The sequence below is a fragment of the Nocardia donostiensis genome (assembly GCF_002081715.1).
GTDB lineage: Bacteria > Actinomycetota > Actinomycetes > Mycobacteriales > Mycobacteriaceae > Nocardia > Nocardia donostiensis.
Map to the genome: position 1 here is coordinate 57672 of NZ_MUKP01000020.1, position 42390 is coordinate 100061.

The 42390-nt window shown below is 65.9% G+C and carries 37 protein-coding genes and 2 pseudogenes (1 of these 39 cut by a window edge); 22 read left to right on the forward strand and 17 right to left on the reverse strand.

The genetic code is table 11. The features are described 5' to 3' along the window. The 3 genes in view from B0T44_RS15005 to B0T44_RS15015 are tightly spaced (each overlapping or abutting the next) and all read left to right on the forward strand, a layout consistent with a single transcriptional unit that may run on beyond the window. A protein-coding gene (locus B0T44_RS15005; protein WP_077120365.1) for an acetyl-CoA carboxylase biotin carboxylase subunit crosses the window boundary here: on the forward strand, window positions 1-441 show its final stretch. The gene continues 918 nt to the left of window position 1, outside the view; 441 of the gene's 1359 nt are visible here — the last part of the coding sequence; the start codon falls outside the window, past its left edge; the stop codon is at window positions 439-441. Further along, entirely contained in the window at window positions 434-1324 is an 891-nt protein-coding gene (locus B0T44_RS15010; protein ID WP_077120367.1) for a 5-oxoprolinase subunit B family protein, read from the forward strand. The genes B0T44_RS15005 and B0T44_RS15010 overlap by 8 nt, the downstream gene beginning before the upstream one ends. Next, a complete protein-coding gene (locus tag B0T44_RS15015) occupies window positions 1314-2282 on the forward strand; it encodes a 5-oxoprolinase subunit C family protein (RefSeq protein WP_077120369.1) in 969 nt (322 codons plus the stop codon). The genes B0T44_RS15010 and B0T44_RS15015 overlap by 11 nt, the downstream gene beginning before the upstream one ends. Window positions 2283-2329: 47 nt before the next feature. On the opposite strand, the gene B0T44_RS15020 is transcribed toward B0T44_RS15015, so the two are convergent. Together B0T44_RS15020 and B0T44_RS15025 are read right to left on the reverse strand one after the other, a co-directional pair. After that, window positions 2330-3322 carry an acetyl-CoA carboxylase biotin carboxylase subunit family protein gene (locus tag B0T44_RS15020; RefSeq protein ID WP_081512169.1) on the reverse strand — a complete coding sequence of 331 codons (993 nt, stop codon included), beginning with the start codon at window positions 3320-3322 and terminating at the stop codon, window positions 2330-2332. Continuing rightward, a complete protein-coding gene (locus B0T44_RS15025; protein ID WP_077120372.1) occupies window positions 3319-4335 on the reverse strand; it encodes a 5-oxoprolinase subunit B family protein in 1017 nt (338 codons plus the stop codon). The genes B0T44_RS15020 and B0T44_RS15025 overlap by 4 nt, the downstream gene beginning before the upstream one ends. Before the next feature lie 191 nt (window positions 4336-4526). Between B0T44_RS15025 and B0T44_RS15030 the strand changes: the two genes are divergently transcribed. Continuing rightward, a complete protein-coding gene (locus B0T44_RS15030) occupies window positions 4527-5663 on the forward strand; it encodes a PucR family transcriptional regulator (RefSeq protein ID WP_077120374.1) in 1137 nt (378 codons plus the stop codon). Window positions 5664-5678: 15 nt separating this feature from the next. Here B0T44_RS15030 and B0T44_RS15035 read toward each other — a convergent pair whose 3' ends face one another. Continuing rightward, entirely contained in the window at window positions 5679-6068 is a 390-nt protein-coding gene (locus B0T44_RS15035; RefSeq protein ID WP_077120376.1) for an SRPBCC family protein, read from the reverse strand. 251 nt (window positions 6069-6319) lie between these two features. On the opposite strand from B0T44_RS15035, the gene B0T44_RS15040 reads away from it, so the two are divergent. Both B0T44_RS15040 and B0T44_RS15045 read left to right on the forward strand, forming a co-directional pair. Further along, entirely contained in the window at window positions 6320-7762 is a 1443-nt protein-coding gene (locus B0T44_RS15040) for an NAD-dependent succinate-semialdehyde dehydrogenase (protein WP_077120378.1), read from the forward strand. Between the two features lie 45 nt (window positions 7763-7807). Continuing rightward, entirely contained in the window at window positions 7808-8647 is an 840-nt protein-coding gene (locus B0T44_RS15045; RefSeq protein WP_077120381.1) for an HpcH/HpaI aldolase/citrate lyase family protein, read from the forward strand. A 14-nt stretch (window positions 8648-8661) separates the two neighbouring features. Here the strand turns inward: B0T44_RS15045 and B0T44_RS15050 are convergent, their stop codons facing one another. After that, window positions 8662-9912, reverse strand: coding sequence for an NAD(P)/FAD-dependent oxidoreductase (locus B0T44_RS15050; protein ID WP_077120383.1), 1251 nt, complete (start codon window positions 9910-9912; stop codon window positions 8662-8664). A gap of 152 nt (window positions 9913-10064) precedes the next feature. On the opposite strand from B0T44_RS15050, the gene B0T44_RS15055 reads away from it, so the two are divergent. Together B0T44_RS15055 and B0T44_RS15060 are read left to right on the forward strand one after the other, a co-directional pair. Next, window positions 10065-11627, forward strand: coding sequence for a PucR family transcriptional regulator (locus B0T44_RS15055; RefSeq protein ID WP_077120421.1), 1563 nt, complete (start codon window positions 10065-10067; stop codon window positions 11625-11627). 194 nt (window positions 11628-11821) lie between these two features. After that, on the forward strand, window positions 11822-12784 hold the full coding sequence (locus B0T44_RS15060) for a DUF8129 domain-containing protein (RefSeq protein WP_077120385.1): 963 nt from the start codon (window positions 11822-11824) through the stop codon (window positions 12782-12784). A 238-nt stretch (window positions 12785-13022) separates the two neighbouring features. Here the strand turns inward: B0T44_RS15060 and B0T44_RS15065 are convergent, their stop codons facing one another. Further along, window positions 13023-13823: an aminoglycoside adenylyltransferase domain-containing protein gene (locus B0T44_RS15065; protein ID WP_077120387.1), complete on the reverse strand. Its 801-nt coding sequence runs from the start codon at window positions 13821-13823 to the stop codon at window positions 13023-13025. 39 nt (window positions 13824-13862) lie between these two features. Between B0T44_RS15065 and B0T44_RS15070 the strand changes: the two genes are divergently transcribed. Together B0T44_RS15070 and B0T44_RS15075 are read left to right on the forward strand one after the other, a co-directional pair. Further along, window positions 13863-14813 (forward strand): phosphotransferase, encoded by a 951-nt coding sequence (locus tag B0T44_RS15070; RefSeq protein ID WP_077120390.1) that lies wholly within the window; start codon window positions 13863-13865, stop codon window positions 14811-14813. A 145-nt stretch (window positions 14814-14958) separates the two neighbouring features. Then, the gene (locus B0T44_RS15075) at window positions 14959-15888 is read left to right on the forward strand and encodes a class I SAM-dependent methyltransferase (RefSeq protein ID WP_425436884.1); all 930 of its coding nucleotides are present in this window, start codon (window positions 14959-14961) and stop codon (window positions 15886-15888) included. Window positions 15889-15938: 50 nt separating this feature from the next. Here B0T44_RS15075 and B0T44_RS15080 read toward each other — a convergent pair whose 3' ends face one another. From B0T44_RS15080 to B0T44_RS15095, 4 genes and pseudogenes are all read right to left on the reverse strand, one after another. After that, window positions 15939-17204, reverse strand: a complete 1266-nt coding sequence (locus B0T44_RS15080; RefSeq protein WP_077120392.1) for an amidohydrolase — start codon at window positions 17202-17204, stop codon at window positions 15939-15941. 253 nt (window positions 17205-17457) lie between these two features. Continuing rightward, window positions 17458-17859: pseudogene (locus tag B0T44_RS15085) on the reverse strand (trimeric intracellular cation channel family protein); the annotation flags it as partial. A 148-nt stretch (window positions 17860-18007) separates the two neighbouring features. Continuing rightward, window positions 18008-19849: a Na+/H+ antiporter NhaA gene (nhaA, locus tag B0T44_RS15090; RefSeq protein WP_077120424.1), complete on the reverse strand. Its 1842-nt coding sequence runs from the start codon at window positions 19847-19849 to the stop codon at window positions 18008-18010. A gap of 130 nt (window positions 19850-19979) precedes the next feature. Next, window positions 19980-21020 carry an NAD(P)-dependent alcohol dehydrogenase gene (locus B0T44_RS15095; RefSeq protein ID WP_077120396.1) on the reverse strand — a complete coding sequence of 347 codons (1041 nt, stop codon included), beginning with the start codon at window positions 21018-21020 and terminating at the stop codon, window positions 19980-19982. Window positions 21021-21313: 293 nt separating this feature from the next. On the opposite strand from B0T44_RS15095, the gene bla reads away from it, so the two are divergent. Together bla and ubiG are read left to right on the forward strand one after the other, a co-directional pair. Further along, window positions 21314-22237, forward strand: a complete 924-nt coding sequence (gene bla, locus B0T44_RS15100; protein WP_077120398.1) for a class A beta-lactamase — start codon at window positions 21314-21316, stop codon at window positions 22235-22237. A gap of 87 nt (window positions 22238-22324) precedes the next feature. After that, a complete protein-coding gene (gene ubiG, locus B0T44_RS15105; protein WP_077120426.1) occupies window positions 22325-23119 on the forward strand; it encodes a bifunctional 2-polyprenyl-6-hydroxyphenol methylase/3-demethylubiquinol 3-O-methyltransferase UbiG in 795 nt (264 codons plus the stop codon). A gap of 35 nt (window positions 23120-23154) precedes the next feature. Here ubiG and B0T44_RS15110 read toward each other — a convergent pair whose 3' ends face one another. Next, on the reverse strand, window positions 23155-24690 hold the full coding sequence (locus B0T44_RS15110) for an FAD-binding protein (protein ID WP_077120400.1): 1536 nt from the start codon (window positions 24688-24690) through the stop codon (window positions 23155-23157). 312 nt (window positions 24691-25002) lie between these two features. Between B0T44_RS15110 and B0T44_RS15115 the strand changes: the two genes are divergently transcribed. Next, on the forward strand, window positions 25003-25197 hold the full coding sequence (locus B0T44_RS15115; RefSeq protein WP_175648112.1) for a response regulator transcription factor: 195 nt from the start codon (window positions 25003-25005) through the stop codon (window positions 25195-25197). Between the two features lie 28 nt (window positions 25198-25225). Here B0T44_RS15115 and B0T44_RS15120 read toward each other — a convergent pair whose 3' ends face one another. Continuing rightward, window positions 25226-26389, reverse strand: coding sequence for an FAD-dependent monooxygenase (locus tag B0T44_RS15120; protein WP_077120403.1), 1164 nt, complete (start codon window positions 26387-26389; stop codon window positions 25226-25228). Further along, the gene (locus B0T44_RS15125; protein ID WP_077120405.1) at window positions 26386-27810 is read right to left on the reverse strand and encodes an FAD-binding oxidoreductase; all 1425 of its coding nucleotides are present in this window, start codon (window positions 27808-27810) and stop codon (window positions 26386-26388) included. Before B0T44_RS15125 ends, B0T44_RS15120 begins: the two co-directional genes overlap by 4 nt. 1314 nt (window positions 27811-29124) lie before the next feature. On the opposite strand from B0T44_RS15125, the gene B0T44_RS15130 reads away from it, so the two are divergent. Then, the gene (locus B0T44_RS15130; RefSeq protein WP_368026089.1) at window positions 29125-29649 is read left to right on the forward strand and encodes a DUF488 domain-containing protein; all 525 of its coding nucleotides are present in this window, start codon (window positions 29125-29127) and stop codon (window positions 29647-29649) included. A 273-nt stretch (window positions 29650-29922) separates the two neighbouring features. On the opposite strand, the pseudogene B0T44_RS28055 reads toward B0T44_RS15130, so the two are convergent. Then, window positions 29923-30249 (reverse strand): annotated as a pseudogene (locus B0T44_RS28055) (sigma factor-like helix-turn-helix DNA-binding protein); the annotation flags it as partial. A gap of 382 nt (window positions 30250-30631) precedes the next feature. Here B0T44_RS28055 and B0T44_RS15140 point away from each other — a divergent pair. From B0T44_RS15140 to B0T44_RS15150, 3 genes are all read left to right on the forward strand, one after another. Then, a complete protein-coding gene (locus B0T44_RS15140) occupies window positions 30632-31726 on the forward strand; it encodes a cytochrome P450 family protein (protein ID WP_342749246.1) in 1095 nt (364 codons plus the stop codon). A gap of 392 nt (window positions 31727-32118) precedes the next feature. Further along, window positions 32119-33246: a radical SAM family protein gene (locus B0T44_RS15145; protein ID WP_077121953.1), complete on the forward strand. Its 1128-nt coding sequence runs from the start codon at window positions 32119-32121 to the stop codon at window positions 33244-33246. A gap of 28 nt (window positions 33247-33274) precedes the next feature. Further along, window positions 33275-34492 (forward strand): cytochrome P450, encoded by a 1218-nt coding sequence (locus tag B0T44_RS15150; protein ID WP_077121951.1) that lies wholly within the window; start codon window positions 33275-33277, stop codon window positions 34490-34492. Window positions 34493-34557: 65 nt separating this feature from the next. On the opposite strand, the gene B0T44_RS15155 is transcribed toward B0T44_RS15150, so the two are convergent. After that, the gene (locus tag B0T44_RS15155; protein ID WP_245839723.1) at window positions 34558-35244 is read right to left on the reverse strand and encodes a GNAT family N-acetyltransferase; all 687 of its coding nucleotides are present in this window, start codon (window positions 35242-35244) and stop codon (window positions 34558-34560) included. Window positions 35245-35313: 69 nt separating this feature from the next. Here B0T44_RS15155 and B0T44_RS15160 point away from each other — a divergent pair, with 69 nt between their 5' ends. Beyond that, the gene (locus B0T44_RS15160) at window positions 35314-35940 is read left to right on the forward strand and encodes a LysE family translocator (RefSeq protein ID WP_077121947.1); all 627 of its coding nucleotides are present in this window, start codon (window positions 35314-35316) and stop codon (window positions 35938-35940) included. Window positions 35941-35992: 52 nt separating this feature from the next. Here the strand turns inward: B0T44_RS15160 and B0T44_RS15165 are convergent, their stop codons facing one another. Genes B0T44_RS15165 through B0T44_RS15175 form a run of 3 tightly spaced genes read right to left on the reverse strand, consistent with a single transcriptional unit; the run spans window position 35993 to window position 38593 of the window. Next, complete coding sequence (locus tag B0T44_RS15165; protein ID WP_077121945.1) at window positions 35993-36409, reverse strand: hypothetical protein; 417 nt, start codon at window positions 36407-36409, stop codon at window positions 35993-35995. A 48-nt stretch (window positions 36410-36457) separates the two neighbouring features. After that, window positions 36458-37393 (reverse strand): RNA polymerase sigma factor SigJ, encoded by a 936-nt coding sequence (gene sigJ, locus B0T44_RS15170; protein WP_081512179.1) that lies wholly within the window; start codon window positions 37391-37393, stop codon window positions 36458-36460. Between the two features lie 9 nt (window positions 37394-37402). Continuing rightward, window positions 37403-38593: an NAD(P)/FAD-dependent oxidoreductase gene (locus tag B0T44_RS15175; protein ID WP_077116782.1), complete on the reverse strand. Its 1191-nt coding sequence runs from the start codon at window positions 38591-38593 to the stop codon at window positions 37403-37405. A 460-nt stretch (window positions 38594-39053) separates the two neighbouring features. On the opposite strand from B0T44_RS15175, the gene B0T44_RS26620 reads away from it, so the two are divergent. From B0T44_RS26620 to B0T44_RS15195, 4 genes are all read left to right on the forward strand, one after another. Further along, entirely contained in the window at window positions 39054-39377 is a 324-nt protein-coding gene (locus tag B0T44_RS26620) for a hypothetical protein (protein ID WP_077116805.1), read from the forward strand. Continuing rightward, window positions 39374-40573, forward strand: a complete 1200-nt coding sequence (locus B0T44_RS15185; RefSeq protein WP_077116781.1) for a hypothetical protein — start codon at window positions 39374-39376, stop codon at window positions 40571-40573. The genes B0T44_RS26620 and B0T44_RS15185 overlap by 4 nt, the downstream gene beginning before the upstream one ends. Next, window positions 40570-41571, forward strand: a complete 1002-nt coding sequence (locus B0T44_RS15190) for a DUF8176 domain-containing protein (RefSeq protein ID WP_077116780.1) — start codon at window positions 40570-40572, stop codon at window positions 41569-41571. Before B0T44_RS15185 ends, B0T44_RS15190 begins: the two co-directional genes overlap by 4 nt. Window positions 41572-41691: 120 nt before the next feature. Beyond that, a partial coding sequence (locus B0T44_RS15195; RefSeq protein ID WP_077116779.1) for a class I SAM-dependent methyltransferase occupies window positions 41692-42390 on the forward strand: 699 nt, incomplete at its 3' end.

The window sequence follows — 42390 nt, forward strand, 5'->3', positions numbered from 1 at the left end:
CTGGTGGGTGAGCAGCTCCGGGTTGCTGCGGGCAACCCGCTGTCGTTCACCCAGGCCGACCTGGTCCCGTATGGCCATGCGATCGAGGTCCGGATCAACGCGGAGAACCCGCAGCTGAACTTCCTGCCCAGCCCGGGGACCATCGAGCGGTTCGATCTGCCTGCGGGCCCGTTCGTTCGCGTGGACAGCGGTTTCAAGGCGGGTTCGGTGGTCGCACCGTTCTATGACTCGATGCTTGCGAAGGTCATCGTCTGGGGCAACGACCGCCCCACCGCGCTGGCTCGTATGCAGCGTGCCCTGCAGGAGCTCGCGATAGAGGGCGTCACCACCACGGCTTCTTTCGTGAGTGCCGTGCTCGCGGCCGAGGACTTCCAGACCGGCCGCTACCACACGACATGGCTCGAGCAGTGGATGACCGACCTGGAGGCGGCCGATGCCTGACCAGCCGACAACTCGCTACTCCTGGGGCGCCGATGAGCACCTCGTCGTCCAGCTCGCCGAGGAGATGACGCTGGCGGCGAACTTCACCGCGATGGCGATCAGCACCCGGCTGAGCGAACGGAGCCTCGACGGAGTCCTCGACATCTGCCCCGCGAACGCCTCGCTGCTCATCCGATTCGATCCCGACCGGCTGGAGCCGGCGACGTTGGAAGGCGTCGTGCGGGATATCGAGGCCGAAGTCGCGCAGCAGACACAGCCCGCGATCCGCACCCGCCTGCTGGAGATCCCGGTCTGGTACGACGACCCCGTCACCCGTGAGGTCGGGGCGAAATTCCGCGACCGGCATCAGCGGCCCGAAGGCAGTGACATCGAGTACGCGATGGCCGAGCTCGGTCTCGGTTCGGTCGAGGAGTTCATCGATCGGCACTCGTCCGCCCCGTGGCTGGTGTCGATGGTCGGCTTCGTCGCAGGCCTGCCGTTCATGTTTCAGATGGTCGAGCGTCAGTGGCAGATCGAGTTGCCGAAGTACCTGCGCCCCCGGACCGAGACACCGAAACTCACCGTCGGTCACGGTGGCTGTTTCGCCTGTATCTACTCGGTGAAAGGCGCCGGCGGCTACCAGATGTTCGGGCTGACCCCGCTGCCGATCTTCGACCCGGAACGGAAGCACTCGGTCTTCGCTGAGTCCATGGTGCTCTTCCGGCCCGGAGACATCGTCAAATTCCGCCCGATCGATGTGGCCGAGTACGCACAGCTGGAGGCTGCGGCGGAGCGCGGCGAAAACGTCTACAAGTCGGTCCGAGTCGATTTCGAGCTCAATGAATTCCTGGCCGCCCCCGACGCATACAACAAACACCTGTTGGGAGCTCTCGATGCACGTTGAGGTCATGGAGGCGGGCCTGGCGACGACCGTGCAAGATCTCGGTCGAAGCGGCGCGTACAACGTCGGCATCCCGCCCTCCGGGGCACTCGATCAGGAATCGGCCAAGCTCGCCAACCTGCTGGTGGGAAACGAGGTCGACGCCGCCGTGCTGGAAGCTCCTTATCTGGGCCCACGGCTGGCCTTCACCGGACCCTCGGTGGTCGCGGTCACCGGCGCACAGGCGCAGGTGATGCTCAACGGCACCGAAGTACCGGCGTGGGAAGCGTTCCAGGTCGACGACGGCGATGTGCTCTCTTTCGGCTACATCCAGAGTGGGGCCCGCCTCTATATCGCGATCGCAGGCGGTTTCGACGTCCCGCTCGTGCTCGGGTCCAGGTCCACCTACGGGTTGGGCGCCCTCGGTGGGTTCCAGGGACGTTTGCTGCGAGCAGGGGACAAGCTGCCCGTAGGCGCCGCGGTCACCGGCTTCGTGCCCCGATCGATCCCCGCCTCCGCACGTCCTGGCTGGTCACGCGAGGTGGAGTTGCGCGTGGTGCTCGGGCTGTACGACTACCGTCTGACCGGCGAAGCGACCGAGGCCCTGCTCGAAACGGTATGGACGCTCACCCCGGTGGCCGACCGGACCGGATTCCGGTACGCGGGGGCGAAGCTGGCGTTCAAGGAACGTGAACAGCCGTTCGGTGCAGGATCCGACCCGTCGAATATCGTCGATGCGGGCTACCCCATCGGATCCATCCAGGTCCCGAGTGGATCCGAACCGATCATCCTGCACCGTGATGCCGTTTCCGGCGGCGGGTATGCCATGGTGGGCACCGTCATCAGCGTCGATATGGATTCGGTAGCGCAGTCGGCGCCGGGCACGAACACCCGCCTGCGCGCGGTGTCGCTCGACGAGGCGCTGCAAGCCCGACGCCACGCGAAGACCCGTTTCGCGAATCTGGCAGACAAGCTCACCTGAGTCGTGGCCCGCGCCGCTGCCGGCGGCGCGGGCCACGACCTCGCCTGTTACGGAACCCGGACCGTCCGACGCGGATCCACCGTGAAATCGACGCGCTTGTTCAAGGCCAGAGCCTCTTCGTAGTCGACTTCCCGGAAACGGATGGTGTCGCGTCCCGGACGCATCTGCCCGACCTTCCACAGTGCGCAGTAAGGGACGGTGGCTACCACCGCGAAGCCGCCTGAGGTGTTGCCGTCCATACCCAGGATCGTCAGCACATCACCGTTCGCCAGCACACCGCCCGCGGGATATGCGGCGTCGAGAACATTGGACGGGTGGCCGCCCGCGGTACCTCCGTCGGGTCGCGCCCAGGTGAACCGGTGCGGATTCAGGCGGGTGCTGATGCGGTCGGAGTTCAGGTCGACCCGCCATTGCCTGCGCAGCAGTTCCGCCCAGTCGTCGTCGGTCAGGTAGTCGGGGCTGGCGTGCGGCCCCTGGATGATCTCGACTTCCCAATCGGTCACGAATCGCGGGCGCATCGACTCGGGAAGGCGTCGGCGGGGGAGCCGGGCCCTGCTGCGGGTCGAGAGCAGATCGCCGCGGACCAGCGCCCGGCCCTCCACGCCACCGATGCCTGCGACGAGCGAGGTCGCCGCCGACCCGTAAACCTCGGGCACCGCGATGCCGCCGCGGACCGCGAGATAGAGCCGGAACCCTGGGCCGCCTGCCCCCACTGTCCGCAGTATGTCGCCGGACCGCACGTCGAGCGTCTCCCAGGCCGGGAACGGTATGTCGTTCAGCAGGACCGCGGTACCGTCCGGTGCGGCGATCGCTATCTGGGTATCGATCAGGAACGCGACCGACAGCCCGATCTTGGGAACTTCGAGGGCCGGGGCCCCGACGGGGTTGCCGACGAGAATGTTCGCGGCACGCATCGACACATGGTCCATGGGACCGGCCGCAAAGTAGCCCAGCGACGTCAGTCCCAGGCGTCCGGGCCAGGCCTGGACGGTGGTCTGCAGGCCAGGATCGATGATCTCGATCGATGTCCGGATGCTCACGGGACCTCCACTCTGCTGGCGGCCAGCTGACGTTCGGCTACGATGGCGGCCGCCTTGGGAGCGAGACGGGCGATTTCGTCGAGATACTCCGCGACGACGAAGTCGTCGTCGGCGATCTGGTACTCGTAGCTGCCTTCGAACACGCGCAGCCGCAGGGTGAGCAATTCTTTTTCGGTAACCCGGGTGAATGTCACCCGGTCACCGACCTGGAACAGATTCGACCGCGCGGCGACGGCCGCCGGGGCGGTTTCTCCCGTCCCGCTGTCCGAATTACCCGCGGAATTACCCGCGAAATTGCGGTTCCACAGCGGCAGGGTACGGCCGAACAGTTGATAACTGCCGGGCGCTTCGACCGGGTACAGCACGACGCAGGGTCCGCCGATGCCGACGGCGCCCTCCGCGGTCCACATTCGCGCAGGGTTGTATTTCGGCGCCGAGATCTGGGTCAGCGGGTCCATCGAGAACAGCGAAGGAAGCCCGGGAAAGTAGCCGATGAAGGCATTCCACCAGGTCGTTGCGAGGAAACGAGCGAAGAACTCCTCCCGGCTGGGGAAACCGTTGTAGCGCACGATGTAGTCGATGTTGTCCCCGTCCCTGACATTGGGCGCGTCGTTGCGGGTGGTGATCCGGTAGTACTTGACGGCTTCGCGGGTCATTTCGTCGTCGAACGCGATCGGGAGCGTCACTGTGCGGCTCGGCAGGACCAGTGACTCCAGATCGGGTGCGGATCGCTCGCGCGCGATCACTTCCTGCAACAGCCGGGTGCGTGAGATGCGATCCGGATCGAACGTCACCATCATCGAACGGAAGCCGGGCGCGGTATCTATCACGCCGTCGACCGGGTCGGTGACAAGAGCCTGGCGCAGTGCGTGGACACGGAAGTTCAACCGCAGGTCGACCTCCATATCGCCGTATTCGACCAGGATCTGGTGGTTACCTGCCTGTCGCACCTGCACGGCCGGCCGTGAGAGGCCGCCCGGCAGCGCGTGCAGAACCGTGCGAGAGGAGGGCATTGCTGTCCGATCTTGTCGGGGAGGTCAGGGCGATATCCGATACTGCTTCGAATGATGGCCGGTGTCGACTGTGGTGCAATGCTCCGCTGTGTACAACAGCGGGGCCACGTCGCTCCACGTCGGCCAGGCCTTGCCGGTATGCCCATATCGCATGCTGGGAGGCCACGAATCGGAAGGGGGTCGCAGCCACGATGACCGACTCCGCTGATGCGGTTGCCCGCGCGCACCGCGAGTTGGTTCGCGCATCGGTTGCTGCCCAGGGCACCAGAGGTATCGCCGAGCGTATCGCTGCCATGGTCGGCGGCTGGATGCTGCTGCTGGACGGAACCGGTGCTCCGCTCGCTTCGATCCCGGAGGGCGCCCGCGCTCACTTGGCGCTGGTGCAGACCGAGCTGACCCGGTTCGCTACCCGTGCGCGCCCCACCGCGATGTCGCTCACCATCCCAGGGGAGACCGTATCGATCCGGTCGGTCGGAGTGGCCGGACGTATTCGTGGTTTCATCGCCATCGGGCGGGCGAATCCGCTCAACGCCGTCGAGCGCTCGCTCGTCGACACGGCGACCTATCTGCTCGCCGAGGACCTGCACCGCAGCGACGAGCTGCGGCAAGCTGCGCGAAACAATCGCCTGGCTGTACTGCAGCTGCTGCTGGGCGGCCACGCCGAGGTCGCCCGCACCACGAGTGAGACCCTGCGTGTTCCCATCCCCGACGGGCAGGTCAGGGCCGCCCTGCTCGGTGTGCCGCGCCGCCACGCGCTCGATCTCCTCGAGGCAGCCGAGAACGACCATGCGCTGCGCCGGATCGAGACGGTGATCGCGGAGCTACGGCCGGGCCGAGTCGGGATCGTGCTGCCGACAGCCGAGGGTGACGTACGGACGCTAGAGGCGATCCTGCGCCGGGTGCCGCACGGCCGTGGCGCCGTGACCGATACGGTCGAGGTGGCCGAACTGCCGGAGGCATGGCGGCGAGTGCGCGGTGTCTTCGAAGCAGCACCGGACAAGCCGGGAAAGTTGTATATGGCCAGGGATGTTTCCGAGGCGGGCCTGCTCAGGCATCTGAGCGGGCCCGATACCCGGGCATGGGCGCAGGCGGCGCTGGCACCGGTCACCGAACTCGATCAGGGATCCAAGGTCGATTTCTCGCAGACGTTACGCGCCTTCCTCGCCCACAACGGTCAGGCAGACGCTTCCGCAGGTGCCCTCGGCATCCACCGCCATACGCTGCGCTATCGAATGACCCGCATCGCCGATACGCTCGGTCGCGATCTCGACGACCCTACTGTTCGGGCCGAATTGTGGTTCGCGCTGCAGCTGTATCCCGGCGACTGACCGCAGCGATACGGCTCACACCAAAGCGTTCCGCAACCCTTCCAGACCTTCGGCGCACGCCGGTCCGAACGCGTCCGCGAGGTCGGCGGGCTCGATCTCGGTGCTGTACACCACCAGCGCGCGGTCTTCGCCGACGTCGAGAACGTCGACTGTGCCCAGATGGTCGGTGATCGGGAGGTCTCCGTCGACCACCCGGTACTGCAGTCGGCGCAGCTGGTCGTCCAATGTCACAACGATTTCTTCCAGCCGGCTGCCGTCCTGCAGCGTGACCGTACGGCGTTGCTGATCACCGGTGGAAGCGATGATTGCCGGAAACCAGCGGCTGATGCCGGGGACGTCCCGGACCAGCTGCCACACCGCGTCGGGGCTTTGGTCGATCAGTACATGGGAGCGAAGTGTTGCCATAGGGTTCCTCTGCTGTCGGCGTGACTACTGTCGATCGGCTACCAGCCTGCCCGACTCCGGGTGTGCGGCGAGTGCGCAATCTGGACAGGTCCGCACGAGCTGTTGTGACAGACGGCGCATTTCAGCCGACCCTCGGAGTTGACACCCTTCTCCGGGCCGGTGGTGGTCCGCTGCTGAGCACGGTGCTGCGGCGTCGAGCCACCACCAGCGCACGAATCCCGGATCGGAAAGCGAGAGCGGAGTTGCGCGATATGAATTTCTTGGAGACGGTGCCCACCGGCCTGCTCATCGGCGGCGAGTGGCGCGAAGCCGACGACGCGAGCCGCTTCGTGGTGGAAGATCCAGCGACGGGTGACCCGCTGGCCTATGTTGCCGACGCAGGCGCTGCGGAGATGGCGGCCGCGTTGGACGAGGCGGCGAAGGCTCAGGAAGCCTGGGCCGCCACCGCACCCCGGTGGCGCTCGGAATTGCTGCGAGCGGCCTACGAGGAGGTCGTTCGGCGGGCCGAGGACTTCGCTCTGCTGATCACACTCGAGATGGGGAAACCTCTGGCCGAATCGCGCGGCGAGGTCCGCTACGGCGCCGAGTTCTTGCGCTGGTTCGCCGAGGAAGCGGTGCGCATCGGGGGCCGCTGGTCGCAGTCTCCGGAGGGCACGACCCGTCTGCTCACGATGAAGGAGCCGGTCGGGCCGACGTTGATGATCACGCCGTGGAATTTCCCGCTCGCCATGGCGACCCGCAAGATCGCGCCGGCGATCGCCGCCGGGTGCACCATGGTGCTCAAACCCGCCGAACAGACACCGCTCACCTCGTTGGCGTTCGCCGAGCTACTCCGGTCGGTGGGGCTGCCCGCCGGTGTTCTCAACGTCGTCACCACCACCCGTGCCGCCGAGGCCATTACACCGCTACTACAGGACTCCCGGCTGCGAAAGCTCACCTTCACCGGGTCGACAGCGGTCGGCAAACGGCTGATGGCGCAAGCAAGTGACCAACTTCTGCGGGTGTCGATGGAACTCGGCGGCAACGCGCCGCTACTGGTCTTCGCCGATGCGAACATCGACCGCGCGGTCGAGGGCGCGATGATAGCGAAGATGCGCAACGTGGGGCAGGCGTGCACCGCCGCCAATCGCCTGCTGGTGCACGAGTCGGTCGCCGCGGAGTTCGGTGCCCGGTTCGCGGCCGCGATGGCTGCGCAACGGATGGGCCGGGGCACCGACCCCGACGTACAGGTCGGGCCGCTGATCGACGAACGGGCGCGGGAGAAGGTGGCCCGGCTGGTGTCGGACGCCGCCGCACACGGTGCGCAAGTGCTCACCGGCGGTTCCGTACGCACAGGAGCGGGCTACTTCTTCGAGCCCACCGTCCTGACCGAGGTCGGCGATCACGCCATCACCCGGGAGGAACTGTTCGGTCCGGTGGCGCCGATCTCGACGTTCGTCTCCGATGACGAGGCCGTCGCGATGGCCAATGCCACCGAGTATGGGCTGGCCTCGTATGTCTTCTCCGAGAACATGTCCCGCATCCTGAACGTCGTCGAGGGATTGCAGTTCGGCATGGTCGGCGTCAACCAGGGCGTGGTGTCGAACGCCGCCGCGCCGTTCGGCGGTATCAAACATTCCGGCTTCGGCAGGGAAGGCGGAGCCGAGGGCATCGAGGAGTACCTCGCGACGAAGTACGTGGGTATCGCGCCCTGACCTCACCAGTGATCGACCGCCCGTTCCGACCCGGAAGTTGCTGTGATGAACGACCACGCCACACCGATTCCCACACCCAAGGTGACCTTCGAATACGCGCGCTCTTGGCTGCTGATCGCCGCGAATGATCTCGATCTGTACGAACCGGGCTTCGCCTCCCGAGCAGACGTCGTCATTCTGGACTTGGAGGACGGCGTTGCCGCACCGGACAAGCCGAATTCCCGCTCGCATGTGGCCGAACGGCTACGGACCGGACACCGTGCCTGGGTTCGAATCAACGACGCCGAATCCACGTTCTGGTCCGATGATCTCGCCGAACTCGGCGATATGCCCGGATTGGCGGGAGTGGTTCTTGCCAAGACCGAACACGGCGATCAGGTCGACGCGACCGCAGCCCGGCTACCCCGCGCTCTGCCGATTGTCGCGCTGATCGAATCAGCCGCCGGGCTCGAAGCGGCGGCGGATATCGCGGCTCGTACCGCCACCTCGCGGCTGGCTTTCGGCAGCGGCGACTTCCGGCGCGATACCGGAATATCCGACGATCCGCTGACCATGCTGTATCCACGGTGCCGGTTGACCGTAGCGAGCCGCGCAGCCGGCCTCCCCGGACCCATCGACGGCCCAACGGTATCTCGGGATCTCGAGGCACTCGAAACCGAAACCGGTCATGCTGCGGCAGCAGGAATGACGGGCAGGCTCTGCTTGCGGCCCGAGCAGACCGGTGTAGTCGATCGCCTGCTGTCACCGTCGAGAGCCGAGGTCGACTGGGCGAGAGAATTTCTCGACCAGCACACCCAAGACCCGACACCTGTTCGGGACGGGTCTCACCTTCCCCGGTTGGCGCGTGCCACGAAGCTGGTGGAGCTGGCTCGGATCTACACATAGCAGGTGTCTCGAGGTCAGCGCAGCGGGTTGAAAGGAGCCAGCTCGGCCGGGACACGGCCGGTGGCGATGGTGTCGGCGAGCAATCGTCCGGTGGCTGGTCCGAGGGTGATGCCCCACATGCCGTGACCACCGGCAACGAGCACCCGGCGAGAACGGGTCCGGCCGATCAGGGGCAGCCCGTCCGGGGTGCATGGGCGTGAGCCCACCCATTCGTCCTGGCGGGAATCGAGGTCCGCACCGCGCAGCAGCGGGCGTGCGGTGTCGGCGATTGCTTCGATCCGCCGCCGGTCCAGCGCTGCCTCCGGGCTGCGGAACTCCATCATCCCTGCCACGCGAAGCCGGTCGCCCAACGGCGTGCACGCCACCCGCTGCGCCGGGAAGTACACCGGCCCGGCCGGTACATGATCCACGGCGACCGAGAAGCTGTAGCCTCGGCCGGCTTGCACGATGGTCCGCACCCCGAACCGGCGCGCGAGCCCACCCAGCCACGCACCAGATGCCAGCACCACCGAGCCGCAGCTGAGGGTTTGCGCCCCGACGGTGACCCGCACCTGCGGCCCGTCGTCGGAGATCGCAGTGACCTCGCCGTCGCGAATCTCCCCACCGCGCTCGCGCACCGCGTCGGCCAGTTGCCCGACATAGCTGCCCGGATTGATGAACCGCTGATCGTGCAGCAGGACGGCCGCGCCGATCTCGTCCGAAAGCGATGGCTCGATCTCCTGCGCATCCTTGCCGGTGAGGACATCGAATCCGATCTCCTGCCCGGCGGCACGGATGTGTTCGAGCTCTTCGAGCATCACGCGCCGTTCGGCCTCGGTGCGATAGGCCATGAGAAAGGTTTTGGCTTCCTCGGTGCGCCCGCGCACCCCACCGTCGGCGAGGATATCGAAGCTCTCCAGGGCGAGCCGGTTGATCGGCACCAGGGAGCCCATCGCGGAACGCCATCGTGACTGAGTGCTGTTGCGCGCGAACCCGGCGAGGAACCGCATCAGCCGAATATCGGCGCTGGGCGGGATATAGACCGGTGACGACGGGCTCAGCATGGTGCGTAGGCCGTACCGCAGGACCGCCGGTTCGGGCAGCGGGATACTGATCCCCGGCGTCAGCCACCCGGCATTGCCCCACGATGCGCCGCCGGCCACCCCGACCCGATCCACCACGGTGACCTCGATGTCGTGCTCCTGCAGGAACCACGCCGTGCACAAGCCGACCATGCCAGCGCCGACGACCACGACGTGTTCGCGGGGCTTGTTGTCTCCGGCCATGTCCGCCTCCTGATGCGCGATATTGCGATGTCGACTGCCTCGATCGTCGGGCTGGCGCGGTGGCCTGTCATCGTCGAGTCGCTCCAATGAACACGCGTCTGATTGTGGTCTCAGTACGAGTGCCAACTAAAGCAATGTGCGAGGGTGGCGCCATGATTCGGATCGCAGAGCTGGTGGAGGCGCTGGGCGGGGCACTGCTGCACCGACTGGTCGAAGGGGCCGAGGATCGGGTCGGCGATGTGGTGATGGGAGAGCGCGACGAGATCGTCGCAAACCGTCCCGGCGCCCTCATCCTCGGTGCCGGGGTGCACGCTCCCGACGACGCGGCGGCCCTGCTGTCCCGCGCGGCCGATGTCGGAGCCGCGGCCGTGGTGCTGCGCGCCCCGATCGACGCGCGGCTCGCCGAGCATGCGGCCGAACTCGGTGTCGGCTTGCTCGAGTTGCCACGGCAGGCATCGTGGACCCACCTCGTGTGGCTGACGCGCAGCGTCCTCGACCGCTCGCTCGGGGTGATGGCAGCACGGGACATCAACGTCTACAGCGAGCTCGTCGTCTTCGCCGATGCCGCGGCGGGAATCGTCGGCGCGCCGGTAACGATCGAGGACGCGCAATCGCGGGTGCTGGCGTACTCGGCGGTCCAGGACAGCGCCGACCCCGCCCGGATCTCCACGATCGTCGGTCGCCGGGTACCCGACGAGGTGACCTCGTATTTCCGTTCCCGCGGCGTCTTCCGCAAGCTTCATCGCTCCAGCGAACCGATCTGGGTCGAGGCAGGCCCCGATGGTGTCCTGCCGCGACTGATCATCCCGGTGCGCGCAGGTGGTGAACTGCTGGGGTCGATCTGGGCGGTGGCGACCGAGCCGGTACCGCAGGAGAAGGTTCGGGAGCTGACACAGGCGTCCGCGACGCTTGCTCTGCACCTGCTGCGGCTGCAGGCGCAGACCGGCGCCGCCGGGTGGATGGTCGCCGAACGGTTGCGGTCCGTGCTGCTCGCCCCGGCATCCGATGCGCAGGCAGCGCGGACATGGCTGCCGACGGGCCCCTTACGGGTGGTCGCGCTCGGCGCATCCGAAACCGGCGACGATCCGCACCATCGCCTCGGCCTGTGGGAGTCGATTGTGCGGCGCTACGGGTGGGGGCAGCCGCTGATCACCGACGTCGACGGGGTGCCGGTGACGGTCGTCCGCGCGGCGGGTACACCTCGTACGGTGGGGAGCTGGTCATGGTTGCGGGCTATCGCCGCCGAGGTGTACGCCCATGACAAGTCGATGTTCGTTGCGGCTGGTGGCGAGGCCGACCGGGTGGAAGCGTTGCCCCGGTCCCGTGCGGAGGCGGTTGAGGTGAGCCGGCTGATCGTGGACGGCCGGGCAGGCGGTCCGGCGCTCGGGCTGGAGGAGGTGTGGCATGAGGTGACCCTCGAGCGGGCCGGTGCCGCGATGCGGACCGAATCCGGGTTGCTCGGCGGGCCGGTGCCGCTGCTGCTCGAACAGGATCGATTGCGTGGCACCGATTTCGCCGCAACTTTGCTGGCCTATCTCGAACATTTCCGCAGGCCGGCTGAGGCGGCGCGCGCCCTGCACATTCATCCGAATACCCTGCGCTACCGGATGGGGCAGATAGGGCAGCTCGTCGATATGGAGCTCGACGATCCGCGGGTTCGTTTGGCGCTGCAGTTGCAGCTCGTCGCGACCGCGCGGACTTTGGACGCCGAGTGAGCTGCGACAAGTGAGACAGCTGCGCCGGCCTCGGTCGGATCCCGTGACAGCCCTCTCATGCCCGGTTGGAGTGGTGTATTCCGGTCGGGCTGGGACGTAGGGGAGCGGGTTAGCGGATGGTAGTGCGGGTAGTCGCGGTAACGGTGCACCTGGCACCGACCGGATGCTGTTGACGCCGAAAGGACGAGATCCGTATGAGCACCCGTGACACCACTACCTTATTGGCGCAGCTGCGCGCCGTCCTCGAATTGACCAACACCGAAATCCAGATCGCCGAAACCCGGATCGCGCAGGCCAGGACCGAGGCGGTGCGCCGCGAGTTGTCCGCGAACGCCGATAACGCCCGCGTCCGTGCCGCGGCCATCGAGGCCGCTCTCCGCGAACTCGGCGGCGTCCCGGAGCTGATCGGCCCCTTCCTCGGGCGGGTCGCCGCCGCGGTCAAGGCGATGGTCGAACAAGCCCAGCCGTTCGACGAAACCCTGCTCGGGGACCTCACCCTCGAACACCAGCTCCTCGACCGTGCCCGCTACATCAAGGTCCTCGCGACCACCACCCAGCAGCCCGCCGTCGTGGCATTGGCGGAGCGGTTGATCACCGCGCACTCGGCGACCGTGGACTGGCTGACCACCGTCCTGGCCGAAGACGCACTCGGCGGGCCTGCCGCATTGCGCCGTTCCCCACTCCAGGCGGCCGCAGGCACCGCAGTGAAGCTGGTCAACACCCCGGTCACCTGGTCTGCCCGTGGCCTCGACCGGGTGCTGGACACCGTCCGTGCTACCCCGCCCGCGCTCGGTGAGCTGCTCGCCCAAGGCGCGCAGGCAGGCGATGTCGCCGTCAAAACTCTCACCGCTTCCCGCGACGCCGCTCTCGTGACCGCCGAGCAGGTCACCCGCCGCGAAGGCGCCGATGCCGCCGCCGACGCACTACATTCGATCCGCACCGCCACCGGCGTCCTCGAACCCGGCGAGCTGCCCATCAGCGACTACCCCGATCGGAACGTCAGCCAAGCTGTCGCCGCCATCAAGGAACTGACCGAGCCCGCCGACGTACGAGCGATCGTCGCCTACGAGGAAGCGAACAAGAACCGGCAGGGCGTCGTCTCTGCCGCTCAGGCCCGGCTCGCGGCGATCGCCCACGAAGTCGCCGGCCTCAGCTGATGCCCCTGCTATACATCCGCTCGCGCCCTTCCGTGACCCTGCACGGATCACAGCGCCGCATGCGAAGCCCTTGGGTTTGTTTCTCTTGCGACAGCAGGGAAGCCGCTCCAAGGGCTTCGATGACTAGTGTGTACGGCACCGGTTGCGTTGGCGCTGGACGCCAGCGGGCAGAATGCTCGCTGGGCTGTCACCTCCGGGCAGGTGACTACACCTCCGCGAGCCAGTACTGGGACCGCGCTCAGATGCCGATCGCTTCAGCGGTTTCTTCGACGCGTTCGCGTACCCAGGTCAGGAATGCGCGCACATCGGCCGCGGGCAGTGTCAGCGGCGACGAGCGAGGGCGCTGAAAACTGCGCAGCGCAGTCATGACGAGGGGCCGGAAATCGCTTTCGGTCAGGGCGATCGACCGCGCAGCGCTTCGTTTGGCCGACCATCGGCCGGTGCGGCAGAACACCACGGATCGACATCCGTTGAGTACCTGGTTGTCCGGCAGGTGACCGCCACCGTCGGTATGTTCGCGAACCGAGGCGAGAATCGCCGCGAACAGGTCGCGTCGGGAGGAGGTCGCCACGATCTGCCCGATCGGCCTCCCATGGAGGAGAAGCCCGCTCTGGCGCGCAATGGAGCGATCGATGACGAACCAGAAAGCCGGGGAATGCTTCGCGTCGAAGTCGGCGCGGTCCGGTAACAGCGGGCCGGTGTTGAGGTTGAGGAGATAGCCGGCCTCGGCGGAGGGATGCACGGTGAAATCCGAGCCGTAAACCACCAGCTCCAGCCCGGCCGCAGGACAGGGGAGGGCGGGGTGGGCGAGTGATACCGCGAGTTCGCGCAGCGTGTGGCCGGGCAGCGACGGATCGACGACGACCATGATATCCACGTCGCTGCGTCCGTGCCGGTAGTCCTGGAGCGCGATGGAGCCCACCGCGCAGACCGTGATGAGGTGAGGCCCGCACACGGTGCGGGTGCGCTGAACGAGCTCTCGCAGGTATGGGCGCAGCTCGACAGGCAACGATCGAGCGTCCACGAGAGAACGTGGCATGCAGCCAGTATCCACACTGCGCCGTGAAACGATGGGGCCATGTCCGGTTTCATGGGTCCGCAACATCTCGCCCGCCGCACCGCCGCTGCAGTCGACGCGGCTGTCGGAGCAGGGCGTGATCTCGGGCTCACCGTGACCGATGTCGCGGTGCTGCACGACCTGTTCTCCGTGGTTGTCCGCCTCGCGCCCGCACCGGTCGTGGCCCGGATTCCCACCGTCTTGCCGCACTACGCAGGCCTCGATTCCCTGGCGCGCCGACAGCAGGCGGAGCTGGACGTGACATGGTGGCTCACCGACCAGGGGACCCCCGTGATCCCTCCCAGTCCCCTCGTGCCGCGAGAACCCGTGCAGCGCGACGGGTTTTCGATGACGTTCTGGCAGTTCGTCGAGGAAGACCGAGACAAAGAGCCCGACTACGTGGCGAACTCCGAAAGCGTCGCCGACCTGCACGCTGCGCTGCGCGCATACCCGGGACGCCTGTCGTTTCTGTCCGCGGCCGAACCGCGGTTCGTCACAGAAAGTCTTGCTCTGCTCGACAAACGCCCCGACCTCATCGGTCGCTCCGAGCTGGACCGCGCCCGTCGCGAGTGGCAGGTCCTGGAACCTCTGGTGCGCTCGCGTACGGCGTTCGGCGAAGCGTTCCCGGGGGTCGACATCCAGCCGATCCACGGCGACTCCCCACCCGCGAACATCTTCCCCGGAGTGGACGGGGATCTCTACTCCGACTTCGAGCTGGTCACGTTGGGTCCCGTCGAATGGGACCTGGCTGCCCTCGGCCCCGTCCACGAATCCGCCTACAACCGCGGCGCCCAACGCAACGGCTCGAGGCCGTTGCGCCGGGATGTCCTGGGCTTCGTGAACGCCGTGGGGATGCTGCGGGCCATCGCCTCCCTCGCACTCGCGCCGCAACTGCCCCCGCTGGTGGAGTACCTGAAACCGGCCGTCGACCAATGGCAGACGATGCCTTTCGCCGGCGGCCTGGCCGTCTGACATCAACGAGTACACTGCGGCCCCCTGACTGTGCCGGCCGGTCATAGAATTGTCTGCGGTTGTTGCTTCCGGCTTGCCATGGGCAAGCGAGTTCGGCCGCAGAGGCATCGGACATGATCTTGCCGACCGAACAATTGTCACGTCCATATCTGGCGACGATCGGGGAGGAGTTTCAGCTATTCGTACCGACGGAGACGTATGGGACATCGTCACCAGCGTGGGACTCACCGCGCTGGGGGTCGCGACGTTCCGGGCACTGGAATCGGCCCATCCCGATCCATTGATCCGCGACGACTACGCGGCGCTGTTCGTCCATGCTGCGGGCGAACAACATTTCCTGGACCTATTGGACGACCCGCCGAAGATCGGCGATACGCCGCTGATTCCCGGATTCATGGGATTCCGGACCAAATTCTTCGACGACTTCTTCCTGTCGGCCGCCGCGGACGGGGGCCGGCAGGCGGTGATACTGGCCGCAGGGCTGGATGCGAGAGCCTACCGGCTGGACTGGCCCACCGGCACCACCGTCTTCGAGATCGACCAACCCAAGGTGCTCGAGTTCAAAGAACGGGTCCTCACCGAACATGCGGCAACACCGAAGGCCGATCGTCGGCCCGTGGCTGTCGACCTGCGTGAGGACTGGCCTGCGGCGCTTGTGTCGGCGGGACTGAACCCCGAGGAACCCACAGCGTGGTCGGCCGAGGGCCTGCTACCGTATCTGCCCGGCACGGCACAGGACGCACTGTTCGAACATATCGACGAACTTTCCGTCCCCGGCAGCCACCTCGGCGTGGAAAGTGCCCCGACGGGCGCCGAGACGAAAAATTTCGCGGCCCTCGAATCCAAGTACTTCGACAAGAACCCGTTCGGTGATATCGACCCGACCGAACTGTTCTACCGCGACGAACGAACCGACCCGGAGCAGTGGCTGCTGGGAAACGGGTGGTCGGTGCGCGCCGCCAGCTCGGCCGAGCTGGCGGCCGCATACGACCGGGCGGTTCCTGAACTACCCGACGAGATCGAACAGGAGTGGCAACGGCCGCGGTATCTGTCCGCGGTCCGCGGGCCGCGCTGAGGGCGGACACCAGCGGCCGTCTGTTCTCGTGCCATCGGATGAAGACGCTGTCATGTCCGCGCCCCCTGCAGCCAGGCCAGCGATGCCACGACCAATGCCTTGACACCCGTATCCAGGGTCGGCTGAACGACCGGGGCGAAGCTGGGGTTGTGGTTGACCGGGATGTCCTGTTCGATGGTGCCTTTCTTCTCGGCTGCGGCGTACGTTGCCGGGTCGGTGCCGCCGAAACCCCAGTAGGTGAACGGGACGCCCAAGGCCCGGGGGATCATACTGAAATCCTCACTACCCATCATGAGATCCATATCATGTGCGGCATCGCCGAAGTACGTCTTGAACGCGTCGGCGACCCGTGCGGTGGTCTCGGGGTCGTTGACGGTCGGAGGGAACGCGTTGACCTGCGTGAATTCCGGTTCCTTCGGTGAAAGGGAAGCCGTGCACTCGGCCCGCACGATGCGCTGGATCGCCTCCAGCACCTGCTTTCGAACCTTGTCGTCGTAGGTGCGCACATTGATCTGGAAGGTGGCGGAGTCGGGGATGACATTGGGGCTCACACCGCTCGTGATGCTACCCACGGTGAGTACGGCAGGGGCAGTGGGTGCCACTTCCCGGGAGACCACTGTTTGCAGCCGCACCACGATCATCGCGGCCAATACCACCGGGTCGACCCCGTTCTGCGGCTCGGAGCCGTGCGTGCCGTGCCCGTACACCGTGATCCGCAGGCTGTCTTCTGCAGCCAAGGCCGAGCCGGCGCGGGTGCCGAGATAACCGGACGGATACGGGAACACATGCTGGGCCAGTGCCACATCCGGTTTCGTGATCTTCGAGGCGAGACCGTCGTCGACCATGGCGCTCGCGCCGTCCCCGTTCTCCTCCGAGGGCTGGAAGAGCACGAGCAGTGTGCCGTGCCAAGCGTGCTTCGCGTGCGCCATCAGGTACGCGAAGGTCAGCATGCACGTGACGTGCATATCGTGCCCACACGCGTGCATGACCGGCCGCTCGTCGCCGTTCTGGTCGGTGGTGGTGACGCTCGAAGCGTACGGCAGGCCGGTGGCCTCCTCGACCGGCAGCGCATCCATATCGGCGCGGAGCAGGACGCTCGGCCCCTCGCCATTCGCCAATGTGGCAACCACACCCGTCCCACCCAGACCAGCGGTGTCGTCGTAGCCCCACCGGCGCAGCCGCTCGGCGACCCGCCGCGAGGTGCGGTATTCCTGTAGGCCCAGTTCGGGGTGGGCGTGCAAGTCCTTGTAGAAGTCTTCGGCAGGGCCGCGGACGGCGGAGAGACCGTCGAGGACGGTCGTTACGGAATCGGACATGATGGACCTCCGGATAGTCGGAAGAAACCTGGTGATGGGAGAGACGGCGACGCTGAGGGGGGGCGAACGCGGTCTGCGGCCGCCAGTCCCGGCCCTGCGGCAGGCCCCAACCACGCCGGACCGCGGTGATCCGCAGGACCAAGGCGAGCAGGATGCCGAGGACGATGCCGAGAGCCGGTAGGTGCAGGTAGGAACAGAGCACCATGACGGCGGCCACCACGGCGGCGACAGACGCGTACAGCCCACTGTCGGCGAAGACGGAGGGAACCCGGAGCAGCACAAGGTCCCGGCAGGCACCGCCTCCGACAGCCGTGGTGATGCCAAGGAGGATCGCCGGCAGCCAGCCGAGTCCGACCGCCAGGGTCTTCTGTGCACCGGTCACCGCCCAGAAACCGATCACGGCAGCGTCGAGCACCAAGAACAGCCGCTTCCACCCCTCTTCGCCGATGCTGACTGTGAAGGCGACCAAGGCGCCGACCACGGCCGTGGGCAGATAGGCGGTGTCGGTGAGCGCGACGGGCGTGCCGTGCTGGAGCAGGGTATCGCGGATCACACCGCCGCCGAGCCCGGAAACGATGCCGACAGCCAGGAAGCCGAAGAGGTCCAGCTTCCCGGCGCGTGCGACAACACCACCCAGCAGCGCGCACGCGAACACCCGGCGAGGTCGAGGTAGCGGGTGATGGTGTCCAGAACGTGCGGAAAGTTCCCCGGCATTCCTCGCCTCCTTTTCCTTGCCCGACCTGCACCCGTGGCTGTCCTGGTAGAAGCGGCGAGCCGAATGCGGCCGAAGCCGAAAGGCCCATCTACCAGTGTGGGCCGTCGCCTTCCCGCTGCAGACTTTTGCGTAGGAGCTCGGTCAAGTACCAGGAGTTGGCGGGCCCCCGCACACGGACTCCCTGCGCATACAGGACCGGTGTGGCGGGCAGCCCGGCAGCGCTGGCATCGAGGTTGTCGTCCTCCACCCGGGTCCGGCCCTCACCCCTGGTCAGGGTGCGCTCGAACCGGTTGCGGTCGAGCCCGATCTCGCCTGCGATATCGGTGAGGGTGTCCACGTCGGTGTCGCAGGTCCGCTGGACCAGCGCATCGTGCATATCCCAGAACCGTCCCTGCTCGGCGGCGGCCTCGAGTGCGAGCGCGCGGGTCATGGCCTCGTCGACGGTGGTGTGGTGCCGGAACACGATCCGCAGCTCGTCGCCGAGCTGTTCGCGCACCTCCGTCAATGCTTCCGCGGTTCGGGTCCGATAGTCGACGTCGATGGCCGCATACACCACCACGGTGGATGGCGCGTCCACGGGACCACGCACGTGGTCGCGGCTCAGGTCCACGTCGCGCTGCAATGCCGTCCCGGCCGGAGTCGGCAGCGGTTTCGCATGGTCACCGATCCGGAAAATGGTCCACGCGAGCCCGAGCGCCAGCGTAGAGGCGAGCAGCACACCCACCCGTGCTTCGTCCTGCGCGAGGCTGTCGTCCAGCGCGAGTTCGACGACGAGCAGCGAGATGGTGAAGCCCATCCCGGACAGCGCCCCGACCCCCGCGATGCGCGGCAGGTCCAGACCGGGGACCCGCGACGACGGCAGGTACCGTTGAACGAGAACCGCGGCGCCGGTGACGCCGAGAAGCTTTCCGAGCACGAGACCGGCGACGATACCCCATGTCAGGTTCGAGCCGAGGGCCCCGGCGAGCACGTCACCGGACAGTGCGACGCCCGCGTTGGCCACCGCGAAGACCGGAACCACCAGGTAATTCACGTACGGCGGAAGTAGTTCGGCCAGGCGCTGGTTCATCGGCACCGCGTAGTCGATGCTGCGGCGCACCACCCGTGCCGCGCGGGGCACCGGCGCCTGGCGGAACAGGTGGACGAGCTGCGACGCATGCTCGGCGTCTTGGGCGCGCTGCGGATAGACCGGCATGAGCAGCGCGAGTAGCACCCCCGTCAGCGTGGCGTGCACCCCGGACGCCTGCATCGCGCACCAGGTCGCGACACCGAGGACGAGGAACGGCGTCACTCGCCACACGCCGCGACGTTGCAGCCGCCACACCATGAACATGCCGAGCCCCGCACCTGCAAGGGCAACAAGGTCGAGATGCTCGGTGTAGAACATCGCGATCACGCTCAGCGCCCCGATATCGTCTACCACGGCGAAAGTGAGCAGAAAGACCTTCAGCCGGGGAGCATTGCGTGGACCGACCAGAGCCAGCATGCCCAGCGCGAACGCCGTGTCGGTCGAGATGACCGTTCCCCACGCCGATGCCGTCGGCTGCCCGTGGGTGAAAAGCAGGAAAACGACGGAGGGCGCGACCAGGCCACCGAGTGCGGCGTAGGCCGGTAGCGCCGCCCGCCCCCGATCACGCAATTCGCCGATCGTCACCTCGCGTCGGACGTCGAGACCCACCGAAAAGAAGAAGACGGTCATCAGGCCCTCGTTGACCCATTCCGCCAGCGACATCGAGATACCGAAGTGCCCCACGGTGATCGCCGCTTCGGTCGACCACAGCGTCGAGTAGCTCGAACCGAGGTTTGCCCAGGCGAGCGCTATCAGGGTCGCTGTGGCCAGCGCGAAGGCCGCATAGGTGTCGTTGTCCAGGCGCCGGTGCACTGCCACCCATCGACGCAACGCGGCCGAGGCCGGGGGGCCAACAGACATCGACCGCATCCTCCTCCGGGTCGCCGGACACAGCGAGCGCCACCCTCGGACACCAGGTGCACCCGGCCATCAGGTCACCGTCGAGAGCCGGATCGGCAGGCCTGCACCGAGGACGCTTCGGCGTCGAGGCTCACGGCACGATCACAGCCCTGCCCTTCAGGTTGCCTGCAGCGAGCCGACGGTAGGCCTCCACCCCATTGTCGAGATCGAACGTCTCCACCGCGACATCGAGAACTCCCCGGTGCGCGAGATCGACCAGCTCGATGAGCTCGTTGCGCGTCCCCCAGTACGGCGATCTGACCGCCACCTCGTACGGCTGCGCCCAGAAACCGACCTTCGCCGCCGCCTTACCGTCGCCCAAACCGACGATCGTCACGTCACCGGCAGTACCGACAACACCCATCGCGGTGTCGATGGTGGGTTGGTACCCGACGAAGTCGAACACCGCCTGCGCACCTGCGCTGCCGGTGATCTTCCGAACGTTGGCGACGGCATTCTCATCGGACAAGACGACTTCGTGCGCACCGACCGACTCGGCGAACTCGAGCTTGTCCTCGGTGACATCGAGCGCGATCACCCGCGCGGGCGTCAGGTGCCGGAGTAACTGGATCCCCACATGACCGAGCCCACCCGCTCCGATGACTACGGCATTGGCGCCGGGGACCAATTTCGGTAGCGAGAGTTTGATTGCGTGATACGGCGTCAAGCCCGCGTCGGTCAGCGGCACCGTCTTGATCGGGTCGAGCTCACCGATGGGAACGAGGTGGCGCGGCGAATCCACGACCATGTACTCGGCGATCGCGCCGGGAGCGCCCAACCCGGGCGGAAATATTCCCAGCTGCTCCGCCCGCGAGCAATAGTTCTCCACGCCTTGGGAACAAAACCAGCACACCCCGCATCCCCACGGCCCGTAGACCAGCACATTCATTCCTACCTCGACGGTATCTACCCCCGGGCCCAGTTCGGCTATGCGACCCGCGCCTTCGTGCCCCAATGTCAACGGCAGCGGAAAACCGAGCTGGTCGGCCGGCGCGTTCATGACGAAATCATCCGAATGGCACACGCCCGCTGCGGTGATCTCGAGCAGAACCTGCCCCGGCCCCGGCGCAGGCTTCTCGATCTCGTTCAGTTCCGGCGCCTCGCCGACCCGGACATACTGGATAGCTTTCATCGCTGCACTCCTCGGGTGGCTACGAGAGTGACGTACCGGCGATGCTTACCCGAACGGGCCTGCCTTACACCCGCCGATCGTCGGCCAGTGCACGACGTGCAAAGACCTGCCTGTCGGGCAGGCGGGCACAGTGGGGTTGCTTCGACCCGAACTGGTCCGGCGCCGGGTGGGTCATGGCCGGCCGCAGTACGGAAACGGCCACGGTAGACATGAGCACGTGGCATAGCCTGGTCGAGTGGCTCACCCGGGCCTGGCTCTCTGTACCACCAGTTCGACGGACAGGACAACGATCGATGGCTCTCAGACGACCGGTTCTCACCCGCCGCACGCTATTGGCGATGGCGGCGCTCGTATCGGTGGCCGGTTGCACGAAGGATGAAACAACTGTTCCCGCTTCGACCGCCGCATCTGGCGCACCCGAGGGGCAGGTTCGCCATGCGCGCCTGGCCGAGCTGGAACGCGATTACGGCGCCCGCCTCGGCGTGTACGCCCTCGCTACCGGTACCGGCGACATCATCGACTACCGTGCGGACGAGCGATTCGCATTCTGCTCGACGTTCAAAGGGCTCGCTGCTGCGGCAGTGCTGCACCGAAACCCGCTATCGCACTTGGACACCGTCGTCCACTACACCGAAGCCGATCTGTTGAAAAATGCCACCATTACACCGGGGCATGTCGCCGAGGGAATGACTATCCGCGCGCTGTGCGACGCAGCCATCCGCTACAGCGATGGGACCGCCGGTAACCTGCTGCTGCGTGACCTCGGGGGGCCGTCCGAGCTGACGGCGTACGCGCGAAGCCTCGGCGATACCGTCACCCGGATGGATCGCGTCGAGCCGGATATCACCGAAGCCACTCCCGGCGACCCGCGAGACACCACCTCGCCGCGGGCATTCGGCACCGACTACCAGCACATCGTGCTGGGCGAGGCCCTGGCGCCTGAGAAACGGGCATTCCTGCGGGATCTGCTGGAGCGCAATGCCACCAAGGCGGGTGCGCGGCGGATCCGGGCCGGCCTACCGCGTGGATGGGTGGTGGCCGACAAGACCGGGACCGGTGACTACGGCACGCTCAACGATATCGCGATCGTTCGGCCCCCGGACTCCGCGCCGCTCGTCATCGCAATCATGTCGAGTAAGGCGACTGTGGACGCCGCGTATGAACCGGCACTCCTGGCCGAGGCTGCCGAGTATGTAGCAGCCACTCTCAGAAGGTAGGCGAGCTGTCCCGGCCTGGTGTCCACTTCCTGTGCTGGACTCAGCAGAACCCTCAGGCGCACACTTTCATGTACGGAGGTGGTGGCGATGCCCATCGACAATGATATATACAACCGCATCGGTGAAACCTGGTGGGACGAGACCAATCCACTGAACACGCTGCACGGCAGTATGACTCCCGGCCGGTTCGGGTATTTCCAGGAAGTACTCACCGAGAAGCTCGGCACCGATTATTCGGGCTTGCAGGCGCTCGATATCGGATCCGGCGGTGGCTTTCTTGCCGAGGAATTCGCGAAGAAAGGATTCGACGTCGTCGGCGTCGATCCGTCGGAGGTATCGGTCGAAACCGCCCGTGCTCACGCCGGAGAGGGTGGCCTCGATATCGACTACCGTGTCGGTGTAGGTGAGCACTTGCCGGTCGAAGACGCCACGTTCGACGTCGTCTATTGCTGTGACGTACTCGAGTATGTTGCCGACCTCGGCAAGACGATCGGCGAGACAGCGCGCGTGTTGAAGCCAGGCGGACTGTATCTGTTCGACACGGTCAACCGCACTATGATGAGCAAGCTCGTGATGATCAAGATGTTCCAAGAATGGCGCCTGACGCGACTGGTGAACGTTGATCTGCACATCTTCTCGATGTTCATCAAGCCGGACGAGCTCAATGCCATTCTCCGACAGCGCGGTATGAGCCCCGGCGAGATTGTCGGTCTCGGACCGAAGAGGCCAGGCCCGCAGTTCGTCATGAATCTCATGCGAGCGCGACGAGGAAAGATAACCTACGGTGAACTCAGTCGAAGACTCGATTTCGGTAGGATAAAGAGCACCGTTATTTCTTTCATGGGTTATGCGACCAAGCCGATAACGACCACGGCGATGTGATCGTTATCGGCCGGAAGCGCCATGGGTGCAGGTGGTCAACGGCCGAGAATGTCCCGCACGGCGAGGTGGCTGAACAGCATCGATGCGCCGATCGGATTGCCGCCGCCGGGGTAGACGGTGCCGCTGACCGCCGCCATGGTGTTGCCGGCCGCATACAGCCCCGCGATGGGTTCGCCGTCGTGCCCGAGGACCCGCGCCGCGGTGTCGGTGCGCAGTCCGCCCTTGGTGCCGAGATCGGAGATGCCGAACGCCGCCGCGTGGAACGGGCCCTGGTCGATCGACACCAGCGGCGGTTCACCGTTGGAGAACGCACGATCGTAGGCCTCGTCACCGCGCCCGAAATCCGTATCGACACCGGCCTCGACCATGGTGTTGAACCGCTCCACGGTGGCGACCAGCTGCTCGGCGGGCACGCCGATCTTCTCGGCGAGCTCGGGAAGGGTGTCGGCCGTATGCCACAGTCCGGCCGCGACGTACTTCTCGGGTTCGACCATGGAGACGTTGGTGGCCTCGACCGGTGGCACCTCGCCCTCTTTGTCGTCGTAGATCATCCAATAGGGGAGGGTGAGCGCACCATCGTTCAACCGGTCGATGACCTCGCGGCCTAGCCGGTCATACGGCGCCGACTCGTTGACGAAGCGTTTCCCGTCCTGGTCGACGAAGATACCGCCGGTGAACCACAACGCGAACGCCGAGCGTCCGTCCGGATGCGTCAGCCCCGGCGACCACCACGCCTGATCCATCAGATCTGTGTCCGCACCCGCGGCGATACCGGCCTGATGGGCCTTGCCCTGGTTACCCCACGGGCCCATCGTGTCGCGGGCCTGCCCCGGTACGCCGTAGTGCGCCCGCAGTTCGTCGTTCTGCTCGAAACCGCCCGCCGCCAGCACCACGCCCTTGCGGGCCCGGATCGCGAACGGCGCACCGTCGCGTTCGGTGATCGCACCTACCACCACGCCGTCCTCGACCACCAGCTCCACCAGCGGCGTGTTCAGATACAGCCGCACGTCGGGGTAGGACGACAACGCCAGCAGGAACCGCCCGATCAGTGCCTGACCGCCGATCAGCGTGTCTGGCAGCGGTGCGCCGAGCCGGTCGGTGTCCAGCGGACCGCGCAACTGCTCGCGCAGCTCACCCAGCGCGGCGGCGGGCAGCGGGGTGGGCATGATGTGGCGCTGCCCGTCCAGTCGCGCTTTGGGCGCCTTACCGAAATAGTCCGGCCAGGGCAGCATCTCGAAGGCGAAGTGGTCGTCGGTTTCGAGATATTCGATGAGGTCGCTGCCGCGGCGCACGTAGGTGTCCTGCAGGTCGCGCGGGGTGCGATCACCGACCACGGCATGGTAGTAGGTGAGTGCGTCGTCGATGGTGTCGTCGGTGCCTGCCCGGCGCAGCACCGGATTGCACGGGTACCACATACCGCCGCCACCGGAATAGGCGGTTGTGCCGCCGAATTTGTCGGTCGCCTCGACGACCGCGACGCTCAGCCCCTCACGGGCCGCGGTGTAGGCGCCGGCCAGGCCGCCGCCCGAACCCGCGACCAGCACGTCCACCTCGTCGTTCCAGTCCACCACGGTCGTGTCCTCCTGTGCGTTTGCTCGGCCTCGACGCTGAGCCGAGTGGTTCACGCTAAGCCGAGTGGTTCACCGGGCCCACAGGTGTTCCCGGTCACCGGGAACACGGCCGGCTTCGTGCAGGGCCCACACGACACACCTACATTTCGGATGAAATCGAAGCTCCCCAGCTCCGGCGGTACAGCGATACGCGAGCTGGTTACGATGCGGCAACTGACGTGAAATCCACGAAATTCGCCGTCAATACCGGGAGAGCGGCAGATGCCGGGTCGGTGCAGCCGGACACAGGCGACCACTGCCGGGTTGCATGGCTTGACCGAACGGCAGACCGAGATCATCAATCGTGTCGTGCTCGGTAGGACCAAACGCCGGATCTCCGCGGAGCTCTACCTCAGCGAGAAGACGATAGAGACGCACCTGAGCCGGTTGTTCACCAAGTTGAGGGTTTCGTCCCGAGCCGAACTGGCCGCCCTCGCCACGGTCGACCAGGCTCAACGCCGAACGTGACGGTACGGCCGCTCTACCACCGGCGGTGTCAGCGGTCCCCGCCGTGAAACTGGGCTCGGTGCGCGTTCAGGTAGGCGGTGCGATCGCTGTAGGAGTTGGCTAGGGCATCGCCGTAGGCAATCAATTCGGCGTGCATCGACTGCCGTGGCTGGTACCGCTGCTGGACCAACTGCTCCAAGTCGCAGTCGCGCGCCTCGGTCAGGATCTCCGCCAGCACTGTCGCGTCTTCCATGGTGTAACTCATCCCCTGGCCGGTCATCGGGTGCGGCGAAAACACGGCACTGCCGAGGCGAATCACGTTGCCGCGGTGATAGGGCGTGCGGTGATAGACGGACACGGGTGCAGGGGCGAACCGACCCGGGTCCAGCAGTGCGAGCGCGTCGTCGCTGTACGTCACGAAGGTGGCCAGCTGCGCGGTCAGGTCGATACTGCGTTCGCGGAACACTGGTACGTCCAGACCCTGCGGGATGCCGACGAATATCCTGGCCAGTTCGGTGGTGACTGGATAGAAGTAGGCGAGCCAGCCGCTCGAATCGAAATAGAGTCGGTTTCGCGCGATAACGCTGGGCGTGGCCGGCACCGTGGCCATCCACAGGACATGACCGTGACGGCTGACAACCCGGGTCGCTGCTGGGAAATCGCTCAGCGGCGAGGAAGAACCGCTGGAATCGACGAACGCGCGCGCTCGCACCACGGTACCGTCGTCCAACACCGCCTCGACGACCCGAGAACCCGCGACGCGCATATCGACCATTCGCCTACCGAAGCGGATACCGACATTCGACAGCTCGGAGCATGCCGCGAGGATGGTTCCCACCGTCTCGGCGTAAGGGGCGATCAGGAAGTAGCCGAACTCGGTGTGTTCGGCGAAATCATACGAGAACAGTAGGGACCCGTCATGGTGGAAGTCGATGACCTGGCGCTGCAACACTTGCCGTAGCATCAGTTCATCGAGCAAACCGTGTTCGGCGAGAACGCGGATGCCGCGCGGCTTGAGAATGTCGGCGCCGCGCGGGGACACACCAGGCTTGGATTCGACCACCAACACACGCTGACCCTTGCGGCCCAGTAACAACGCTAGCAGCGCACCGCCCACTCCGGCACCGAGGATGACGCAGTCCAGCTCCAGCGCGGCTGTTTCCGCGGCCCGTGCGGCGGTCGTCCGTCCTCCTGTGGTATGAGCGGCGGTCATCGGTCCGCCTCCAAGAAGCGGCCCGGTGCGATGATCGCGGCCGGGTCATAGAACCGTTTGAGCACACGTAGTGGCTCGTCCTGGTAGTCGGCCGATCGATCCGCCAATTCCGATGGCTCATGGTCGATATTGGAGCGGTACGGCGGAAATCCCGCGCGGAGGAACGACTTACGCGCCGCGTGGCGAAGCGCGTGCGCCCGCTCGATACCGTCGGAGTTCCGCACGAACGGGATCTGAGTGACCATATTGGTGGAGTGCTGCGAGATCACGTTGAACTCGAGCATTCCCGCGGTGCCGTACCGCTCGGCTTCGGCCTCGAAGAGTTCGACCGCCTTGACCAGACAGGACTGCTCTAACGGCACCACCGGCAGGAACATCAGCCAGCCGACCGGCGACTGGTCGACTTGCGAGCAGGAGCTGACGCCAATTCCGCGCTGAATGTTCGCGCAGGACGGTATCCCGCGAGCGAACAGCGTGCGGGGGTACAGCGGATCATCGGCGGGCGTGTCCGAGGTGTCCAGTGATCGGTAGGAAAGGAGCCCCCGGACGCGGGAGAACGTCTCACGGATATTGCTCTCGGAGAGCTCGACGGCCGCATGCGAGCCGAGCAGAGGCACCTGGACCGTGACGGCGTCGACGTCGGCGGTTTCGGGGACTGCGGCGCGACCGGCCTCGGGAACCACGAAAAGGTCTTTCAGCCGCAGCATCCCGTCGGTGGCGATCCGTGTTCGGCTCACCTGGATCATCGCCTCGATCGCCTCGGGGAGGGCGGTCTTGGCGAAGGTGGCATGCACCAGGGTGATCGCCTCGGGGCGCGGAACAAGGCTTATCGCCATCGCGGTGACCACACCGAGGTTGCTCTGCACGAAGGCACGGGTCAGATCCGGCCCGGCCACCGCGCCCGGCCGCCGGCCGTTACGGTCCAGGCCACCGGTGGTCATGACCTCACCGGATCCGAGCACAACCTCCAGCCCGAGGAGGTCCTCTAGCCGCGGGCGGATCGTACCGTCGCCGCGCTCGAGCGTATTGCCGATGAGGCCGGCGTCCGCGCAGCCCGCAGTCACGTTCAGCATCCACGGCGTGCCCTCGAGCAATTCAGCGAGTTGTCGCTGCGTCGCTCCTGGTTCGACCACGGCGTAGCCGAGATCCAGATCCAGGGTCCGGACGGCGGTCATCCGGCTCAAGTCGAGAACCGCGCAACCGTCGACCACCGGGGAGCGTGAACCCATCCCCCAGTTCCGGCCGGTGCTCAGTGGAAACAACGGTATCCCCGCACGCACCGCCGATATCACACTCTGCCGCACCTCCTCGGTGCTGACCGGGAAGTACGTCCCACAGATCTCCCGTGTCCGATGACCACCCAGGTCCGATGCTCGGCCTTCCCACGTGAGCTGGCTTCGGGGCAGATGCTCGGCGGTCATCGTTTCCCCACCCGGGATAATTCCGGTTTTCCGTTCCGCGTGCGATGGTGTCGTATCCACCGATGTTCCATGGCGGCGCCGACGGCGCCGAGATAGTGCTGGGGCACTTTTCTGCCTGCGTTCTGATATCGATTTCGGTACTCGCTGAATCGAGTCGGGAGAACAATTATGTCGACTGCGTATGCAGAGCAGTAGTCGGGAAACCCCTACAAATGCCGGATTGCCACCCGATGCACTGATAACCGATATAGGGTTTTCCCTACTTGTCCGCATGAGAGGCAGCGCTATCGGTATGTTTCGATCGCCCAGGCGATCATCAGCCCGCGGCATCGAAGCCGAGCGCGAGGCGTGAACCCGGAAACTATTGCCCGCAGGCGAACTTCTGGGCCGCGGCTCTCGGCTGGACGGTGACCACCGTCGTTCCCGAAGGGGAAACCATGAAAGATCGGTGGCATCTCGATGTGCAGGCCACCTCGAGCATGGAGGCGGAAGTCGCCCGGCTCGCCGGAATGGGCGTCACGGTGCTGCGGCGGTGTTCCGGTCTCACGGCGCAGGTCTGGACAAAACGCGGCGTCCGTGGGCATCTTCAGACGACAACCGCGCCTCCACCGGACAAGTGGGAACGCCGCCGCGCAGCCCGCCGCGTTCGCACCGTTCCTCCGATCCCGGAACCCGCCCGCCCTGAGACCATCCAGTCGCCGGGGTGTTTGCACCGGGCATTCACACTAGGGATGATCGTCGGTATCGGGTTGCTACCGGCGGGAATCGGCATCCTCTTCGTGACGGCGGCGTTCAGTATCCGGGCCGGTTACCGAATGGGGCGCGTCTGGTTGACCGCTCGCGCGCTCTATGACTTGTGGATCGCCAGTGGATTGGCCTCCAGTGTATTCCGGTGGCCGGCTGGGTCATGCTACTGTGCGGTGTGCTGGCCATACCGGCGATCGCCGCGATCGTTCTGATGTGGCAGCCGGAGGCCAACCAGTTCTACCAAACCCTTGCCTAGCCCAGCCCAATCTGATGGGGAGTGTTTCGGGTGGAAGAGCTGACAGCTGAGAAAGTGGCCGAGGTACTGTGGGCACTCTACGCGCCGAGGCGGCCGGTGGGCGGGGAGAGGGCTACTGTATTGCGGATCGTAAGACACCCTTTCAGCACAATCACTCTGTGCTCAGTCCAAACACGAAAATGCTTCTCTACCAACAAACTTACTGATCTACGGTCGATGCTGAGACGCCCCCGGGTAGTCAGCCAGCTACAGTCGGAGGTTGTATGAACGACCATCCGCCGCCCCCCGCTGCGCAGTGGCCGGACGGTGCGGTGTTCACCCTCGGGCATTCGACGATGCCGATCGAACGATTTATCGACCTGTTGCGCAGTTACGGTATCGAGCGACTGGCCGACATTCGCACGATGCCGCGCTCGCGTCATAATCCGCAATTCAACAGCACCGATTTGGCCCGCAGTTCGGCCGCCGCCGATATCGAGTACGTCCATATGCCGGCGCTGGGCGGTTTGCGACATGCACACGCCGATTCTCCGAATACCGGCTGGCGAAACAAAAGTTTTCGCGGCTACGCCGACTACATGCAGACCGCCGCTTTTCAGGACGCGCTCGCCGAATTGACCCGGTTGAGCCGCGACAAGCGGACCGCGATCATGTGCGCCGAAGCAGTGCCGTGGCGCTGTCACCGCTCGCTGGTAGCCGATGCGCTCGCGGTGCGAGATATTCCGGTGGTGGAAATAATCTCCGAGACCGGTTATCGGATGCATGAGCTGACATCTTTTGCCCGAGTCGAGGGAACTCTGCTCACCTATCCACCCGAATGCACGGCCACGGACTGAGGTCGGCGGATCATCGCCGGTGCGGATCCGGTCACCACGATTCGATGAGGAGTTCCTCGTGCTCGCTTCGCCGCCATTCCTCGGTGAGGCGACCGAGCCTGGCCGGGGCGGCCATACCGAATATGGCCGCAACCTTGAGGAGGCAGCGTCGACGAATGCTTCGACAATGCGGCGTGCGGTGGCGTGGTCGATGTCACCGGCATGGCGTTCGGCGGCAATACGGCGGCGGGCTCGGTGGGCGTGCTGCTGGCTCGCGGACTCGGTGATATCGAGAATCTCGGCGATCTCGGCGTGGCTGTAGGAGAAGGCCTGGCGCAGAACATATACGGCCCGCTCGATCGGGGGAAGGCGTTCCATGAGCCGCAGCACCGCCAGGGTCACCGATTCGCGCTGCTCGACAGTCTCGGCTGGGCCCAGCATCGGGTCGCTGTCGAAAAGTGGTTCGGGCAGCCAGGCGCCGACCGTGCGTTCGCGCCGCATCTGCGCCGAACGGAGCCGGTCGAGCGAGAGGTTGGTGACCACCTTGGTCAGCCACGCCTCTGGCACCTCGATATGGTCCCGGTCGGCGGCCTGCCAGCGCAGGAACGCGTCTTGCACCACATCCTACGAGCGATCGGGGCCGTCACCGACCCGGTCTGCCTTCTGACAACCCTGTGCGGCTCTCCGACCCCACCAGGACACGGACGCTGATCGATCGCGCTCCCCTTCTCTTGCGGTCGATCCGCCACGGCAATACTGTTCCGACGCAGGAGATGTCGTAACTGAGACAACTTCTTGGATCTGACGCTGACGCTGTTCATTGGAGTTCCTGGCATTGACCAAGCCCTTACCGACGCCCGAAACCCGCACCGCAGGCTGTCCGTACTCCGCGCCTGGTCGGACTGGTGCCCCGCCTCGCGTTGCTCTGTACTCCGAGGAGTATGCCGCGGATCCGCATCGTGTCTTCGCCCAGATGCGTCGTCAGTATGGAACTCTCGTACCGGTGGAGCTGGCCCCTGGCATTCCAGCCACCTTGGTGATCGGATACCACACTGCCATCAGGGTTTTCAATGACCCCGACCACTTTCCGGCCGACGCGCGCTCGTGGGAGAAAACCGTTCCTGCCGACCACCCGCTCATGCCGATGATGGCATGGCGGCCCAATGTGATGCGCAGCACCGGAGCGGAACATGCCCGGTACCGGCAGGCAATCACGGCCGCCCTCGATGGGGTCGATCTGTTCTCCATGCATCAGAATGTCGAAGCGGTTGCCGCCCCTTTGATCAACAACTTCTGCATGGACGGCAAAGCCGAACTCATCGGCCAGTACGCCTTCCCGCTGACCTTCCACGTGCTCAATGCCATGCTGGGGTGCCCACCGGTTCTCGGGCAGCACATCGCTGCCGGTATGGCTGCCATGTTCGAAGGCGGTGGCGCCGCCACCGAAGCGGACGCCATGATCAACGAAGCACTCTTGGAACTGGTCATACTCAAGCGCGCCGAACCCGGCCGCGACATCACCTCTCGTCTACTGGCCCACCCGGCGCGGCTCCAGGACTCGGAGATGGTGCACCAGTTGGCCGTGCTCTACGGTGCGGGGATAGAACCGCTGACCAACCTGACAGTCAACACCCTGCTACTCATGATCACCGACCCGCGGTTCACCGGCACATCGTCACCCGGCGCGGCTCCTACGACCCGGGACGCGCTCAACGAACTGCTGTACACCGACCCGCCGATGGCGAATTACTGTCTCAGCTACCCGAGGCAGCCGGTTATGATCGACGGAGTGTGGTTACCCGCCGATCAGCCGGTCATCATCGGCATGTCGGCCTGCAACAACGATCCAGCGATTCACTCGGGCGAGTACACCGACAACAACGCGCATCTGGCCTGGGGCTCTGGTCCGCATGCCTGCCCCGCCAGGTCGATTGCCTATATGGTTGCCCAGAACGCGATCGATCAGTTGCTCGATGCGCTACCCGAAATGCAGCTTGCCTGCCCGGTCGACCAACTGCATTGGCGGCCAGGGCCTTTCCATCGCGCACTCTCGGCGATGCCGGTGATGTTTCCCCCCTCTCCACCGCTCGGCCTGTGACATCGCTGCGATGTGACCACATGCGGCTGCACCGGGGGTGCTTCGCCGTGTCGCGAGCACACTGTGTTGCGTCCGCACCGCGTGCTCGTGCAGCATTTACGTACCGATTGGTGTTGCGCCGGAACAAATTTGGGGAAGCATCGTAAATAGCGTAAGAAGCACCAGGAATGACGCAAACGAGCCGCGTCGCAACCCGGCGTATCCTACAATTCTTTGTGGCGCTAACGAGTTCAGTACCGTAAGACCGCTCCGTATCCCACAATCCCACTGACCGCCTGCCGAATCCACTGATTCGGCAGCGTATCGGCAGCACTGTCGGTTGATGACATGTTCGACTCGCCGGTGACACCTGGCAGCGAGCAAACTTGCTGCATCGCACTGAGGAGGATGCTGTGGCTCAGCCCGTTTTCCTGGACGTCAGGCCGAGTAAGGAACGCATTTTAACCCGAGCATTCGAACTCGCGCAAGAGGATCCGGCGTTGGCCGAACGTTTGATGCGCGTGAACGAAGTAGCCCGAGGTATTCGAACGGTGGAGGTCTGGGTTACCGATGCGTGTAACCTGCGGTGCAAGGGGTGCTGGTTCTTCGAACACGATATGGACAAGCAGAGCACCGAGATTCGTGATCTGGACTCGATCCGCGCATTCGCCGAAAACCTGCGCGATGCCAAGAAAATCACCAGCACACTGCTGATCGGCGGTGAACCAGCCCTGGTCCTGGATCGAGTTCGCGTGTTCGCGGAGACGATTCGCCATGTCACCGTGGTGACGAACGGGACGCGGCCGATACCCTACGACGGTCTGGAAGATCTCGCCATCGCGGTGTCTTTGTGGGGCGGTGGACCGGTCGACGACGAGTTGCGTGGTCATCGGCCCAATGGCCGGCGGATCAGCGGGTTGTTCGACACAGCGCTGCGCACCTATGCCAACGACCCGCGGGCCACCTGGGTCTACACGCTCAGCGAGGCCGGGATGCCATACCTCGAACGAACCGTCGAGGCCATCGCCAACAATGGCAACCAGATCAACTTCGGTTACTACAGCGACTACGGCACCGATCCCACTGCGCGACTACGCAATGAAGAACGGGTGCTCGAGGAAATGAACCGTATGCGCGAGACCTATCCCGATACCGTCGTCGGGCACCCCTATTACTTCCGCACGCTGGTCACCGGCCGCACGCATTGGGGTACCTTCGGCGCCGAGACCTGTCCCAGCATCAGCAACGATCACCCGGCGCATGCCCAGCGCCTGACCGAGGGCCACCCGATCGTCGGCCGCTTCAACGCCTACCGGACCGATCACAGTGTTCAATACTGCGCCACCACCGGAGACTGCGACAACTGCCGGGACAGCCAGGCCGTATGGAGCTGGTTGCTGGTCAATATGCATCGCTTCCTCGGCGATCGCGACCAGCTGGACACCTGGGTGACATTGGCCGAGAACTTCTACCGCCAGTACTACTGGTCCAGCTACCATCCTGCCCGACAGGCACCCGCCGAACCGGCGGTCGGAGCATAGCGTCAGGCGACACGCAACCATGGCAACAATGTCTCTGGAGAAGGCGCGGCTCTTCTCGGATGTCCTTCGTGGTGACCCGGGCGCCCGGATCCTCTGGGCGCGTCCCGGCACCGACCGGCATCGACAATACGAGAAGGTCCGCGCCGCAGGCGCCCTGGCCACCAGCCGCCGCGGCCTGCTGTTCACCGCCTCGCACGCCCTGAGCCACCAGGTGCTCACCAGCAGCGACTTCGGCCCGGCGCCCATCGGTGCGTCGGCCCGCCGCCGCAAGGAAACCGGCGACACCACGCTCGTACATCCGGTCGACGACTCCTTTCTGAAGCTGGAACCACCCCGGCACACGGAGCTGCGGTCCCTCGTCGCTCCCACATTCCACCGGCGCGAACTTGCCGACCTCGGACCCCGGATCGAAAAGGTGGTCGGGCACTGCCTGAACGAGCTTCCGCGCGGCCGGGTCACCGATCTGGTCACAGCCTATGCCGAAGCCGTTCCCACGGCGATGATCTCCCACATTCTGGGCCTACCGCATACGGACGCCCCGCGTTTCGCCGCGTGGGGAAACGTACTCGCCTCATTGCTGGACGGCGCCCGGACAGCGCAGGAACGGCAGCGATCCCATGCTCTCGTCACCGAGATGACAGCGTATTTCAAGGATCGTCTGAACCACGTCGACCAGCAGAGCGCCGGGCTCATCGCCGGTTTGGCGCAGCAATGCCCGGCACGGCTGACCCTGCGCGAAGCCATCGCCACATGTAGCATGCTGCTGGTCGGCGGTTTCGGCACCACCACACACCTCATCGGAAACGCACTGCACACGCTGCTGCGGCAGCCTCACCTCCGGCCGGCCGACGGCGATTACACGCCGGTGATCGAAGAATCCCTGCGTTACGACGCCCCCGTCCAGTACGTCGTCCGGGTCGCCAAAACCGATACTCGGCTCGCCGGTCGAACCATTACCGCCGGAACGCCCATCGTGCTGCTCCTGGCCGCCGCGAATCGTGATCCGGAAATCTTCACCGACCCACACGTATTCGATCCCCAACGCCGAGAACCTCACCGCCACCTCACTTTCGGTGCCGGGATCCATTTCTGTATCGGCGCTGCACTGGCTCGTGCGGAAGCTACTGTTGCCGTCCAGCACTTCTTCGAAAGGTATCCGAACGCCCAGCTCGCGGGAAAGGCGGCCCCGCTGCACTCCCGCGCGCTTCACGGGTTGCGCTGGCTGCCCGTCGTCCTCGAGAGCTGATGCGCACGCCTTCGCGGACAGGTCGAGGCCGCCAACCGTGCGCCCTGACAGGCGCGAATGAACGGTCAGAACAACGGCGGGCGCGGAACCCGCCAGTGCTGACCCCGCCGGGCGCGCCAGTGCCGCCCGCGCGGAGACGCCGCGGGGTAACCCGTAGCGGTGAAGCCGGGGTGCAGAGCCGCGAATTCGCCTGCGGTTATGCTCATCACCACCATATATCTGATACGTCCACGCATGACCTCGGTATCCGGTATGCGTTGCTTTTCGCGAAAGCCGATAACACCGTGCAGCGAGAGTGAACCGAGATTGCCGCCGTAGATGCTGACCTCGCACTCGCGGTAGCCGCGCTCACCGAACATATGCGCTAGCAGGACGGCGATGGCGTCGCTGGCATAGCCACAGCGCCGGAACAATGGTCCGATACCGATGCTGTAGCTGAACAACCCTGCTTGCGAGTCGGTTGCGGCAGCGGATACGGAACCGACCAGCATCCCTCCGTACCGGGATTCGATGACGAACTGGAGGTCGTCCGCGGAATCCGGCCCCGGGTCCCGATGCGCCGCCCAGTGCTGATGGCCGCCGACCTGGGGTGGGCGGTTCGCCGAAGACGCCCGGTCGAAACTCGTCAGTGTCTGGCGATCATCGGGCTCTAGCTCACGTAACCGTACCTTTCTCCCGGTCAGCGTCGGGGTTCCGGTCGATCCGACACCATAGGAGCTGACGCGATTCGAGGAGGATGGATACACGATCACCGGCGCAGACAGTAGCATGCCGCGCCACCGGTGGGTTCGCAGTTGCGCAGGTGCATGCCACAATGCCTCATGGCTTCGCATGTACTGGCTTTCACTGTCCTCGTGGCGGTACTGGTCGCCGTTCCTGGTCCGGCGGTGGTACTGACGATGAAGAACGCCCTGGTACGCGGGCGACCGGCGGCCGTTGCCACCGCCTGCGGTGTATTGGTGGCGGATCTGATCTGGGCGACGGCCTCCGTCGCCGGGCTGACCGCGCTGCTCGCGGCCTCCGATACAGCCTTCGCTCTGGTCCGCGTAGCCGGAGCGTTGTACCTGCTCTATCTGGCCGGGAAACTCATTTTCTCGAAAGGCCTCCCGCTGATGCAACCGTCGGCCGAGGGCTCACCCCGCAGTGGTGGTCTGCTCCGCGGGTTCCGCGAGGGACTGCTGTGCGATCTGTCGAATCCGAAAACCGTTCTCGTCTTCGCCAGTGTGATACCCCAATTCCTCTCCGCAACCAGCTCTCCACTCGAAGGGCTGCTGCTGGGAGTCATCTTCGCCGGGCTCGGGTTCGGCTCTCTGCTTGTCTACGCTGTCGTATTCGGAGCTGCCCGATCCCTGGTGAGCAACGCCAGATTCACTCGGAACCTGCTGCGCGGTAGCGGAGCAGCGCTCGGCATCTTCGGCGTGGCGTTACTCCGAGAGAGCCCCGCTTAGACCGCATCAGGACGGGCCCTGCGGCTCCCGCCGGCGAGGTGACTGTCGCGGCTCAACGAACCTCGGGTTCTGGGCCGAACACATCGAGCCCAGCCTCGCGCAGCCGCTGCTGTAACTCGGCAGCGTTCAGTTCGGCCAAGTACCGGTTGTGGCGGGCCATGTCCACGTCGTCGAATACTGCGGCGCGAGGCTGCGACGGACGGTGACCCGCGCCCGCCTGAAGACGTAGAACCACGGGCTCGTCGATGCTCGAGTGGCTCCTGCGCTCCAGCTGTGATACCCGGACCGCAACGAAAACCACGAAACCTGCGAACAACGGCCACAGCAAGAGGTAGCCCAGATTCTGGTCGAGACCGAACAGGGTTTCTGCCCGAAACCATTGCCAAGCGCCGACAGCGACCAACGCCGACGTGACGGTAATCAGCACAAGCACGAGGGCCGGACGTTTGCCCGAAGCTGTACGAGACACACCATGTGTCTACTACAAGCTCCGGCGGCCGGGCCGGTGCGGATCCGGTCACCACGATTCGATGAGGGGATCCTCGTGCTCGCTTCGCCGCCATTCCTCGGTGAGGCGACCGAGCCTGGCCGGGGCGGCCATACCGAATATGGCCGCAATCTTGTCGTCGCGGACCTCCAGGACCACCACGCCAACCACCCGGTCGTCGGTCGCGGCGATCATGGCTGGGGAGCCGTTGATCACGCCGGCGTGGATCGCAAGGGGGCCGCCGACGAGGCGCCGCTTCGCCGGAGACGGCTTGAAGGCCGCTCGCGTGACGGCGGCGATCTGCTCGGGGACCGAGATATACCGCAGCGTCTCGGCCAGTCCGGCGCCGTCGGTGATCGCGGTGGCATCGTCGGTCAGCAATGCCACCAGCCGCTCGGTACGGCCCGAGGAGGCAGCGTCGACGAATGCTTCGACAATGCGGCGTGCGGTGGCGTGGTCGATGTCACCGGCATGGCGTTCGGCGGCAATACGGCGGCGGGCTCGGTGGGCGTGCTGCTGGCTCGCGGACTCGGTGATATCGAGAATCTCGGCGATCTCGGCGTGGCTGTAGGAGAAGGCCTGGCGCAGAACATATACGGCCCGCTCGATCGGGGGAAGGCGTTCCATGAGCCGCAGCACCGCCAGGGTCACCGATTCGCGCTGCTCGACAGTCTCGGCTGGGCCCAGCATCGGGTCGCTGTCGAAAAGTGGTTCGGGCAGCCAGGCGCCGACCGTGCGTTCGCGCCGCATCTGCGCCGAACGGAGCCGGTCGAGCGAGAGGTTGGTGACCACCTTGGTCAGCCACGCCTCTGGCACCTCGATATGGTCCCGGTCGGCGGCCTGCCAGCGCAGGAACGCGTCTTGCACCACATCCTCGGCATCGGCGGCCGAGCCCAGCAGGCGGTACGCGAGCGAGGCCAGCCGGGACCGGCTGGCCTCGAAACGCTCCACGGTGGCAGTGTCCATGGCGTCACCTTAGGCCGCGACCACCTCGATGGGGCGGTCCACAGTGGCTGCCACATGGTGCTTACGAGTCGGCAGACCGAAGGTCGGATGGCTGATGTTCCAGGGACCTGCTCCGAGAATGGCCGACTTGACGTGCGCGGCGGTCCGGCCGCACAGGGCCCAGGTCTTCGCTCGCGCGTCGCCGTCGACCAGTTGGAAGATCCCGTCCCTGCGCCCGAGGCTGATGTGGTTGCCCACGTATGACAGCGAGGTCTTCGGGATCTTGCGACCGGTCAGGTCCCCGATGATGGCAGCCGCCGCCTGCATGCTGGTGTATCCCGCCGAGGCGCAGGACATCGGTAAGGGATGGCCGTTCTCGCCGATGATGTAGACGCTGTCGCCTGCGGCGTAGACCTCCGGGTGCGAGATCGACCGCATCATGCGGTCGACCGTGATCTGACCGTTGTCCTCGACAGCGAGGCCGCTGGCGGCAGCGATGGGGTGGACAGCGAAGCCTGCGGCCCACACGGTCGCGTCGGAGGCGAAGACGGTGCCGTCGGCGGTGACGACCCTCGTTGCCTCGACACGTTCGACGGTGGCGTGCTCGTGGACCGTGACACCGAACCGGTCGAAGGCCCGCAGCAGATGCCGGCGGGCCTTCGAACCCAGCCAGCCACCCACTTCGCCGCTGGTGACGAGGGTGACTGCGAGCTCGGGCCGGGATTCGGCAATCTCGGTGGCGGCCTCGATCGCGGTCAGGTTGCCGCCGACGACCAGCACCGTCCCGTTTCCGCCCAGCTCGTCCAAGCGTCGGCGCAATCGCAGTGCCGCCGGCCGCCCGGCGATATGGAAGGCGTGCTCGGCCACGCCTGAGACGCCGTGGTCGGCGGCGGTGCTGCCGAGCGTGTAGAGGAGGGTGTCGTATCCGAGCTGTTCGGTGCCCTCGCCGTCGGCCACGGTGACGATCCGGCGTTCGGCGTCGACGGCGGTGACGCACGCCAGTCGCAGTCGGATCCCGGTGCCTGCGAACACCTCCGACAATGCCTGGCTGCGCAGATCTTGGCCGGCTGCGAGCTGGTGCAGGCGCATCCGCTCGACGAAATCGGAGTCGGCGTTGACGACAGTGATCTCGACGTCGGCGCGATGAAGGCGGCGGGCGAGGATGCCGGCGGCATAGGCGCCAGCGTATCCGGCCCCGAGGACAATAATGCGGTGCTGCATGACATTGCTCCTGTCTGGTTCGCTTGCCCTCTGAACGAGAAGGCTCCTGGATCCATGACAGGTCTCAACTGTGATGTGAATCACCATAGTTTGTGGTGATGCCGGCGCAGCGGAGAACGTCCGCCGACGCGGATGTCTACTGGTCGGCGCTGGGCCTGTTGCGCGTCGGGCCGCCGGTCGGTGCGAGTCATCTCGATGCGCTGATTCCGCGGCCGAACGCGCCGTACTCGCCGATCCGAAGGCTCGAGTGCGCACTCGAGCCGAAGTACCGACCGTGGGCGACCAGCTGTCCGGTGAGACGGTGTCAGGGTTTGCCCGTGCGGTGCGCGGTGCGGCGTCGGTAGTGTCGATCGAAGCCGGATCCGGTTGGGTAGGAACCGGTCTGGTCACCAATGCAGCGCAGGCCAGGCGATGTGTTTTACAGTCAGCCGAGATCGAACGGACGGGCGAAGGGGTAGGAATGGTCGATTCGGTGCATGTCGATCCAGATGCGGTGGCGACGTATGAGGCAGTGGCCGCCCAGGTCGCTGATGAGTTGACCATCGCGGCAGCACAATTGGCCGCAGGGACCGATCCGGCGCGTATCGGTGCCGGTCTCGGTCTGCTGGGAGCGGAGTTCGCGACGGAGTTCGCGACCGCGGTGGCTGATGAACAGACCGCGTTGTCGACGGCCTCGGCGCTGGTCGCCGCCTACGGTCGGGCCGTGAGCGGGTACGCCGCAGCGACCGGTACGGTCGACGATTCGGTGGCCGCCGCGATCACCAAGGCCGGTGAGCAGGCATGAAAACAACGGTGAACGACCATCCGTTCATCACCAGATGGATGACCCCGCTGCTGGAACTGCGCTCAGCTCTCGGACCCGGCGCCGTGGGCCCGGATGATCCGGTGCTGTCCGGACTGATGTCGGCGACCTCGACGGTCGATGCGACCGAAACCACCCAGACCCACGGCTTGCACGCGCTGGAGTCGACGTGGACCGGCCGGACCGCCGATACCGCGGTGCCTGCGATCCGCACGACCCGCTCGGAGATCGGGGCAGTTGCCGACCGGGGCCCACAGTTCGCGGCGCTGCTGGCCGATGCCCAGTCGACCAGCTCGCGGGCCGCCCGCAGCGTCGAGGACATCATCGACGACTACCGCCGTGATGCCCGCACGATCCTGGCTACGGCGGAAACCCGGTCCGAAGCCGAGGACGGCGTGATCGACCGTGCGGCCCAAGCTATCCGGGAGGCGTTGGGTGTGGTCGGTGTTGCTCGCGATGAGATGGAGGGCCACCGCAGCAGGTTGCGGGAAATGGGTCCGACGACCATGACCACACCGCAGGGTTTCTACCCGACCGGCACCGGCGCCGCAGGGACCGGGCAGCCGCTGCCTCCCGAGGTGGTGGCGCAGCTGCAGCTGCAGCAGTACCTGATTTCGGCCGGAGTGCAGTTGGGGACAACGGCGATCGACGCCGGGGTCGAGTTGGGCACGAAGATCATCGATCGCATCGCCGACGTCGGAATCAAGACGATCGACACCCTCGGCGGGCATGCCGACACCGCGATCCAGACCGCGATCGAGAACCTGGTCGATCCCGACGGCGCCCACGACCGTGACGGGGAGACGTCCCCGACATCCCCAGCAGGCACACGGTCCGGTCCGGTGCCGCCGAAGGCGTTCGACTTCGGCGGCGGACCGGCCCCCTCCCCGGGGCAGTCCGCGCAGTCCAACCCGCCTGCGGCCGCAGTGATCCCACCCCTGTCCCGGAACGAACCGCCTGCTGCGCGTCCGGACACCGCACCCAAACCCGAGAGCACCTCACCGGCACGGCCGGGCCCAGCCCAGGGAGGTGTGCTCATTCCGCCGGCCGCGCCACCGGCCGCCGGTGCCGATCAAGAACGTAAGCCCAAGCTCGAAGGGCAGCTGGGGGTGACTGTGCCCGCGGCACCCGGTCCGACCGCGGTGGTCCCGACGATCGGTGAGGACGACGACCGGTGAGCAACCCCAGCGATCCCTTCGACCTGGGGTTGCCGATGGTGGCCCAACCACCGAAACCGCCGCGCCGGAGGAAACGCCGCCGGACGCCGCCGCCGGACGCGGACCTCGGCGACGTCGACGCCCACACCGGCGACTACCGCGATTGGATCGGCGAGACACCGACCGGGCCCCTGGACCAGGCCGTCACCGGCGACCAGGTCGACGACAACACCGAGGCATGGGAGCGGGAACCCGAATACGCCGCGCCTGATGACGAAGTGCGGGCCTATCTCGACGAGCCTGCTGCGCAGCCGCAGACCTTACCGTCGTTGATCGACCGCAGCGGTGGGGTCGATACTGTCCGGCGACGCACACCGGCCGAGAAGTCCCGTAGCAGCAGTGTGGGCGGCGGCCGGGGCATGAGCATCCTGATCGGTGTCGGTATCGCCGTCGCGATTGCCGCCGTCGGTGTCGTCGTCACGGGCACCGGCAGCAGCGAGGACACACCCACCGTCAGCGGCTCGGACGGGAGAACGGCAGTCGGTGCGCCAACCGCCACCAGTAGCTCGACGGCACCGGCAACGACCACAGTTGTGGCCCCGGCACCGACCGAGCCACCGCATTACGCGGCCGATGGATGCGTGCAGCAGCTCGACGGCACCGGCGGTGCGGTGGTCTCCGGTACCCACCCCGGCGGTACGGGATCCGGCCCGGATGCGATCTTCGGCTTCCAGCACTCCTACTACGTCGCCCGCGACGGTCGGCGTGCCAGAACCTTCGTGACACCGGACGCGCTGGTCGGTGACGCCGATATGCTCCAGCGCGGGATCGTGCTGACACCGGTCGGTACCCGCTACTGCGTCACCATCGCTCCGATACCCGGATCCGCGCCCGAGCAATACCGGGTCGATCTCGTCCAGCAGAAACCCGACCAACCGCCGACGACCTTCCACCAAATCGTCACCGTGGCCACCCTCAACGGCCATACCCGCATCACCCGTATCGCCACCGCCGAATAACCCCGCCCCCGCGGTGAACGCTGCTCCCGCGCCCCGCCCCGAATCGTGATTGCCGTGTGGCGCTCAGGGAAGTACGTGGGTCACATGTACATGTGCCGGGGCGGCTGATAGTCGTGGGATATGACTACACCTGGCGATTTCGAATTCGAAGAGGCCTACCGCGGGACAGGCGGTCCGTTCGGGCCGGGTGTCAAACCGCCGTGGAGTATCGGTGAACCCCAACCCGAACTTGCGGCGCTGATCGAGCAGGGCAAATTCCACGGTGATGTCCTCGACGTCGGATGCGGGGAGGCGGCGATCTCGCTGTATTTGGCCGAGCGGGGATACAACACTGTGGGGCTGGACCTTGCGCCGACGGCGATCGAGTTGGCTCGCGCCGAAGCCGCTCGGCGTGGTCTGTCCAATGCCTCGTTCGAAGTTGCCGATATCACCTCTTTCACCGGTTACGACGGCCGCTTCGGCACCATTGTCGACAGCACGTTGTTCCATTCCATCCCGGTGGAGTCGCGGGAAGGTTATCTGCGGTCGATCGCGCGCGCCGCCGCGCCGGGTGCGTCGTATTTCGCGCTCGTTTTCGACCGGTCGGCTCTGCCGGAGGTAGCGGGGCAGGGGCCGTCGCCGGTTACCGCTGACGAGCTTCGTGAGGTGGTGTCGAAATATTGGGTGATCGATGAGATCAGGCCGGCGCGGATCCATGGAAACCTGCCATCCGGCCCCGAGGAGCTTGTGGGCAGCCCAGGCTTGCGGTTCGAGGGTTTACGTGACGAGCCCAGCGGCCGCAAGTCCGTCCCGGCCTGGCTGCTGTCGGCTCATCTCGGT

What these genes read in the sequence shown, in the direction of transcription:
- B0T44_RS15040 (WP_077120378.1), top strand. Translation starts at nt 6,320, where the DNA reads ATGAATTTCTTGGAGACGGTGCCCACCGGCCTGCTCATCGGCGGCGAG.
- B0T44_RS15010 (WP_077120367.1), top strand. Translation starts at nt 434, where the DNA reads ATGCCTGACCAGCCGACAACTCGCTACTCCTGGGGCGCCGATGAGCAC.
- B0T44_RS15050 (WP_077120383.1), bottom strand. Translation starts at nt 9,912, where the DNA reads ATGGCCGGAGACAACAAGCCCCGCGAACACGTCGTGGTCGTCGGCGCT.
- B0T44_RS15025 (WP_077120372.1), bottom strand. Translation starts at nt 4,335, where the DNA reads ATGCCCTCCTCTCGCACGGTTCTGCACGCGCTGCCGGGCGGCCTCTCA.
- B0T44_RS15120 (WP_077120403.1), bottom strand. Translation starts at nt 26,389, where the DNA reads ATGACCGCCGCTCATACCACAGGAGGACGGACGACCGCCGCACGGGCC.
- nhaA (WP_077120424.1), bottom strand. Translation starts at nt 19,849, where the DNA reads ATGTCTGTTGGCCCCCCGGCCTCGGCCGCGTTGCGTCGATGGGTGGCA.
- B0T44_RS15045 (WP_077120381.1), top strand. Translation starts at nt 7,808, where the DNA reads ATGAACGACCACGCCACACCGATTCCCACACCCAAGGTGACCTTCGAA.
- B0T44_RS15150 (WP_077121951.1), top strand. Translation starts at nt 33,275, where the DNA reads ATGTCTCTGGAGAAGGCGCGGCTCTTCTCGGATGTCCTTCGTGGTGAC.
- B0T44_RS15065 (WP_077120387.1), bottom strand. Translation starts at nt 13,823, where the DNA reads ATGCCACGTTCTCTCGTGGACGCTCGATCGTTGCCTGTCGAGCTGCGC.
- B0T44_RS15060 (WP_077120385.1), top strand. Translation starts at nt 11,822, where the DNA reads ATGAGCACCCGTGACACCACTACCTTATTGGCGCAGCTGCGCGCCGTC.
- B0T44_RS15160 (WP_077121947.1), top strand. Translation starts at nt 35,314, where the DNA reads ATGGCTTCGCATGTACTGGCTTTCACTGTCCTCGTGGCGGTACTGGTC.
- B0T44_RS15095 (WP_077120396.1), bottom strand. Translation starts at nt 21,020, where the DNA reads ATGAAAGCTATCCAGTATGTCCGGGTCGGCGAGGCGCCGGAACTGAAC.
- ubiG (WP_077120426.1), top strand. Translation starts at nt 22,325, where the DNA reads ATGCCCATCGACAATGATATATACAACCGCATCGGTGAAACCTGGTGG.
- B0T44_RS15080 (WP_077120392.1), bottom strand. Translation starts at nt 17,204, where the DNA reads ATGTCCGATTCCGTAACGACCGTCCTCGACGGTCTCTCCGCCGTCCGC.
- sigJ (WP_081512179.1), bottom strand. Translation starts at nt 37,393, where the DNA reads ATGGACACTGCCACCGTGGAGCGTTTCGAGGCCAGCCGGTCCCGGCTG.
- B0T44_RS15035 (WP_077120376.1), bottom strand. Translation starts at nt 6,068, where the DNA reads ATGGCAACACTTCGCTCCCATGTACTGATCGACCAAAGCCCCGACGCG.
- B0T44_RS15125 (WP_077120405.1), bottom strand. Translation starts at nt 27,810, where the DNA reads ATGACCGCCGAGCATCTGCCCCGAAGCCAGCTCACGTGGGAAGGCCGA.
- B0T44_RS15175 (WP_077116782.1), bottom strand. Translation starts at nt 38,593, where the DNA reads ATGCAGCACCGCATTATTGTCCTCGGGGCCGGATACGCTGGCGCCTAT.
- B0T44_RS15070 (WP_077120390.1), top strand. Translation starts at nt 13,863, where the DNA reads ATGTCCGGTTTCATGGGTCCGCAACATCTCGCCCGCCGCACCGCCGCT.
- B0T44_RS26620 (WP_077116805.1), top strand. Translation starts at nt 39,054, where the DNA reads ATGGTCGATTCGGTGCATGTCGATCCAGATGCGGTGGCGACGTATGAG.
- B0T44_RS15055 (WP_077120421.1), top strand. Translation starts at nt 10,065, where the DNA reads ATGATTCGGATCGCAGAGCTGGTGGAGGCGCTGGGCGGGGCACTGCTG.
- B0T44_RS15015 (WP_077120369.1), top strand. Translation starts at nt 1,314, where the DNA reads ATGCACGTTGAGGTCATGGAGGCGGGCCTGGCGACGACCGTGCAAGAT.
- B0T44_RS15030 (WP_077120374.1), top strand. Translation starts at nt 4,527, where the DNA reads ATGACCGACTCCGCTGATGCGGTTGCCCGCGCGCACCGCGAGTTGGTT.
- B0T44_RS15185 (WP_077116781.1), top strand. Translation starts at nt 39,374, where the DNA reads ATGAAAACAACGGTGAACGACCATCCGTTCATCACCAGATGGATGACC.
- bla (WP_077120398.1), top strand. Translation starts at nt 21,314, where the DNA reads ATGGCTCTCAGACGACCGGTTCTCACCCGCCGCACGCTATTGGCGATG.